The 42,492-nt window shown below is 44.9% G+C and carries 35 protein-coding genes (1 of these 35 cut by a window edge); 20 read left to right on the plus strand and 15 right to left on the minus strand.

Annotation, left to right across the window (positions count from 1 at the left end; all coding sequences use genetic code 11):
• The 4 genes from QUA23_RS16955 to QUA23_RS16970 all read right to left on the minus strand — a co-directional run.
• Positions 1 to 526 carry the beginning of a flotillin family protein gene (locus QUA23_RS16955; protein ID WP_333077285.1) on the minus strand. 1,637 nt of this gene lie to the left of the window's left edge, so the window shows 526 of its 2,163 coding nt (coding positions 1–526); the start codon lies at positions 524 to 526; the stop codon falls past the left edge of the window.
• Positions 527 to 668: 142 nt separating this feature from the next.
• Complete coding sequence (locus QUA23_RS16960) at positions 669 to 1,298, minus strand: response regulator transcription factor (RefSeq protein WP_333077337.1); 630 nt, start codon at positions 1,296 to 1,298, stop codon at positions 669 to 671.
• Positions 1,299 to 1,382: 84 nt separating this feature from the next.
• Complete coding sequence (locus QUA23_RS16965) at positions 1,383 to 2,414, minus strand: response regulator (RefSeq protein ID WP_333077284.1); 1,032 nt, start codon at positions 2,412 to 2,414, stop codon at positions 1,383 to 1,385.
• Positions 2,411 to 8,821 carry an AAA family ATPase gene (locus tag QUA23_RS16970; protein ID WP_333077283.1) on the minus strand — a complete coding sequence of 2,137 codons (6,411 nt, stop codon included), beginning with the start codon at positions 8,819 to 8,821 and terminating at the stop codon, positions 2,411 to 2,413. The genes QUA23_RS16965 and QUA23_RS16970 overlap by 4 nt, the downstream gene beginning before the upstream one ends.
• 397 nt (positions 8,822 to 9,218) lie before the next feature.
• Between QUA23_RS16970 and QUA23_RS16975 the strand changes: the two genes are divergently transcribed.
• The 6 genes from QUA23_RS16975 to QUA23_RS17000 all read left to right on the plus strand — a co-directional run bounded on the left by QUA23_RS16975 (position 9,219) and on the right by QUA23_RS17000 (position 11,240).
• Complete coding sequence (locus tag QUA23_RS16975; RefSeq protein ID WP_333077282.1) at positions 9,219 to 9,629, plus strand: Nif11-like leader peptide family natural product precursor; 411 nt, start codon at positions 9,219 to 9,221, stop codon at positions 9,627 to 9,629.
• Between the two features lie 46 nt (positions 9,630 to 9,675).
• Positions 9,676 to 9,879, plus strand: a complete 204-nt coding sequence (locus tag QUA23_RS16980) for a hypothetical protein (protein WP_333077281.1) — start codon at positions 9,676 to 9,678, stop codon at positions 9,877 to 9,879.
• A 76-nt stretch (positions 9,880 to 9,955) separates the two neighbouring features.
• Positions 9,956 to 10,222, plus strand: coding sequence for a hypothetical protein (locus QUA23_RS16985; protein WP_333077279.1), 267 nt, complete (start codon positions 9,956 to 9,958; stop codon positions 10,220 to 10,222).
• Positions 10,223 to 10,286: 64 nt separating this feature from the next.
• A complete protein-coding gene (locus tag QUA23_RS16990) occupies positions 10,287 to 10,523 on the plus strand; it encodes a hypothetical protein (RefSeq protein ID WP_333077278.1) in 237 nt (78 codons plus the stop codon).
• A 64-nt stretch (positions 10,524 to 10,587) separates the two neighbouring features.
• A complete protein-coding gene (locus QUA23_RS16995; protein WP_333077277.1) occupies positions 10,588 to 10,845 on the plus strand; it encodes a hypothetical protein in 258 nt (85 codons plus the stop codon).
• A gap of 254 nt (positions 10,846 to 11,099) precedes the next feature.
• Positions 11,100 to 11,240 (plus strand): hypothetical protein, encoded by a 141-nt coding sequence (locus QUA23_RS17000; protein WP_333077276.1) that lies wholly within the window; start codon positions 11,100 to 11,102, stop codon positions 11,238 to 11,240.
• A 166-nt stretch (positions 11,241 to 11,406) separates the two neighbouring features.
• On the opposite strand, the gene QUA23_RS17005 is transcribed toward QUA23_RS17000, so the two are convergent.
• The 4 genes from QUA23_RS17005 to QUA23_RS17020 all read right to left on the minus strand — a co-directional run bounded on the left by QUA23_RS17005 (position 11,407) and on the right by QUA23_RS17020 (position 19,741).
• The gene (locus QUA23_RS17005) at positions 11,407 to 14,364 is read right to left on the minus strand and encodes an NHLP bacteriocin export ABC transporter permease/ATPase subunit (RefSeq protein WP_333077275.1); all 2,958 of its coding nucleotides are present in this window, start codon (positions 14,362 to 14,364) and stop codon (positions 11,407 to 11,409) included.
• A gap of 265 nt (positions 14,365 to 14,629) precedes the next feature.
• Positions 14,630 to 16,837 (minus strand): NHLP family bacteriocin export ABC transporter peptidase/permease/ATPase subunit, encoded by a 2,208-nt coding sequence (locus QUA23_RS17010; RefSeq protein WP_333077274.1) that lies wholly within the window; start codon positions 16,835 to 16,837, stop codon positions 14,630 to 14,632.
• Between the two features lie 225 nt (positions 16,838 to 17,062).
• The gene (locus tag QUA23_RS17015) at positions 17,063 to 18,850 is read right to left on the minus strand and encodes an NHLP bacteriocin system secretion protein (protein ID WP_333077272.1); all 1,788 of its coding nucleotides are present in this window, start codon (positions 18,848 to 18,850) and stop codon (positions 17,063 to 17,065) included.
• A 741-nt stretch (positions 18,851 to 19,591) separates the two neighbouring features.
• Positions 19,592 to 19,741, minus strand: a complete 150-nt coding sequence (locus QUA23_RS17020; RefSeq protein WP_333049849.1) for an isochorismate synthase — start codon at positions 19,739 to 19,741, stop codon at positions 19,592 to 19,594.
• Positions 19,742 to 20,240: 499 nt separating this feature from the next.
• On the opposite strand from QUA23_RS17020, the gene QUA23_RS17025 reads away from it, so the two are divergent.
• The 8 genes from QUA23_RS17025 (at position 20,241) to QUA23_RS17060 (ending at position 27,144) form a co-directional block, all read left to right on the plus strand.
• A complete protein-coding gene (locus tag QUA23_RS17025) occupies positions 20,241 to 21,641 on the plus strand; it encodes a nicotinate phosphoribosyltransferase (RefSeq protein WP_333077271.1) in 1,401 nt (466 codons plus the stop codon).
• Between the two features lie 323 nt (positions 21,642 to 21,964).
• A complete protein-coding gene (locus tag QUA23_RS17030; protein ID WP_333077270.1) occupies positions 21,965 to 22,564 on the plus strand; it encodes a nicotinate-nucleotide adenylyltransferase in 600 nt (199 codons plus the stop codon).
• Positions 22,525 to 23,274, plus strand: a complete 750-nt coding sequence (locus QUA23_RS17035) for an NrtR DNA-binding winged helix domain-containing protein (RefSeq protein ID WP_333040239.1) — start codon at positions 22,525 to 22,527, stop codon at positions 23,272 to 23,274. Before QUA23_RS17030 ends, QUA23_RS17035 begins: the two co-directional genes overlap by 40 nt.
• Before the next feature lie 70 nt (positions 23,275 to 23,344).
• Complete coding sequence (locus QUA23_RS17040) at positions 23,345 to 23,638, plus strand: isochorismate lyase (RefSeq protein WP_333040236.1); 294 nt, start codon at positions 23,345 to 23,347, stop codon at positions 23,636 to 23,638.
• An 87-nt stretch (positions 23,639 to 23,725) separates the two neighbouring features.
• Positions 23,726 to 25,456, plus strand: a complete 1,731-nt coding sequence (locus QUA23_RS17045) for an NAD+ synthase (protein WP_333077269.1) — start codon at positions 23,726 to 23,728, stop codon at positions 25,454 to 25,456.
• 19 nt (positions 25,457 to 25,475) lie between these two features.
• A complete protein-coding gene (locus tag QUA23_RS17050; protein WP_333077268.1) occupies positions 25,476 to 26,405 on the plus strand; it encodes a DUF192 domain-containing protein in 930 nt (309 codons plus the stop codon).
• Positions 26,406 to 26,448: 43 nt separating this feature from the next.
• Positions 26,449 to 26,781 (plus strand): CRISPR-associated ring nuclease Crn3/Csx3, encoded by a 333-nt coding sequence (gene crn3, locus QUA23_RS17055; RefSeq protein ID WP_333077267.1) that lies wholly within the window; start codon positions 26,449 to 26,451, stop codon positions 26,779 to 26,781.
• Positions 26,782 to 26,985: 204 nt separating this feature from the next.
• Positions 26,986 to 27,144 carry a GUN4 domain-containing protein gene (locus QUA23_RS17060; RefSeq protein WP_333077266.1) on the plus strand — a complete coding sequence of 53 codons (159 nt, stop codon included), beginning with the start codon at positions 26,986 to 26,988 and terminating at the stop codon, positions 27,142 to 27,144.
• 346 nt (positions 27,145 to 27,490) lie between these two features.
• On the opposite strand, the gene QUA23_RS17065 is transcribed toward QUA23_RS17060, so the two are convergent.
• Positions 27,491 to 28,396, minus strand: a complete 906-nt coding sequence (locus QUA23_RS17065; RefSeq protein WP_333077265.1) for a LysR substrate-binding domain-containing protein — start codon at positions 28,394 to 28,396, stop codon at positions 27,491 to 27,493.
• A gap of 251 nt (positions 28,397 to 28,647) precedes the next feature.
• Here QUA23_RS17065 and QUA23_RS17070 point away from each other — a divergent pair, with 251 nt between their 5' ends.
• From QUA23_RS17070 to QUA23_RS17085, 4 genes are all read left to right on the plus strand, one after another.
• A complete protein-coding gene (locus QUA23_RS17070) occupies positions 28,648 to 29,544 on the plus strand; it encodes an aspartoacylase (RefSeq protein WP_333077264.1) in 897 nt (298 codons plus the stop codon).
• A 170-nt stretch (positions 29,545 to 29,714) separates the two neighbouring features.
• On the plus strand, positions 29,715 to 31,388 hold the full coding sequence (locus QUA23_RS17075; RefSeq protein WP_333077263.1) for a S8 family peptidase: 1,674 nt from the start codon (positions 29,715 to 29,717) through the stop codon (positions 31,386 to 31,388).
• 212 nt (positions 31,389 to 31,600) lie between these two features.
• Complete coding sequence (locus tag QUA23_RS17080) at positions 31,601 to 33,313, plus strand: calcium-binding protein (RefSeq protein WP_333077262.1); 1,713 nt, start codon at positions 31,601 to 31,603, stop codon at positions 33,311 to 33,313.
• 255 nt (positions 33,314 to 33,568) lie between these two features.
• Complete coding sequence (locus tag QUA23_RS17085) at positions 33,569 to 34,180, plus strand: hypothetical protein (RefSeq protein WP_333077261.1); 612 nt, start codon at positions 33,569 to 33,571, stop codon at positions 34,178 to 34,180.
• Between the two features lie 136 nt (positions 34,181 to 34,316).
• Here the strand turns inward: QUA23_RS17085 and ureC are convergent, their stop codons facing one another.
• From ureC to QUA23_RS17110, 5 genes are all read right to left on the minus strand, one after another.
• Positions 34,317 to 36,074, minus strand: coding sequence for an urease subunit alpha (gene ureC, locus QUA23_RS17090; RefSeq protein ID WP_333077260.1), 1,758 nt, complete (start codon positions 36,072 to 36,074; stop codon positions 34,317 to 34,319).
• A 177-nt stretch (positions 36,075 to 36,251) separates the two neighbouring features.
• Entirely contained in the window at positions 36,252 to 37,379 is a 1,128-nt protein-coding gene (locus tag QUA23_RS17095; RefSeq protein ID WP_333077259.1) for a glycosyltransferase family 61 protein, read from the minus strand.
• Positions 37,380 to 37,725: 346 nt separating this feature from the next.
• Positions 37,726 to 38,043 carry an urease subunit beta gene (locus QUA23_RS17100; RefSeq protein WP_333077257.1) on the minus strand — a complete coding sequence of 106 codons (318 nt, stop codon included), beginning with the start codon at positions 38,041 to 38,043 and terminating at the stop codon, positions 37,726 to 37,728.
• Positions 38,044 to 38,077: 34 nt separating this feature from the next.
• The gene (gene ureA, locus QUA23_RS17105; RefSeq protein ID WP_333077256.1) at positions 38,078 to 38,380 is read right to left on the minus strand and encodes an urease subunit gamma; all 303 of its coding nucleotides are present in this window, start codon (positions 38,378 to 38,380) and stop codon (positions 38,078 to 38,080) included.
• Positions 38,381 to 38,542: 162 nt separating this feature from the next.
• Positions 38,543 to 39,418: an urease accessory protein UreD gene (locus QUA23_RS17110; RefSeq protein ID WP_333077255.1), complete on the minus strand. Its 876-nt coding sequence runs from the start codon at positions 39,416 to 39,418 to the stop codon at positions 38,543 to 38,545.
• A gap of 203 nt (positions 39,419 to 39,621) precedes the next feature.
• Between QUA23_RS17110 and fmdA the strand changes: the two genes are divergently transcribed.
• A complete protein-coding gene (gene fmdA / locus QUA23_RS17115; protein WP_333077253.1) occupies positions 39,622 to 40,797 on the plus strand; it encodes a formamidase in 1,176 nt (391 codons plus the stop codon).
• A gap of 162 nt (positions 40,798 to 40,959) precedes the next feature.
• Positions 40,960 to 41,223, plus strand: a complete 264-nt coding sequence (locus tag QUA23_RS17120) for a zinc ribbon domain-containing protein (RefSeq protein ID WP_333077252.1) — start codon at positions 40,960 to 40,962, stop codon at positions 41,221 to 41,223.
• 112 nt (positions 41,224 to 41,335) lie between these two features.
• On the opposite strand, the gene QUA23_RS17125 is transcribed toward QUA23_RS17120, so the two are convergent.
• A partial coding sequence (locus tag QUA23_RS17125; RefSeq protein WP_333077251.1) for a photosystem II assembly protein occupies positions 41,336 to 42,492 on the minus strand: 1,157 nt, incomplete at its 5' end.

The following is a 42,492-nucleotide window of genomic DNA, read 5'->3' on the forward strand; positions in this document are numbered from 1 at the left end:
CAATTTCACCTTGGGGCACTACAGTTAGAGACTCTTTGCGAACGTTGTACTGCAAAGGCCAATAACCCCAGTGCCAACCGGGGGGCAAAGTATCAGCTTGATATCCAGCTTCTCCGTTTAAGGCAATTAAATCTCCTGGCGGTAAAGACTTGCCGCCGAAGGTAAACTTTTTACTGACAATTCCGACTTCGCGATCGCCAATTACTACCAATCCGCCAAAAAATAATGGCAGCACCAGAATAATGATCATACCGCCGATCGCGATCGGGATAAATCCGCCCGGATCGAGCTGCATTGTCTGCACGGGAACAGTGCTGCGTAACTGCCCTAGCTGCAAGCTAGAATCAGGTTTTGCTGCTAGCTGAGTCGAGGTTTGATTTGCGGGGGGGATATTGCTAGCGGCTAATACCGGCGAGGGTTTCAAACTGGTTATTGCACTGAGGGCTAAAGACGCCGAAACAGCCGCTGCAAACTGTTTTAAAATGCGGACTTTGACTTGAGACTTGGACAAAAATGAATAAAGCATTTTTTTGATGAGGGCTAATTTGTCCTAGGAATTCCAGCTTAGCCTTACTAAAAAGTTTTTACATAAAACTTAAGGTCTTATTTATCATTATTTGCCGTCATAATAGTCATATTTATCAGTAACAAAAATACAGCTCGTTAAACTACAGGCTGACAATCCCCCGTTTTAATGCGGAAATCGCGGCCTGCGTGCGATCGCTAACTCCCATCTTGCTCAAAATATTGTTGATGTGAAACTTGACGGTGCTTTCGCTGATGTGCAGCATTTCACTAATCTCGTTGTTGCTTTTACCCGCGACTATGAGGCGGATGACTTCTAATTCGCGATCGCTCAATTCAGGCCCACTCAGGCGATCGGCTAACTTAACACCCACTGCCAGCGGAATGTACTTTTTACCTTCAAAAACCGCCCGAATTGCTGCTAAAAGCTCCTCTGGTTCCGCATCCTTCAGCAGATAGCCCTTAGCGCCTGCTTGCAATCCGCGATAGATGTTTTCATCGCCGTCATAAGTCGTCAGCACCACAATCCGGGCGCTGGGAAACTCCGCACAAATCGCAGCAATGGCGGCGACTCCATCCATCACCGGCATCCGCCAATCCATCAGCGTTACATCGGGCTGATGTTGGCGAAACATTGTCACAGCTTCTTCGCCGTTGCTTGCTTGCGCCACAACTTTAATATCTAATTCCTGCTCCAGCAGCGCCACTAAACCTTGCCGCACAATATAATGATCGTCGGCAATTAAAACGCGAATAATATTGGATTGGTTAATCATGTTTCCCCTGTTAATTTTATCAAAAAAACTGAAAATATCACTACCAACTTACTATGTATGGCGTAAAATATGCACCTTACTTTACTGGTGATTAACTGAAACTATAACTTCTGTTCCGTTTCCGGGGCTGCTGTTTACTGTTAGCTGCGCGTTAATGCGATCGGCGCGTTCTCTCATCCCCAATAAACCAAAGCCATTCCTAAAACCTATACTTTCCGTATCAAAGCCCTGTCCGTTGTCTTGCACCCGCAAAAGAAACTTGGATATTTCGTAAACCAACTCAATTTTTATCGCCGTAGCTTTGGCATATTTGAAAGCATTTGTTAATGCTTCCTGCCCGATCCGCAACAGATTATTCTCTACCTCTAACGGTAGGAAATATGCCGTGCCAACCACTTCAAAAATAGTGCGCGTATCAGTATCTGATGACATTTGTTTAGCAATTTGGTTGAGGGCGCTATACAAATCGCCATCTTCTAACAGTTGTGGGCGCAAAGATTTTACGGATCGCCGCGCTTCAGCAAGGCCAGAGCGAGCCAGTTCGCAGACTGTTTTCATGTGTACTTGTGCTTGTTCTGGATTGGCTGATATTACCCGTTCTGCGGCTCCCAAATGTATGATAATACCTGCAAAAGTTTGCGCTAAAGTGTCGTGAATCTCCCGCGCCAGGCGGTTGCGCTCTTCGAGAATATTTTGGTCTATGAGTTGTTTAGACATCCTACTCAGACGCAATTGATTTTCGACGCGAACTAAAACTTCTTGTTGTTGAAAAGGTTTGGTAATGTAGTCTATCCCGCCCACAGAAAATGCTTTTACTTTATCAAATATTTCTTGCAAAGCGCTGATGAAAATTATTGGAATATTTTGAGTTTTGGGAGTAGATTTGAGCTGCTTGCAGACTTCGTAGCCATCCAGGTGAGGCATCATAATATCCAGTAAAATTAAGTCTGGTAAGTTGGTATTGATAAAATTAAGAGCTAATTTCCCACTGGGAGCCAGGTGAACTTTATACCCAGCCGCCGATAGTATCCCGCTTAAAAGTTTTAAGTTCTCAGGACAATCATCAACAACTAAAATACTTTCTTGGCAGGTAAAACTGAGGTTTTTGTTCATGTCTCATCCCTCAATGTGTGTATTAAATTTAGCAACTGTTCGTACTGAAAATTTTTAATGCAAGCTGCGCTTGCCCTAGCTAAGGGCTGATTGATTTCGCGAATTTGACTGATGACTGCTTGCATCTGTTCCACATCGAGGTTGCTAATGGCTTGCTGGAGATTGGCTACTAACTCCGGAGGCAATTCAGAAAAAGCTGTTTTTGTCAATACATTTACTTCATTTTCTGTGAAACTGGGGGCAGCATTTAGTTCTTCAAAAACGAATTGTACCCCGATATGTTTGTGTAGAGCATCAAATATGTTTGCTTCTCTAAATGGTTTGCGAATAAAATCATCGCACCCGGTAGAAAGAACAATGGCTTTCTCTTCCTCAAAACTACTTGATGTTATGGCAACAATTGCTGTTGATTGACTTTCGATACCCCCGCCGCTGTTAACAAGGGGGGAGTTTGATGATGCTTTGGCTTTAATTTGTTTGGTTGCTTCATACCCATCCATCACCGGCATTCGCATATCCATAAAGATTAAGTGCGGTGAATATTGCTCCCACTTTTCTATTGCTTCTCTCCCATTTTTGGCTTCGTAGACTTCAAAACCGATCGCGGAAAGCAGTTTAAGTAGCAGTTGGCGGTTGTCAAAAGCGTCGTCTGCAATGAGAATTCGATAGCGGGGTTGATTGGGCGCGATCGCAATAACTCGTCTGGTTGGCTGTTCCCGTTGGCGATCGGCACTTTCAACTGCATTAACTTTAATCTCAAATTTGAAAATAGTACCGCCTCCCGCACGAGAACTGACTGTCATTTCACCTCCCATTAACTGCACAAAAGAACGTGCGATCGTCAAACCTAATCCAGTTCCTTGTTGCGATTCTTCCCCCGTTTTGGTTTGCACAAAAGCTTCAAAAAGCTTGTCTAATTCACTAGCATCAATTCCCTCTCCCGTATCTTCTATCTCAAAGCAGATTGCCTGAGCAAACTCCTGATTTTTAATCTTTACATAAATGCCGCCTTCTGAGGTGAATTTAATCGCGTTAGAAAGCAGGTTAATCAAAATTTGGCGCAATTTAATTTCATCAGTTCGGACATATTGGGGAACGTCTGACATCCGCTCTACTAATAACTGCAGTCCCTTATTTTCGGCCGGAAGTTGGAACATATCTTCGATGTCATCCAGCAGACGGTGGAGGTCAAAGTTTGTCTGGTTGAGAGTCGTGCGTCCCGCTTCTATTTTCGACAAATCTAATACTTGATTAATCAGTCCGAGCAAATGTTCTCCGCTGCGGGTGATAATACCGAGGTGTTCTTGCTGTTCCTGCAATAGGTTAGAAGAACGATTCAACAGTTGGGAAAAACCCAGAATTGCATTGAGGGGAGTCCGCAATTCGTGGCTCATATTTGCGAGGAATGTACTTTTAGCTCGGTTGGCTTCTTGTGCGGCGTCTTCGGCTCGTTGTCGCTCGATAATTTCCCGCTGGAGTTCGAGAGTGCGATCGCTCACTTGCTGTTCTAAAGTGCGGTTGTAATCAGCTAAAACTTTTTCTGCTTGTTTGCGATCGGTGATATCTTGAAATGTGGCGATCGCATAATTAATCTTGCCAGTTTCATCCACAATTGGAGTGCTAGAAACCTCTAAAGAAACAATCTTATCAGGTCGGTGGAACTCGATATCATCTACTTTGACAGTTTCACCCCCCAAAGAACGCACGATTGGGATTTGTGCGGTGGGATATAACTCGTTAGTTCCCGCTAGATAAAGTTGACAAGCTTCTGCTAGTTTCTCAGTATTTGCTTCGGGTATTGTAGGAATAGCACTTAGTTGATGTGCTGTCTGATTTGCGTAGGTAATTTGTCCGGTGGTGTCATGCACGGCTACCCCGATGGGCATAGCGTCGATAAATTGAGTCAGTCGGTTTTCGCGTTCCTTGACTTCCGCATAGAGTTTAGCATTGGTAAGTGCGATCGCCGCTTGTCCCGATAGCAATTGCAAAACTTCCAGGCGATCGGGCGTAAAAGCTTGTGCGGTCAGGTTATTTTCGAGATAAACAATAGCCGCCAGTTGACCTTGATTCATCAAAGCAGCACACAAAATAGACTTGGGCTGACGAGCTTTGATGTAAGAATCATTCGTAAAGTTGCCTTCATGAGTGGCATCATTTAACACCACATTTTCTTTGGTTCGGGCGACATAATTGATAATTGTTTCTGAAAGTTCCTGGCAATTTTCCACTGGTTCAGATTGCAACACTGTTATCTGTTCATCATTCATTACACCTTCAGCTTCAATCAGCAATTTTCCCTGGGTTTCTAAAATTAAGTACCCTTTTTGAGCGCCGACATTTTCAATCAAAATTTTCATCAATCTGGAGAGTAATTTATCCTGTACAATTTCCCCAGAAATGGCCTCGGAAGCTTTCATGACTGTAGCGATATCCAAGGAAGAACTAGAAGGGCTGCCCGTAGTTGATGTAGTGGTTGAAATGTTTTTCTTTGTAGGTATATCGAGCGTAAATAATTGCGGATATTGGGTTTCTAAATCTTTAACTTTAGCCACGGCACCCCAGAGTTGATAGCAGTAACGAGCTTCCTGCATATAAGCTTTGGCTATTAATTCTTTCCCCCTAAATAAATAGAACTTGCCTGCGAGTTCGTAAGCGAGGGCGGCTTCGTGGATGTACTCGTTTTCTTTGGCGAGGGAAATTGCGCGATCGTAATAGTCGATCGCTTCTACAACTTGCCCCAAAACTCGCGCTTTTTCAGCTTCAACTAGATAAAATTTATGTAAGTAATTCATGGGAGCGTGATGCGCCCATACCTGCATTTTTTCTTGATTAGCACTAACCCGCTTGAGAGCATTTTCTTTTTCAAAATTTGAATAATCAGCAAATACACTTAAATGCGCTAGAGCATCATAAAAATGGAAGATAGGTATAGCTGCCATTCCCATCACACCATCTAAATATGGTTCTGCAACTACTGCATTTTTAGCAGCTTCATGGGACTTTCCAAACAAATAGCACAATATCAACTTGTTTAGATAAAGCAATAAAAGTCCTTGTCTATCGCTCAATTCTAGCTGAAGTGGCTGAAGTGGTAGAAATTTCTCTTCGTTATAAAACTCTCCTATTAGCTGAGTTGGATTGTCAGCCTTACCTAATAAGTTAAAAATAATTTGTAAATACATTGCTAACCAAGTCAAGCAAGTATTGTTTTTTTTATTAATCGGTATTTCATAAAAATAAATTAACTCTTTTCCTAAGTTTTTAAGTTCACATCCTACTGAGTAGGCATTAAAACAATAATCAAAAGTAGAATAACCAATAAAATCTATATTCCCTGTTTCAACAGCGCATAAATAAGCCTCTTTTAAAATTGACAAGCTTCCCTTAAGATGCTTTTTCCAATGCAATATATGATTGCCAAATATATCTAAAACTCCAGCCTTCAGGTATTTGGCATTTAATTTTTCTACTAACCTTAAACCTAATCTTCCATATTTATAGCCACTTTCAATATCTTGTATAGTTGTACACAATATGACTCCGTAACTTGCGTAAGCAAAACTAGACTTAGGAGCATTGCCAAATTTAATAGATAAATCAATCTGTGTTAACACAAGTGGCACTAATAATTCTGGAATACCTATATAGCCGATCCCTATCATTCCTCCCAGAATCGACATAGCTGCTAGAGATTCTGGATCGGTCATTTTGGGCAGGTTAATTAAGTTGTAAGGTTCCGCTTTTATATATATGTTATTTGGAGATTGTGGCCAAACAACTCCTAGCAAATGTAGCACTTTTAATCCAAGGTTAAACCCTTCTTGAAACTTGCTTTTTCTTATGCAATTTTCAAGCTTTAACTCATATATTTGGACTTGATCTAGAACAGTTTTAGCATTTTCTAGGACAAGGTTAGCTAAAGCTTCCATTTGCTCAAAATTCCCCAAACGGTAGGCTACCTGTGCGGCTTCTTGATGTAGTTGCAAGCTGAGGTGGTATTGCAGCAGCCAAGTGTTTCCTGTCAGCAAATTTATCCCTGTTTGCAGATAGTTGAAAGCTGGCTGATAAGCAGTTGATGCTTTAGCCTTTTGACCTGCTATTAGGTTTAATTCTGCAAGTTCATCTTTTTCTTGCTGAGAAGTAATCAACTCTAAGCCGAAATTTAATTGATTAACAATATCAAATATTTTTTCGTCTCGCTTGTCGATGGGAGTATTTTGCAGCAGCAGTTGTCCTATTTGTTTGTGGAAGATCGGCTTATCCTGTTCATCAATCAGGGAACAAGCGGCTTGCTGAATTCTGTCATGAACAAACTTGTATTCTACGGATTGCGTACTGGGGAACTTCCCTGCAATTTCTAATTCCACATCTCCCATATTCCCCAGCAACACGACTAAATTTTCAGCAACGGCTGCGTACAAATCATCCGCCGTTTCTCCCACAGAATTTTCGCAAAGTGAGGCTAATGTTTTCAGATCGAATTGATTGCCAATGCAGGCTGCTATCTTTAACGTTTCCTGCGTCTTCTCTGACTGCTGTTGAATTTTTTCAGCCATCAAATCGACAACATTATCAGTTAATTCCCTCGCTTGAATTTCCTCTAAATCCCATTCCCATCGGCAAGCTATCAAGTCAAATTGTAACAGCCCTTCCGTATAAAGCGAGCGGAGAAATTGATTCATAAAGAAAGGATTGCCGCCTGTTTTGAAAAGCACTAATTCGGCAAAGGAGTTGGCTCTTGCTTCAGGAGAATTCAGGGCATCGGAAATCAGTTGAGTAACAGAGGCTAAATCCAAAGGTGACAGAAAAATGCGATCGACATTTGCCCCTGTTTTGATAATCTCTGCAATCGTTAGCATTAACGGATGAGCCGCAGAAACTTCGTTATCCCGATACGCCCCAATTAAAAACAGTCCCGTTGACGAAGCGCTCATCAGTAGCTGCATCAGTTTCAGAGATGCCCCGTCAGCCCACTGCAAATCATCGATAAATATTGTCAGAGGATGTTCGGGTTGGGTAAAGACTTTAATGAAGTTTTGAAACACAAAATTAAAGCGATTTTCCGCTTCTGCCGCACCCAATTCTGGCGGCGCAGGTTGCTTGCCGATAATTAATTCAATTTCAGGAATTACGTCAATAATGACTTGACCGTTGATTCCCAATGCGTCTAATAATTTTTCCCGCCATTGTTTGAGATTTGCTTCGCTTTCTGCTAACAGTTGTTTGGCTAAATCCTGAAAAGCATTGACAATTGCGATGTAGGGAATGTTGCGCTGGTATTGATCAAATTTACCGGAGATAAAATAACCGCGCTGTTGAGTAATTGGTTTGTATAATTCTTGCACCAAAGCTGATTTCCCGATACCGGAATATCCCGAAATCAACATCATTGAACTTGTGGCTGTGGCATCTTGCCCTTGTCCGCTGACTCGTGCAAAAGCTGTGATCAAGCTATCAATTTCTCGCTCTCTGCCATAAAGTTTTTGTGGAATTTGAAAACGGTTAGAAATATCTTGATTCCCTAGGGTAAAAACTGATATATTGTTATTGCTGTGAATTTGATTTAAACATTCTTCTAAATCGGCTTTTATTCCGATCGCACTTTGATAGCGCTCCTCAGCGTTTTTTGCCATCAACTTCATGACAATATCGGAAATAATTTGCGGAATTTCAGGATTCACCTGAGAGGGAGACAAGGGCTGTTTAGCGAGATGACTGTGTACTAATTCCAGCACATCATGGGTGTCAAAAGGCAGTTGGTATGTCAGCAGTTCGTAAAACGTAGCGCCCAGTGAATAAAAATCTGTGCGGTAATCTAAACTTCGATTCATTCTGCCAGTTTGTTCCGGCGACATATAAGCAAGATTTCCCTCTAAAATGTTGGGATTTTTTATGGTGTAATTCTCCCGCGTCAACTGCGTGGAAATGCCAAAATCGATAATTTTGAGTTCGCCGCTAGCTGGATTGAAGACAATATTTGAAGGGTTAATGTCTTTGTGAATGATGTGGGCGCTGTGAATTTGTTGTAAACTTTCTGTGGTTGCGATCGCAATTCGCAAGAATTCTGCAATACTAAATTTTTGCTGCTGCATCCAAATTTTCAAGGATTCGCCACCAAAATCCTCGACAAACATCACCAGCGTATTTTGATATGGCTGCAAATCATAGGCTTTTATACAGCCACTCAGATTCAGAGATTGTGTGATTTTATACTCTGTGCGATAGCGGGCGAGTTCTTGGGGTGTGGGATAATTTTCTTTAAGGACTTTGAGGATGACGGGAAGACTGTCGGGTTGTCGGAATGCTCGGTAAACCAGGGAGTTTGCGCTTTCGTAGATGAGCTCTGTGACTTCAACGCCAGGAAAAGTGAGCATATTCAGCCTGCGGTCAACTTTGCAGTCGAACATAGCATAAATTTGCTCCTCACACCAGAGGTGCGTGAGCCATCAGTGGATTTTAGATTTTAGATTTTCAGCGCACGGGTTGTCAGAAACCGGGTTTTTTAACGAAATATTTGCTTAAAATCCTGAATCTCGATTAAAATACCCGGTTTTTTTAGGCTTAACGCGCAACTTTTGTAAATTTAACTCAACAGCTTCGAGTATATACTTACGTGCGAGATTCGATACCTAGCCAAAAGTTCAGGTAATATCCTCCACTAAAGCTTAGGTAAAACAGGTATTTTTTTATAGTTGCAAAACTCAACTTAGAGCTAGCGACTTCGGCGGGGTAATTTTATAAACTAAATTTACGCAAAGACCAGCACTAGCTTAGCTGGAAAAAACAAATAAAGGAGCAAATCTCATGTCTTTTGAGTTTGAAAGCGTCAATCATTTTTTTCAAGAAGTCTCGCAAGATCCCGAACTCCAGCTACAGTTCCGATCGATAACGGATCGTCCCAGCTTAGTGAATAAAGTAGTGGAGCTTGGCAAAGAAAAAAGCTACAGTTTCTCCCCAACAGAAGTTTCAGAGTGGCTGGAGTCGATGACTGCCCAGCATCAGAGTCAGTCAGATACTTCAGGCGAGTTGTCTGACAGTGAATTGGAGGCTGTTGCTGGCGCTGGACCTGTTGGGGGTGCTATAGGATTTTTGGCAGGTGGTATAGGTGGATTTTTCAGCGCTCTTGTGACAGGAAAATTCGATGAGATCGGTGAGAAAATGGCAGAAGGAGCTGTTGCTGGGGGTGTCGTCGGTCTCCTTACTCCTGGAGCATAAGTAATCTTTTGTTGAATCCAACACCGAAATCAAAAGGAGCAATCAGATGGACAGCACTAATCAGTTTTCCGCAGAAGTCGATCGAGATTCTGTCGTGCAACAGCAACAGTCGCCAGCCAATTCTGTTGCTGAAGAATTGAACGATACGGAATTAGATGCGATCGCAGGCGGTTTTCTGTTCGGTCAGCTTGGTTACTGGCGTTTAGATACAGAGAATTTTAACTCAGTTGCGGGTAAAAAGGCTGGATAGGAAGCAACTTTCCTAGGAGTAAGTTCGATCGCTTTTGGAAGCAAAATTCACTAATTATCGAAGGAGAAAACATCTGATGGAAAGCAACAATCAATTTTTGCAAGAAGTACCCTCCGAGTCGCCCGCAATCACAGCATCCGCACCGGACAACTCAACCGATGAAGAATTGAGCGACTTGGAACTCGATGCGATCGCGGGCGGCTGTTCCGATATGGCCGATCGAGCTCGGGCTGCCGGTATCCCGGTTATCACAGCCAGTGGTCCAAGGCCCAACATTTTTGGTCGTGGTCTGCCCATGAACTTAATTGAAGAAATGCAGTCCTATTACGGACAGCAGAAATGAGCTGGTTGTAACTAGAAGCGATCGAGCTTCTGCTGAGTTTAAATATCCAAGGAGAAAACATCTGATGGAAAGCAACAATCTATTTTCCCAAGAATTACCGTCCGAGTCCTCCGCAATCACAGAATCCGAATCGGACAACTCAACTAATCAAGAATTGAACGAATTGGAATTAGATGCGATCGCGGGCGGTATGCGTGTTATCACAGCCAGCGGCCCAAAGCCCGACTTTTTGCGTTTTGGTGGTCCGTCCTTCCAAATAACTGAAAAAACGCTGTCCTATAATTGGGGACAGAAGCAATGAGCTGCTTGTAACTAGAAGCGATCGCGCTTCTGCTGAGTTTAAACATCCAAGGAGAAAACATCTGATGGAAAGCAACAATCAATTTTTGCAAGAATTACCATCCGAGTCGTCCCAAATCGCAGCATCAGAATTGGAAAATTCAACTAATCAAGAATTGAACGACTTGGAACTAGATGCGATCGCAGGCGGCCGTTCCGATATGGCCGATCGCGCTCGGGCTGCCGGTATGCCTGTGGTCACAACCAACAGTCCCCGACCTCATTTTAAAGGCCCCGCTATCAGTATGGAATTCTTTGAAGCATTAAGGCATTTCGATCGCTAACTGAAGAAATGAGCGGCTTGTAACTAAAAGCTATCGCGCTTCTGCTGAGTTTCAACACCCAAGGAGAAAATATCAATGGAAACCCAGTTTCTTAAATAAACTGGGTTTTTATTTACCTCACATCGTGTACGTGTGAATCCGTACTTCCTATAGGGGCGGTTTTTGCCAACCAAAATCGACTAAAAGTAATAATTTTGTCAACCTGCTTCTGCCTCTATAGCGCGTCTAAATCATTATATAAATATTTAAAAAATATGGATGCAATACAGCCACTATACCTCATGCAGCAAGCCCCCGCTCAGGGTAACACTACAATATTTAGCGTAGGCTTAATTATCCTCTGCTTGCTGTTGCTAATTTGGTTGTGGTTGCCGGATTTGCTAACAAAAGAATAAGCAGTTCGCCAACGAGCCATGTACGGGATGTAACGGATGTAACTGAGATGTTGCACAATTTTAAATAAGGGTTTTATGAACGGGCAAGATGCCCGTTTCACAAGAATTTCACTCTTTGTGGAACGGGCATCTTGCCCGTTCTTGAAAATGGTTTTACCTTGAATCCCTACTCCAACTGCCGCGCCACCAATCGAGCAAACAATCCCCCCTGTTTTACCAATTCCTCAAACGAACCGACTTCCACCAAACGGCCTGCTTCAATTACATAAATGCGATCGGCATTGCGAATCGTACTCAGGCGGTGGGCGATGACAACTCGCGTCACATTCAACTTATCCAAACTCTCAGTAACGATCGCCTGCGTGCGGTTGTCCAAAGCACTCGTAGCTTCATCCATCAGGATAACCTTTGGTTTGACAACCATTGCGCGGGCAATTAACAATCTCTGCCGCTGTCCTCCCGACAGATTCGTGCCACCCTCGCTGACAACCGTGTGCATTCCCATCGGCATTTGTTCGATATCGGCCGCTAAACCGGCCATTTGCGCGGCTTCCCAAGCTTCCTCCTGCGTTACCATCGCCCCGCAGGTAATATTGTCAAACATCGAACCGGCATTAATTCTGCCGTTTTGCAGCACTACTCCTAACTGCCGCCGCACAGCTTGAACGTCGAGGCCTGCTAAATCTTGATTGTCGTAATAAACAGTGCCGCTTTGTGCTATTTCAAATCCCAATAACAGCCGAAATAATGTTGATTTGCCACTCCCCGAAGTCCCGACGATCGCGATAAATTCCCCCGGTTGAATATTGATGCTGACATCATCTAAAATTGGGGGGCCGTCCTCCCGGTAGCGGAAAGTTGCCCTATCGACAGTAATTTGACCTTGCAAGCGGCCCGGATCGGCTTTTGTCGGGTCAGATTCCGGGATTCCCTGGACGATCGGTTTGGCTCGCTCCCACAGCGGTACAATTCCTAAAATATCAGTTACGGTATTGCTCAAGTCTGTGATGCCGGAAAGAAAAGTTCCGAAGGCGGAATTAAAAGCGAGAAACGTCCCCATATTCAGTCCGCCGCCTTCTGTTTGAGGAGTTTGCATAAACTGAATTGCAAACCAAAACATCAGAATAGAACTGACTAACGGCAGCGCTTCGTTAAATACAGAAACGCTGTCGTTTAGTCGTTTAATTCCCGTTCTTAGTTTAATTTGCTGGCTGTATTTTTTCGCCCAAGCTGCAAAGGCTCGCCCTTCGGCGGCCGCTACCCGCAACTTTGATACTCCGTTAATCAGTTCTACTGTCAGCCCGTTAATGTCGCCTTCTCCTGTTTCCATCTGCCGCTCTTTTGGGATTAAGAGCAAGCTCGATGTGACTGTTACTATAACCGCCAGAAAAGTTAAACCAATTCCGACTAAAGTCAGCGGCAGGCTGTAAACAAACATCAGCCCCAAATTCAGCAGGGAAAATATGGCGCTCAAAAGTGTCCGCTGCGTCGCGCCGCTGAGTTGGGCGCGAATTTGATTAACTGCTAATAAGCGAGTCAGCAAGTCGCCCGAAGAATAGCTGCGGAAAAACGCCGGTTTTAATCTCAGCAATCGATCCCAAACTGCCGGCTGGAGAGTGCCGCTGGCAGCATTTTCGATCCGCAGCGTCAGAATTGTTTGGGCCATGCTAAATACAGCCCGTCCGATCGCCGCAACTAACAATACCAGCCCTAACTGCCACAGTAACAAACGATCGCTGTCAGGAATAGCATCATTGACCAAAATCGAGGTAGCTTGCGGCGTCACCATCCCCAGCAGCGTTCCCAATATCCCCAGCCCGAAAGCAGGGATCGTGTCTTTTTCATAGCCCTTCGTCCCGAAGCGAAACAGTTCCGCAGCGTTGCGAACTAATAGCGGCAGCGGCCGGTAAAACATGAGAGTTTCTGACGACAACTCTTGGGCTATTGCTTTAGTTACCCGTTTGCGAGTGCGATCGATCGGATCGAACAAAGTATAACGCTCGCCCTTACCGGGCAGCAAAGCTACAGGTCGATTGTCCGACTTTGTATAAGCCAACAGCGGGCCGCAGTTTTGCCGCCACCAATCTCCAACCAACAACACCCGGCGGGTGCGAAATTGGGACGCTCGCGCGATCGCCTCCATCGGATCTTTAACTCGGCTGAAATCTTCGGAACCCGCCGGGGGATTGACTGTTATCCCTTGTGCCTTACCTACAGCCCCAGCAGCGATTAAAAGCGGCGTTCCTTCCTCAGACAAGGCAGTTTTCCGGGGATGCAGCACCTCGGTTAACTCTCCCAAAGCTGTCTGAGTCACTTGGCGGTTTAGCTGTTCGCGTTCCTGAAAGCGCCGGAATTCCTCTGCTTTTTGCTGGGAAACCAGCAAGTTCAAGCAGCAGCAAAAATACTCGTGCAGCAAAGCTAAACTCGGGCGCAGCCAGTCGGCATTTTCCACCTCTGCTGTTGAGAAAATTTGCACCTCAACTTCCCCGGATGCCACCAGCAGCATATTCCCAGCCAGGGGAAACGCTGGGGAAGCGGAATTTAACTTCAATTCCCCCACACTCGCATCGCCCGACGAGACGCGCACCCAGACAACTGTTCCCGGCGGCGATCGCAGCATTTGACCTTTTTGCAGCGATATCTGCTGCGAGGCTGCTACAACCGCAGTTTCTGGCGCAACTTTTTCCTCCGGCGCGTGAAGCGGATCTATCCCGTAGGGAATCGCCCGTTCTCCCAAATGCTGTATCCACCCTTCCACAAGCGATCTCGTTTTGCCGTCACCAGCAGCAACTAAAGCGGCACAATCTGCGATCGCGATCGGTTCCAGTTCCGTTTCGGCGATCGCGATCGCCAGAAGTCCCCAGCCAGGTTGTGAATTTTCTCCCCCCCCTTCTCCTTCTCCCCCCCGAAGCTTGGGGGGGGTAGCTGCGCCGAACAAAGCCTCGCCTGCACCGACGCTGAACAGATAATGGCGGTTTCCCGCAGGCTTCTCACTTTGTATCTTGGCTGCAAAAACTGCGATCGCGCCCGACTTAACAATCCATACCTGATACGGGTCATTCAGCAGCAGCGGTTCATTTCCTTTAATTCGGTGCAGTTTCTTAACAGGATTTAGATCGAGCATAGCTAGTAATTGGCGATTAGTAATATCAAGTCGGGCAGGGGTTTAAAGCCCTGCGTCAAAGAAGACAGTCGGATCGAATCGATCGGGCTAATCCACAGATCCGCCGGGGATTTTAATCCCCGTCTCATCGCTAAAGTCGGTTAAAACCGACTAAATAGCCAAATCAAACCATCATTCATTTCAGTCCTCTTCAGAGGACTTTAGCTCTTAGACAGGGAATTCATTCCCTGGCGGACTGTCGGGCTGGCTACTGTATTTCTGCTATTTATTGTTCGTTTCCAACCAAAAGAGCATAAGCTCCTCCCAGCTTTTGCAACTCCTCATGAGTGCCTCTCTGAACAACTTTCCCCCCTGCAAGCATAATAATTTCATCGCAATCTCGAATCGTGCTCAAACGGTGAGCAACCACAATACAAGAAGTACCGCGACGCCTCAAATTGCGATCGATAATTAACTCTGTTTCAGCATCCAAAGCACTCGTTGCTTCATCCAACACCAACACCGCCGGATTTCTCACTAACGCCCTGGCAATTTCCAAGCGCTGCCGCTGTCCGCCGCTCATATTTGTCCCCCCTTCATTGAGTTGAGCATCGTATCCTCCCGGCATATTCAAGATAAGTTCGTGAATTGCCGCATCAATGCACGCTTGCACTAAATCTGATTCCGGTACTGTCGGGTCCCAAAGCGTCAGATTTTCCCGAACTGTTCCGGCAAATAGAAATATCTCTTGTTCGACCATTGCCAGCGAATTCGCTAGGATAGAACGGGGGATAAAATTGCGAGGAACCCCGTCAAATAAAATTTCGCCATTCATTGGTTCGTAAAGCCCGGTCACGAGTTTGGCAATAGTAGATTTCCCCGAACCGCTTCCCCCGACTAACGCTACGCGCTGACCCGGTTTTACGGTTAAGTTCAAGTTTTCAATTAGCGGCGCTTCCAAACGGCTGTAGCCAAAACTGACACCGCGCAATTCAATGCTTCCTTGCAGGTGAAAAGCATCTGGTGCGATGGCGCTGCGGCTGTTTTCACTAAAAGAATCGCGGTCTGCTTCTGGATCTACAGGGTTTTGCAGAACGTCATCAAGTCGGCTTAAATCTGCTTCTAATTCTTGCAGAGTGCTGCCAAAATTGACTAGATTGTTGACTGGTCGCAGGAATTGTTGAGTGAGACTTTGATAGGCAATTAACATCCCGATACTCAAACCGCCGTTCATCACCCGCAAGCCCCCGACAACTAAGATAGCAGTTGCAGCTAATGCCGTTAAAAATGCTGGTAATATTGACAATATTTGAGTGGGCAAAGCCAATTCTTGCTGGGCGTTGCTCATTTTGGCATAGTACCCGGCAAACTTAGAAAATAAATCGAATTCTAAACCGCTAGCTTTGACAGTTTCTATAGATTGAATGCCTGCAATTGCAGCACCGCCAACCTTACCTGTTTCCTGAGCTAATCTGGTGTTAGCATCGACGCGGCTGCGGGATAAAGATTGCAGTGCCAAAAAGTTTAAGGCTGCAAAAACAGCAGCAACACTGGTCAATACCCAGTCGTACATAACCATCATTATTGCATAGAAAACCATCATCACCGCGTCGATCGCAGTTGCAGCAAGTTTCCCCGATAAAATTTCAGCAACCTTGTCATTAACTTGGCAGCGATTGCTAATTTCACCTGCAAACCGCTGGGCATAAAATCCCACAGGCAAGCGCAAAGTATGCCAGATAAACTGTCCCGACATCGAAATCGCCAGCTTGTTTGCCAGCCGCCGCAAATAGAAAAGTCGCATTCGCGCTAGCAGCCCTTGAACGGCCGCCGCCAACAGCATTCCCAGTATTAAAGGCCGCAGCCACTCGTGACGGTTTTCGACGAGAATTTCATCCACAAAAATTTGGGTAAATGCCGCGCCAGCCAAACGGGGAACAGTCAGTAATAAACCAGCAATTAAACAAAATGCGATCGCCCAGCGGGAACTTTGCAATCGGGAATCTAAAGCACGGGCAATACTCGGTTTTTTCCCACCTTTTTTAAACTCCGGCCCAGGCTCAAAAGTCAAAACAACGCCAGTATAAGCAGACTTAAATTCTTCTAGGGAAACAGTCCTCGGCCCCGATGCGGGGTCGTTGAGATAAACGCGCTTTTTCTTCATCCCCTCAACCACCAAAAAGTGATTGAAATTCCAAAAAACAATAAAAGGTGGCGGTACAGTTTCCAACTCTTCAACAGTTTTTTTAAACCCTTTAGCATCTAAGCCGTAAATTCGGGCTGCTTTCAGGATATTAGAAGCTTTACTGCCATCGCGAGAAACGCCGCACTCGCTCCGCAATTGGGCTAAAGGTACCGGGTGTTCGCAGTAACTCAAAATAATTCCTAAAGCAGCAGCACCGCATTCTACAGCTTCCATTTGCAGCAGTGTGGGAGTACGAACTCGCCTTAAGTTGCGCGGTGTAAAAAACTTGTGAATCCAGGGTATTTTCATGGGTTAGTAAAGCTAAAATTAATCATAAATTTTGCTTGTAGTCCAATCTAGATCGCCCTAAATCTCCCTTAACAAGGGGGACTTTGACTGCTCTTGTCCCCCCCTTCTTAAGGGGGGTTAGGGGGGATCTAGACTTCGATATAAACAAGAGAAACGGTCGGTGTAACCTATTTGTTGTCAGCAATTATCTCTCCCTAGGGACGAAAAAAAACTGACTAATAACGGTTAGTAAACCCCAGTCAAAGACCGAAAAATAGGAATCACGTAAGAAATCGGCGCTAACTGCCCGATTTGAACCCGAACTAGCGCCGTAGTACCGGGGGAAATCTTGAGAGGAGGCCCGTTCGAGGAAGACCATTTGTAACCGCTGACAGTGTTCGGATCTTGTTGCAATTCCACAAAAATTTGCACGGGAGCACCTCCGCCAGCGATGCTTTTTGCGATGCTGTCAGCCAAATTTTCATTGCCGATAATTGCCGACATATCTTGATTAGTAACCGGAAAAGGAGAAACTTGGGTTACTTTGCCGACAATGCCGCCGTAGCGTTCCCGCTTGACGACGCTAGGGGTAACTTGTACAGTCATTCCCGGTTTAATTTGCTTGCCGTCTCTGTCAGCAAAATAGACAAGACTGACCATTTTTTCGCGAGAATTCTCAGATTCAACTGTCCCGATTCTTGTACCGATGTTCAGCATTTGACCTGCAACGGCGCTAACTTCTAAAACGCGCCCGTCATATGGGCTGGTAATTTTGCTGTCGGCGGTCAACTGATTCTGTAAGTGGGCAATCTTGCGTTTAACTTCCTGAATTTGATTTGTTTGGGCGATGGACTTCTCTAAGTCTTGTTGAGCTAGTTTAACCGCTTGGGTTTCTATGTCTTTAATCTTAGTTTTTATTTCATCAATTTTGTTGAGGTTTTGCAGGTAATCTCGTTCGGCGTTACTTTTCAGAACTTTAAGTTCTTGGAGGTTGTTTTTAATTTCGTTAAGGCTGTTGAGATTTTGCAGGTACTCCCGTTCGGTATTGGTAGCTTCAACCTTGAGTTGCTGCCGGCTGTTTTTGATGTCGTCAATTTTATTGAGATTTTGCAGGAATTCGCGATCGCTATTGGTTTTCTGAACGTCGAGTTCCTTTAACTGCGTTTCAATATCCGCCAGTTGCATCTGAGAGTCTGCGAATTCCTGTCTCGCTTGCAGCATTACATCCTCGCTAATCGCCCTCTCTTCTTCGTAAAGAACGCGACGAGTTTCAAACCGCTGCTGTAAAGTTTCCACCAAAGAAGTGATGTGCTGTTTTCGCTGCAAAAGACTGTCGCGTTTTTTGGCGATCGCCGCCAGAGTTTGCTGCCGCAATATCGGCGCAACTTCTTCTCGCCGCAAACTTTCTTCCAAACTTTGGCGTTTTTCTGCTAATGCTGTCAGAGTTTGCTGCCGCAGTACCGGGGCAATTTGTTCTCGGCGCAAACTTTCTTCCAAACTTTGGCGTTTTTGCTCTAATGCCGCCATACTTTGCTGGTGCAATATCGGCGCAACTGACTCCCTGTTCAAGCTTTCTTGAAGGTCTTTTTGCTGCTGTTCGAGGGTTTTTAATTCCAGCGCCATCTGCTGTTTTTGCAGCTTATTAGTATCTTGCTTTTGGCCTTGCAGTTGGGATAATTTGGCTTTTTCTTGTTCTAGCTGCTGCTTGAGGTCGAGTTTATTAATTCTGCCGATTTCTTGACCCCGTTTAACAATATCTCCCGGCTTGATATTTAGCTTTAACAATTGACCGGAACTAGCAGCTTGAAATTGCACGACGCGGCGGGGCAGAAGCAACACGCCTTGACCGGAAACAGTCAGCGGAATTCGCCCGATCGCACTCCAAACCCCCGCAGCAGCAACTAAACAGCCAATTGCAGTTAGTGGCAGCCACGATCGAGGACTAACCACCTGCATCATTTCGTCGAGGCGTTCCGGTGAAGATAAGCGATCGATCGCTTCGGTAGTGAAAAGTTTGTTTTGTTTTACCTGCATCAGCTATTCCTTTCGAGAGTGCGATCGCGCTGCCAGCAGGGGTGTATTTGAAGGGGAAATTCCTTGCAAGTCAATTGAGGCACAAACAATTTCCCAACAAACGTTCAAAGCTTCCGTGCAATTACTTGAATCTTCTCACTCCTGTTTGCAGCTTGCCTGTAAAATCACTTTACGACAATTAACCCTCGTAAGACCTAACTAACAGTAGAGTTTTCAGCTAACAAAAAGACCAGCGTACAGCCAGTCTTCAGACGGGGAATGACCCGAACTTTCGGCTAGGTATCGCCCGCAGCCAGTGCCTACACATTGGTCATCAGTTAAGTTAAAAACACTTTTGTCAATGAGTAGAATTACTCTAAGGTATCGAAGTAGCAACTTAAAATGTGCTGCTAAGGATTGCTATATAGTTGGATTTTTGATAAGTTCACTAAACCAACCCCAGTGCAACAAAAGGCTCTAGATTTGCTGGGTGTTTCTCTGATTTGTACCCAGTCAACCGGGCGCCAAAATCTTTAAAAAGCTTACTCTACACTGAATAGGCTTTTTGTCAATTTGGGAAGTTCAGTGTAATTGGTGATTGGTAATTGTAGGTGGGGTAGAAGGAAGAGAAACCCCACCTACAATTACTATTAACAGTCAAAGTCACAAGTCAAAAGCTAACAGTCAACCGTTAATTGTTAACTGTTGACTGTTAAACTCAATGCCTGTGCCGAACTCGCTAGAAAATGCCTGAATGGCTGTTCATTCTCTCGATTTAGAACTTTTGGAGAGCTTACCCTCAAAAGGTTGAACTCCACTATTTGGATAGTTGTCATCGCTGGGGCTAAAAATCCGCACCGCTGCTTCCGAGACGTAACGCATCGCGTTTGCCAAAGATTTAGAAAGATTCATAGAATCTGCCTCTCTTGTCTGGGTTCTGATACTTTTAATATTACTCTGATTTTTGGGCTGTGGATGAGTTTAGCAATATTTATTTGAATTACTTATTGGTCTGCAACATTGAAGCAAGCTGAAGGTTTTAGGAATTACGCATTGTTGGACGATCAACCTTTTGCTGGTAGATTTTTCCTTGGTCAACTCAATCAGTGGCGATCGCAATCCCGACGCTCAGAAACCCGGTTTTCTACATCTTTCCAAGGGCTGGAACTAAATATGTTCGTAAAAAATCGGGAACGCTTGAGTGTTTGTACTTAATTCCTGAGTTTGTTAAAGTAAGTATTTATATTGATTTTACCATAATATTAATGTATAAATTAACCTAAATCCGGTATTAAAGGGCATAATCAGCGAATTTTTTCGACAATATCTGCAATCTTTATAAAAATTTTACAAAAATATATGGTATTATTCACTATAATTAAAAAAAAGAAGTTTGTCCGGGGTTTTTCTTATGGAAACTGCGACAGAAAGCCTGCAGCTCACAGGTTTTGAAGAAATATTAGAAGACCGGGAACTGACGGTTTCTTCAGCAGATTACAGCCTTTTGACCGATCTCTACCAGCTAACGATGGCCGCTTGTTACGTTGGGGAAGGGCTCGACGGGCGGGCCGCGAGTTTTGAATTATTCGCGCGCAGGCTGCCAGAGGGTTTTGGCTACGCGATCGCGATGGGTTTGACCCAAGTTATCGATTATTTGGAGAAATTTCGGTTTTCGCCGGCGCAAATTCAGGCTTTGCAGTCCACTGGGATTTTTGCCGGCGCCCCGGAGCGATTTTGGACTTTACTCGCCACAGCCCGCTTTAGTGGCGATGTTTGGGCGGTGCCGGAGGGGACGGCGGTGTTTGCCAACGAGCCTCTGCTGCGAATTGAGGCTCCTCTGTGGCAGGCTCAGTTGGTGGAAACTTATTTGTTGAATGCCATAAATTATCAAACTTTGATTGCGACGCGGGCAGCGCGGCTGCGGGATGTGGCGGGTCCGGAGGCTAAGTTGCTGGAATTCGGGACGCGCAGGGCTTTTGGGCCTCAAGCTGCTGTTTGGGCTGCTAGGGCGGCCCTGGCTGCGGGGTTCGATGGAACTTCTAATGTTTTGGCTGCTTTGAAGTTGGGGCGCAAGCCTGTCGGTACGATCGCCCATGCTCTGGTAATGGCTGTGGCGGCTCTAGAAGGCAGCGAGAATCAGGCGTTTGCAGCTTTTCACCGCTATTTTCCGGGGGCGCCCCTGCTGATCGATACTTACGATACTGTCGCGGCGGCGCGGATGTTGGCCGATCGAGTAAACAGCGGTGAAATGCAGTTGGAAGGCGTGCGGCTCGATTCTGGCGATTTGGCGGTGCTGTCTCGGGAAGTTCGATCGATCCTTCCGGGCGTTCCAATTTTTGCTAGTGGCGATTTGGACGATCGAGAAATTGCTAAATTAAAAAGTAGCGGTGCTTGCATTGACGGTTACGGTTTGGGAACCAAGTTGGTCAGCGGTTCCCCTGTCAACGGTGTTTATAAGTTGGTGGAAATTGATGGAATTCCGGTGATGAAAGAGGCAAGTGGCAAGGTAACATATCCAGGAAGAAAGCAAATTTTTAGACATATTGAAAATGGGCAAATTCTCGGAGATTGTTTGGGATTGTCGGGAGAAACTATTCACAATTGCGATTCTTACTTACCATTAATGGAGTTGGTTGTCAAGGATGGCAAACGAGTCCTGAACCCGGAAAGTTTGGAGGAGATAGCCAAACGCACTGCTGCTTCAGTCGCCAGTCTTCGACCCGAAACTCGCCAACTTGACAACCCGATTTCGCCGTCGGTGGAAATTTCTACCGATTTGCAGAGTCTCACCCAAAAAACGAAAAAGAGTTAGTAGTTAGTAGTCAGTGGTTATTGGTGTTAACTTAAGACTAAAATCCATGATAAATCTCGTTTCTAGCTTAGCCTCGATCCCCCTAAATCCCCCTTAAGAAGGGGGACTTTGAGAGCTGACAGTCCCCTCTTTTTTGAAGGGAGACTTCGATCGCTCCAGTCCCCCCCTTTTTGAGGGGGGTTAGGGGGGATCGAGGGGTTAATTATCAAACAGCAGGCTGGAACTACGTTTGATATTAATTTGACACGCTTTGGTCATTAGTATGTAGTTCAATTCCCCATTCCCAATTCCCCATTAACTATTAACAATATTACCGATTACCTATGCAGAAGATTGCTCTTTTTGGAACCAGTGCCGATCCGCCCACAGCGGGACATAAAACTATTCTGAGTTGGCTTTCCCAACATTTTGATTGGGTAGCAGTTTGGGCGTCGGACAATCCTTTTAAGTCGCACCAAACTTCTCTAGAACACCGATCGGCAATGCTGCTGTTAATGATTCAAGAAATTAATTCGCCCAGACACAATCTTTGTTTGCATCCAGAACTCAGCAGTTCGAGGACGGTGGAAACTGTGGAACAAGCCAGATTGCTGTGGCCTAATGCAGATTTGACGCTGGTAATAGGTTCCGACTTGGTGGGGCAACTGTCTCGCTGGTACAAATTTGAAGAATTGTTAAAAAAAGTCGAGTTGCTGATAGTACCGCGACCCGGTTATCCGTCAGAGCAAATAGATTTGTGGCAGTTGAGGCGCCTGGGTGCAGACGTGGCGATCGCATCTTTGAGCGCTCCCAATGTTTCTTCTACTTCCTATCGGGAAACAGGAGACAGGGAAGCTCTGACTCCGACCATCGAAGATTACATCCATAGGGAGCATTTGTACGCATGGCACGAGGCACAAAAAAGAGCGAGGGTTGCTCATTAGCTGACTTTAAAGTAGGAGTAGATAATGTTATTTTTTCCGTCGATACCGTGCAGAACCGCTTGTTGGTGCTGTTGGTAATGCGGCAAGACGAACCGTTTATCGATTCTTGGAGTCTTCCCGGTACTTTGGTGCGTCAGGGCGAGTCTCTTGAAAATGCGGCTTACCGAATTTTGTCTGAGAAAATTCGGGTAAAAAATTTGTATTTGGAGCAATTGTATACTTTCGGAGAACCGGGGCGCGATCCTCGGGAAGTTACCAGGGGCGATCGTTATCTTTCGGTTAGTTATTTTGCTTTGGTACGCTTTGAAGAAGCTGAGTTAATTGCTGGGAGTGTAGTCGCTGGTGTCGGGCACCGTGTCGGCGGTATTGCTTGGTATCCCGTGCAACAAGTTCCTAAGCTGGCCTTCGATCACAATCAAATTCTCGAATACGGATATCGGCGACTGCGTAACAAACTTGAATACAGCCCGGTAGCTTTTGAAGTTTTGCCGGAACTTTTTACTTTGAGCGATTTGTATCAACTTTATACAACTATTTTGGGGGAAAATTTTTCTGATTATTCTAATTTTAGAGCTCGATTGTTGAAATTGGGTTTTTTGTGCGATACCGGTGTTAAGGTTTCGCGCGGGGCGGGCCGCCCTGCTAGTTTGTACCGCTTTGATGCGGCCGCTTTTGCTCCTTTCAAAAATAAGCCACTGGTGTTTATCTAGCTGTTCCTTGGATGACATTCTGGGATCAATTTAGTAACATTAGAATAGAAGCTATTAAGGAGTGCAGACGATGAAAGACCCTGATGAATGCGCTAATATTCACGAAGTTCGGGAGGAAATTGATATCATCGATCGAGAAGTGATCGATGCTTTGAGCAAGAGATTTCAATACGTCATCGCGGCAGCAAGGTTCAAAACGAGTGAAGCTAGCGTTCGATCGTCGGATCGCTTTCAGGCTATGTTACAGCAGCGGCGCGAGTGGGCTAAAGAATCGGGTTTGAATCCTGATGTGGTGGAAAATATTTACCGGGATTTGGTAAATTATTATATTGAGGAAGAGTTAAAACATTACAAATCTGAGTAAGTTTTCGCTACATTCAAATCTAGGACTATAGGAAAGTGAGTCCGCGCGGGCGGATTGTTAGCAATATTTATTAAGTGATTTGGTGATATGAAAATTGCGATCGCACAACTCAATCCTACTATTGGTGATATCTTGGGCAACTCCAACCTAATTCTGGAGGCTGCGAAAAAAGCTGAGGTTGAGGGCGCAAACTTATTGCTAACACCGGAACTTTCCCTGATCGGTTATCCGCCGCGCGATTTGTTAATTAATCCGAGTTTCATTGCAGATGCAGGTGCACAGTTGCAGCAACTGGCGCAAGCTTTGCCACGAAAGTTGGCAGTTATAGTAGGCACAGCCTTACCTAATGCTAAGGCTGTTAAACTCGGCGGAAAATCATTGTTTAATAGCGCTGTTTTGTTGCAAAATGGCGCCGTCAAACAAGTTTTTCATAAACGCTTGTTGCCTACTTATGATGTATTTGATGAAGATAGATATTTTGAACCTGGAGAAAACAGCAATTACTTTTCTATTGGCGAAGTCAAAATTGGCGTGACAATTTGTGAAGATTTGTGGAACAATGAAGAGTTTTGGGGTAAACGCAGTTACGCGGGCGATCCTGTTTCCGATCTGGCAAAATTGGGCGTAGATTTAGTGGTGAATTTGTCGGCATCGCCTTACTGTGCGGGGAAGCGGGGAGTGCGATCGGCGATGTTGCAGCACAGCGTCATCCGCTGCGCGATACCGATTATTTACGCTAATCAGGTAGGGGGAAATGACGATATTATTTTTGACGGCAGCAGTTTTGCTGTGAATCGAAAGGGTAATTTGATTCAGGTATTAGCTTCTTTTGAAACGGATTTTGCGATGCTGAAATATGACGCAGCTAAACAAGATTTAGTTGGCAGCCATCAGCAAAATGCAGCAGGAATTAAGGCGACGCCGTTGAGTTTTTATCCTGCCGAGGGAGATGCAGAAATTTGGGCGGCTTTGGTTTTGGGAGTGCGAGATTATGTCCGCAAGTGCGGTTTTTCTAAGGTTGTACTCGGTTTGAGTGGGGGGATAGATTCGGCTTTGGTGGCGGCGATCGCCAGTTGCGCGCTCGGGTACGAAAATGTTCTAGGGGTGCTGATGCCTTCTCCTTACAGTTCGGATCATTCGGTTAATGATGCTTTGGAATTAGCCCGCAATCTGGGCATCGCGATCGAACTATTGCCGATCGGCGATTTGATGAAAACTTACGATCGCACTCTCGCCGATTTGTTTATCAATACAACTTTCGGGATTGCTGAGGAAAATATTCAATCGCGGATTCGAGGCAATCTGTTGATGGCAATTTCTAATAAGTTCGGACATTTGCTGCTTTCTACGGGCAATAAGTCGGAAATGGCGGTGGGTTACTGCACTCTCTACGGCGATATGAATGGGGGATTGGCAGTGATTTCTGATGTCCCGAAAACTCGCGTGTATTCGCTTTGTAGGTGGCTGAATTATGGGAGAGAGAAAATTAAAAATCAGGCTGACTTGGGAAAGGAAATTATTCCGGTTAATATTATTACTAAGCCGCCGAGTGCGGAACTAAAACCGGGTCAAATTGACCAAGATTCTTTGCCGGATTACGATGTTTTGGACGAGATCTTGCAGCGGTTGATAGAAAATCACGAATCGGTCCAACAAATTGTCGCTGCAGGACACGATGAAGCCGTGGTTAAACGTGTAGTAAAATTAGTGAGGCAAGCGGAGTTTAAACGGCGGCAAGCAGCCCCGGGTTTGAAAATTAGCGATCGAGCTTTTGGTACCGGTTGGCGGATGCCGATCGCCAAATCTTCCTTCTATTAAACGCATCATTAAACGCAAAATGGTTAACATCGACGGTAGTTTCGGCTTCGATTTTCTCCTGGGAACTCTCAGCAACGATACGATTAGAGGATTTGCGGGTAATGATACTATTCAAGGTTTGGGGGGAAATGACCGAATTTTTGGCGATCGGGAAAATGATTTGCTAGCAGGAAATGAAGGCGCTGATACGCTGTCTGGCGGTCAGGGAAGCGATACAATCTATGGAGGACAAGACTCCGATTGGATATTTGGCGATCGGGGTAACGATTTGCTAATAGGCGGCGAAGGCGGGGATATCTTGACAGGAGGCGCGGGGGAGGATTTATTTGTGGTTGAAATAACCTCCGCCGCATCTACTATTACTGAAGCCGATATAATTACAGATTTTGGCAACGGCAATGATAAAATTGTTTTGACAGAAGGCATGAAGTTTAGCGATTTAGAGCTTTCTGTTGGCGACAACCAAACTATTATGAAATATAAAAAATCGGGCAAATATTTAGGAGTTGTTTCGGGAAATTCTAATCTGACTGAATCCAACTTTATTTCGCTGTTTGGCGGACTAGATAGAGGTCAGCTTTTGCCAATTTCGGTTAACACGATTATAGCCGATCGCGCGATCGGACTGGAAGTGGCGCAAACTCCCCAAGAACAAGCCACAGGTTTAATGTTTCGGACAGAATTACCGGAGAACAGAGGAATGTTTTTCCCGATAGAACCAGCGCGAAACGTGCGTTTTTGGATGAAAAACGTGTTTATTGAGCTCGATATGGTTTTTCTGCGGGAAGGCGTAGTGCAGGCAATAATTCCTAACGTACCGCCGTGTTTGAGCGAAACCTGCCCCAACTACGGCCCGGATGTTCCCGTTGACGGAGTTATTGAACTCAGAGGCGGAAGAGCGGCACAATTGGGACTCAAAGTTGGCGATCGGATTCCCAATTTACCCTAAAAGGTATATGATTTTATCGCAGCCTTAAACATTTGTGCATCCAATGAATCCTATTGAATTAAAAATAATTCCCCATCAAACTCAAGACGGTTTAGCTTACCAACATTTGCGCTTGCGTATTACAACTCAAGACGGTATCATCACGCCAAATGATTTACAAGGTTTGAAACTTCCTCAAGACGTTCAATTGAGCCAAGGAATTGTCATTGAAGGTAGAGGAGCAATTTGGCTGTACGGGTATTTAGTACACGAATGTCATCCTGCGGCTTGGGTTGGATGTTACGATCCGCGATTAGAAGGTGCCGTGGTAGTAGCGACGCACAAGCACGAGGTATCAGTTGGACAGGTATTAAAATTGAATTTACCGAGCGATTAAGACTCTCCGTAGCGGGTGTAGCGGCTTTGGTTTTGAATGCCAATCCGACTCTTACTCCGGCTCAAGTTGAGTATATCTTGACGACAACAGCCAAACCAAATGGGATAATAGCCTAGAAAGAATAGGCAGCAACTTTTCATAAACATTAGTCGATCGCCATACACCCGCGCGAATCTGTTTTGTCCCCACCTCCGCGCGGATGGGATGTGGATGCAATCCAGCAATGGCAAATATGGATTGACTTCGCAGTTAGAAGTTTGGCAGAAACTCGGCGGTTCTAGTTGTCGAACTTGTGAAGGTCAAATTCAAAATTTTAGCAAGCAAGTAGGATGGAACATGAGCTCGCAAGTAATCCCTATATAAGACGAGTTTCCAGGCTAGTATCCAACAGTTGCTGCCTGAAGTTGGCAAAGTTATGTTGACAGCGATAAAAGCATAACTAGGTACTGTCTTTTTGCTGGCGCGCAGACATGACAAGCGTGGAGAGTTACAAAATTTAACCTGTTTTCTACTTTCGCCAATTGCGGCAAGTAACAGTTAATACAGCATATTCCAGGTTCATGAACTACAGTAGCAGCTATATTGTGTGGTGTTAATCTGAAGGGTGCGGATCTGCGAGATATTGGATAAAACTTGCAGATTGTTGATGGCCACGCACCTTACTTGCTGGACTTTTCAAAGCTTTTGACCTATGCCTGTTTCTCACAAATCATTTAGGATGGCTATAAATTGAGATGGGTTTAATAATATTGAGGAATTGCTGCAAAATGGTGGACGAATGATTAGGCCGCCAAACAGCAGTTAATTGAGTGGTTGTCGTTTGTTCCTGAATCTGACGATAGACCACTCCTTCGCGTTGAAGATTCTGTACGTAAGATGGCAGAATGCTGATACCTGTTTCGCCTGCGACTAATCCCAAAATTGTGACCATAAAGACGGCTGTTTGAGCAACTTTAGGAACAAACCCTGCTTGCGAACATACATGGTAAATTTCTTCAGATAAGCCAGCCACAATCTGATGAAGTGGCATTACAAATTCTTGATCCTTTAGGTCGGAAAGCGAAATTTTGGATTGGGCTGTAAGCGGATGGTTTTTGGGTAAAACGACGACAAGTGGTTCTTGCGTGAGAGACATCGTTTCTAAATCATTGGCTTCAGAAATATCGTGGTAGAGATAGAGAAAAATGATATCAGTCTGGCGATCGCGCAACCTCTGAATTAAGAAAGCACTGTGTTCTTCCTGCAAAATCAGTTGTACCTCTGGATATTGCTGTCGAAAAGTTCGCAGAATCTCTGGAAAGACACCATTCGCGATCGAACTGGGAAAACCCACCGTCAAATAACCCAATTCACCCTGATCGATGCGCTGGGTTTTATGTACCGCTTGTTCTAACTTTACCAAAGTTGCGCGAGCTTCTTCTAAAAACGCCTGTCCTGCTGGGGTTAGCTGAATCGGGTGACTTTTGCGATCGAATAGCTTCACACCCAGTTCAGCCTCTAAATCTTTAATTTGTTGACTTAGGGGGGGTTGGGCAATGTGCAATCGCTTTGCCGCGCGACTAAAGCTCAGTTCGTCTGCCACTGCAATGAAGTAACGAAGATGGCGAAGTTCCATAGGTTATACGATTTTAGATTTTAGATTTGAGAATTGAACGATTGGGAATGAATGATTACTATCATGATTTGGAGCACGGGCCTACAGTTACATTCTCTTTTGTAACGGGGATTAAATACTATATTTTTTAAGTATATTTTTATATAAAAAATAGTATTTGACATATAGCACTAGCTTCTTTATCTTGAAAGTAATAGTTATAAGTTTCGGCACGAAATACCCATTTAAGTATTGCTTAATGAGGATTATTCATGATTTCGCAAGTAATTCGACGAGTTGCAGTTGTGGGAGGAACCCACGGAAACGAGTTGACTGGGGTTTATCTGATTAAGAAGTTTCAACAATTCCCAGACTTACTGAAACGATCGAGCTTTGAGGTGGTTACTCTATTAGCTAATCCTCAAGCAGTAAAGTCCAATCGGCGTTATGTCGATCGCGATTTGAACCGTTGCTTTGCCGAGGAAGATTTGTCTAACCCAGATTTGATTGGTTACGAGAACAGACGTGCTAAGGAAATCTCCGCCCAACTATGTCCGAAAGACGAACATGGGGCTGATGCGATCGTTGACCTTCACAGCACAACGGCCAACATGGGGCTGACAATTTTACCATCTAGCAAACATCCATTCAATTTGCAATTATTAGCTTATTTGAGTGAGATTGAGCCCTCACTGCGAGTTTGTTTCGGAGAGCATTCTGGTGAGGATGCCCCAATGCTTCGATCGCTCTCTGCTTTGGGTTGCACCGTAGAAGTTGGGCCGATCGCCCAGGGAGTCGTCAATGCCCGTCAGCTTCAGCAAACCGAAATGCTGGTTCACGCCATTCTGGATTATCTCGATGCACAAAATCGGGGAAAGCAGTTTCCTACACCATCATATTTAACTGTATATCAGGCGATCGGCTCGGTAGACTATCCCAGAAATTCAGTAGGTGAACTGCAAGCCGCGATCCATCCCCAACTTCAGTTCAAAGACTATGAACCTTTACATCCCGGTGAACCGATGTTTCTCACATTTACGGGAGAATCACTCCCCTATCAAGGAGAATCTACTGTTTTCCCTGTATTCATTAACGAAGCTGCCTATTACGAAAAACACATAGCGATGGTTTTGACGCAAAAACAACAGCTTCAGCTTGAAACGGCATAACTTCCCGAAAAATATGACTTTTATGAAATTAGGGTTATGACTTTTATGAATTCAAGCAATGAATTTATGAATAGACTTATCATCTCGCATCGGGAATAATCTTAATTAATTTAAAATCCAGCATTGTCTCCCCTAAACACCAGTGAATCTCAAATTATCAGGAGTGAATTATGGAAAGTACGCTCGGTATATTTGCAATCGATCGCGAACAGCAGATCACAGCAGCATTAACAACCTTTGGTAACAGCGGTCAGCTTAATTTTTTCACTGCATCCCGTCTATTTAATGGTAGCATCCCCACCCACGGCTTTGACACGGCTAACTTGAAAGCGATCGCGATCGGCGAACAAGGACAAATAGCAGATTTTCTAGTATCCCCCAAAAGCGAGAGCCTCAGTTACTCAGCCAACAATCAAGTCGCTAGCGGTACATCTGCTGCTCAACCAAAATCGAACTCAGATGCGATCGCTGTCGGCACAGATCCCCTAACAGGAACGAGAACGGCTAATCAGTTGAATTTATCAGACCCAGGCAACTCCTTAGCAACTGCACGCAATATTGGTGTTGCTGATAACAATCGCCTCACATCCAATGATTTTGTCGGAGTTGACGATAACGATGATTATTACCGCTTTACTATTAACAACAATAGCGATTTAAGCTTGCGTATCGATGTTTTGAATGGGGCAGGTATCGAGTTGATTCAAGATAAAAATCGCAACGGTGAGGCTGATTATGATGAACTTCTTGGCAGGGATTATGCCTCAGCAGGTGCATCCGGCGAGATAAATTTATTCAACCTGACTCCTGGAGATTACTATGTCGCAGTTTATAGTTTCTCTGGCTATAAGAATTACAACCTGAATCTTGCTGCAACGCCTGCTACTGGTTTTAGCAGCAATTACGGATACGGTTTAGTGGATGCAAATGCAGCAGTAGCCCGCACTTTTAACAGTCCTGTTAAGTTCCCCGAAGTTCCTAATTTAGGCGGTAATGATTGGGCAAGAGACATGGTAAATGCGCCGGAAGTTTGGCAGGGGGGAATTACCGGAAATGGGATTGTTGTAGCTGTCGTGGATAGCGGTGTTGACTACACCCATCTCGATTTAGATGCCAATATTTGGCAGAATGCGGATGAGATTCCCAATAACCGAATTGACGACGATCGCAACGGATATATTGATGATATCCGGGGTTGGGATTTTGCGTGGAACGACAACAACCCAATGGATTGGAACGGTCACGGGACTCACGTAGCAGGCGCGATCGCGGCTGAACGCAATGGTTTTCACATCACAGGAGTTGCCCCCAATGCCAAGATTATGCCTGTCAAGGTGTCGGACCCGTCGTATAACTGGAACATCAATAATATTGCAGAAGGAATTCGCTATGCTGCTAATAATGGAGCCAATGTAATTAACCTCAGCTTGAGCGATTATCGGTTATCTTCCAAGGTAATTGAGGACGCAGTTCAGTATGCAAATAGTAAAGGCTCTGTTGTCGTCATGTCAGCAGGAAATGATTATTCCAGCCAACCAGATTATCCAGCTACAAATGCCGATCGCTTCGGAATTGCTGTCGGAGGAATAGATAGAAATAGCAAGATTGCTGACTTTTCTAACCGTGCAGGTTCTAAACCTTTGGATTACATAGTTGCACCGGGAGTAGATGTTGTTTCTACAACTCCTTATAACACCTACAACAAGAAAACCGGCACGTCAATGGCAGCCCCTCACGTAGCGGGTGTAGCGGCTTTAGTTTTGAATGCAAATCCGAATCTAACTCCGGCTCAGGTTGAGCAAATTTTGACTTCAACAGCCAACCCAAATGAGATAATAGCCTAGGAAAAATAGGCAGCAACTATTAGACCTCTCCAGAAATGCAAGTCTTGAACAGGCAGGATGCCTGTTCCACAATAATATAATTTTTGGAGAAGTCTATTCAGAAACATTAGTCGATCGCCCTACAAGCGCGCGAATCTGTTTTGTCAGAAGCTTCGGGCGATCGACAAAACTCTCGTCAATTTAGCAAATTTGCAATTTTAGTGTGAGGACTTATGACTATTACTCGCGTCTCTGTTGACTCAGCAGGCAATCAGGCGAACGGCTTCTCCAACAATTCCTCCATCTCAGCCGATGGGCGGTTTGTAGCATTTCAATCTAATGCCTTCAACCTCGTGCCCGGGGATACTAACGGTAGCAGCGACATCTTCGTGCGGGACACGCTCACCAATACCACCACCCGCGTCTCAGTAGACTCAGCAGGCAATCCGGGGAACAGCTTCTCCTTCTCTCCCTCCATCTCAGCCGACGGGCGGTTTGTAGTATTTCAATCTAATGCCTCCAACCTCGTGCCGGGGGATACTAACAATCTCTATGACATCTTCGTGCGGGACTTGTCAACCAATACAACTACCCGCGTCTCTGTAGACTCAGCAGGCAATCCGGGGAACGGTAGCGTCAGCTATTCCTCCATCTCAGGCGACGGAAGGTTTGTAGCGTTTGAATCTAATGCCACCAACTTCGTGCCGGGGGATACTAACAATCAACCGGACATCTTTGTGCGGGACTTGTCAACCAACACCACCACCCGCGTCTCTGTAGACTCAGCAGGCAATCAGGCAAACGACTTTTCCCTATTCCCCTCCATCTCCGCCGACGGGCGGTTTGTGGCGTTTACTTCTTATGCAACCAACCTCGTGCCGGGGAATACTAACAATGCTGGCGACATCTTCGTGCGGGACTTGTCAACCAACACCACCATCCGCGTCTCAGTAGACTCAGCAGGCAATCCGGGGAACAGCAGCTCCCGCTATCCCTCCATCTCAGGCGACGGGCGGTTTGTGGTGTTTAACTCTGATGCCTCCAACCTCGTGCCGGGAGACACGAACAATGCTCAGGATGTCTTCGTGCGCGACTTGTTAACCAATACCACCACCCGCGTCTCTGTAGACTCAGCAGGCAATCAGGGGGACAAAACCTCCTTCGCTGCTCCCTCCATCTCAGCCGACGGGCGGTTTGTGGCGTTTAACTCTGATGCTTCCAACCTGGTGCCGGGGGATACTAACAATCAAACCGACATCTTCGTGCGGGACTTGTTAACCAATACCACCACCCGCGTCTCTGTAGACTCAGCAGGCAATCAGGGGAACAGCTTCTCCGCCGACATCTCCGCCATCCCGGCGAACGGACCGAAAGTCTCGGCGAACGGACAGAAAGTGTCGTTTGAATCAGATGCCTCCAACCTCGTGCCGGGAGACACGAACAATGCTAAGGATGTCTTTGTTTCTGACATCGGCAGCACTCCAGGCGGCGGCAATAACCCTCCAAACGTCATCAACGGCACGAACGGCAACGACAACCTGACAGGCACTCCCGGCAACGACACCATCAACGGTTTGGCAGGCGATGACGTGCTGACTGGTTTGCGGGCCAACGATATCATCAATGGTGGCGACGGCAGCGATAACCTGTCTGGCGGCAAAGGTTTTGACACCCTCAACGGCGGTTTGGGCAACGATATTCTACTCGGTGGCGTGGGCAACGATGTATTTGTTTTAGGTGCGGGATTGGGAGTTGATACCATCTCTGATTTCGCCAACTCTCAAGATACCTTTAAATTAATCAATGGCTTGACTTTCGGACAGCTATCAATTTCCCCTGGAACTAACGGCACATTAATTAGAGTAGCCAGCAGCGGTGAAGTTTTAGCTTCTTTGATAGGCGTTGCTCCGAACCTCATCGGCCCTGAAGATTTCCTCTCTGTTTAGATATCTGCCGATTCTCAATTGCCTAGTGTAGAAAGACAGCACGGCGCTTTGTCCTTTTACCGAATATTTCACCTTTACTCAAAGAACGCGAGCGCGACTTACGCACTCCGACAGAGCAACCGGGTTTTTTACCGAATTTGCGGGTCACAACGCAGTATTTTCGTAAAAAACCCGGTTTCTGAACCCCCGTAAACAAGCCCTAGCAAAAAATGGTTTGACGCGCAATATACTGTTGTTGGCTTTTAGTTATTAATTATGGCAAATTACAGAACTGTCTTGTTGTTCAATAGTTTAACTTTAGTGCTAGTTGGGCTAGTGACGGCGTGTCTGAGTTTATTTGGTTCTTCGGTAAAAGGGTTATTTTTGCCCCCTTGCTCTGCCACGTATCCGGGTGCAGGTTTCTTTTTTTTGGCGTTTCAAATGTTATTTTATTTATCGGTAATGGTGTGCGCTTTTACCTTTGGATTGCTGAGAATTATTCAACCAGAGCGCCCAGAAAATCGATTTATTTTATATTCGGCACTGTTTGCCGGTTGCTTTCTGTTCAATGAAGTTTTTCGCACCCACGTTCATCTGGGACGTGCGGGTTTCCCGAAAGTGACAATTGTCATATTTTACGCCGTGCTGGCTGTTGCATACGGATTAGCTTTTCGGAGACAAATTCGCTCGACTCCCTATGTTTTACTGCTGAGTGGCGTTGGTTTGTTATTTGTTGCCTTTTTTGCAGAAGCGCTGCCTTTAAAAAACGAGATAATTTCGAGCTTGCTGGAGGGAATACCGAAGCTGTGGAGCGGAATTAATATTGCACTTTATTTTTGGTTTTTGTGTCAGGGCTTGATAGTGCGATCGCTCAATTTATCCCAATAAAATCATATTCAGAATACTTGGTTCACTTCCTGCGAACTCAAGGACATTTTATTTGTTAGTAATTACGCTCATCAACCCGTTTCTACGAAAAATAAGAGGTTGATGAGCGAATCACCTATTTACAACAGATTTAGCATCAAAACAAAAAGTATCGCTGCGCCATTGGCAAAACAGTTGCCGGTTCGCAAGTTAACAATTCCCCATCCGCCCTGACTTCATAAGTTTCTGGATCGACTTCCATTTGTGGCAAATAATCGTTGAGTTTCATGTCTCTTTTGCTAATTTGTCGCGTCCCGGAAACTGCTACAGTGGGCTTTTGCAAACCGAGCTGTGCGGCAATATCTCGATCGCGCGCAGCCTGCGAAACAAACGTCAGACAAGTCGCCCCTATCGCCCCGCCAAAACTGCCAAACATCGGCCGCATATGCACCGGTTGCGGCGTCGGAATGCTGGCGTTAGCATCTCCCATCTGCCCGTAGGCGATCGCCCCTCCTTTAATTACCAGTTCCGGTTTCACCCCAAAAAAAGCCGGCCGCCACAAACACAAGTCCGCCAATTTCCCCTCTTCCACCGAACCGACATACTGACTAATTCCGTGAGTAATTGCCGGATTAATGGTATATTTTGCAATGTAGCGCTTCACCCGAAAATTGTCATTTTCTCCCCCTGGGGAACGGGCATCTTGCCCGTCTAAATCACCTGTGGAACGGGCATCTTGCCCGTTCAAAATTCCCCTTTGAACCTTCATTTTGTGTGCCGTTTGCCAAGTCCGAATAATCACCTCTCCCACTCTTCCCATCGCCTGAGAATCAGAAGAAATCATACTAAACGCACCTAAATCGTGGAGAATATCCTCAGCAGCAATAGTTTCCCTTCTAATTCTCGATTCAGCAAAAGCCACATCTTCAGGAATGCCTCGATCCAAATGATGGCAAACCATCAACATATCTAAATGTTCTTCTAAAGTATTGACAGTGTAAGGGCGAGTAGGGTTAGTTGACGAGGGCAAAACATTAGCTTGTCCGCACACTTTAATAATATCCGGTGCGTGTCCGCCACCAGCACCTTCGGTGTGGTAGGTGTGAATAGCACGATTTTTGAAAGCAGCAATTGTAGCTTCCACAAATCCCGCTTCATTGAGAGTATCTGTGTGAATTGCCACTTGCACATCGTACTCGTCAGCTACATTCAAACAAGTGTCGATCGTTGCTGGTGTAGTTCCCCAATCTTCGTGGAGTTTCAAACCCATTGCACCGGCTAATATTTGTTCAATTAATCCTTGCGGTTGACTGCTATTTCCTTTACCTAAAAATCCTAGATTTACGGGGAAAGCGTCAGCAGCTTGCAGCATTCTGTACATATGCCAAGGCCCGGGAGTGCACGTTGTGGCGTTTGTACCCGTTGCGGGGCCAGTGCCACCGCCGATCATTGTCGTGATTCCAGAGGCGATCGCCACTTCTATTTGTTGCGGGCAAATAAAGTGAATGTGACTGTCAATTCCCCCGGCAGTCAGAATCATTCCTTCACCGGCAATTACTTCAGTACCAGGCCCGATAATAATATCTACCCTATCTTGAATATAAGGATTTCCGGCTTTACCAATTTTGTAAATTTTGCCGTCTATAATGCCGACATCTGCTTTAACAATTCCCCACCAGTCTAATATTAAAGCATTAGTAATTACCGTATCAAAAGCGCCGTCTGCATTAGAAATTGGCGACTGTCCCATGCCGTCGCGAATGACTTTGCCACCGCCAAACTTAACTTCATCCCCGTAGGTTGTGAAGTCTTTTTCAACTTCTATGAATAATTCTGTATCGGCTAACCGGACGCGATCGCCCACAGTCGGTCCGAAGGTTTCCGCGTAAGCGCGGCGCTCCATTCTGTAACTCATGCTCGCTCCTAATATTAATCAATTTTTAGTTAGCAGTTGAGACCCACTTGAATTATAGTATGTGATAAGTTCCTCAATCTAAAACAGTAAAAAAATACAACATTACGCAAGCTTTAAAACCCTGATAGGCATCACTTCTTGCCAATCTAAAATCCCCAATGCTATCAAGGGGCAAATTTACTCCAACATTTTCGGGATTTCCCTTTTCAAAATCTCCACATCCACCGTCATATCCATGCCAATCAAACTCCAATCTTCCGCTACATTGTTGTCATCAACCATACGGGAGTATTCTAATCCCAATAGCTGGCAAATGTAATAAAAATATGGCGGAGTGTACCCTCCATAAAAGAATTCCAATACTTTCGTTCCCGGCTGACACCACAGCAAATTTGTAAAACCAGCCCCGTGAGGGCCGACAACCACCGCCGCTTCTGCAAACAGACGAATTTGTTCATCAACAGTGCGCGAGATATCTTCCAAAATTTCAAAATTAAATTCTTTCAAAACCTCTCGCACTTGTACTTCATTTTTAACCTTGCGCCGGCCGCTTCTAGACAGATAAAGTTTTCTATAAGGCTTTACCTTTTCCTTAAGACAGAATTTTTTCCGCAAAAGCTCTATATCGTAAGGACTGGGAAAATACCAGTCTTGATTGTTTCCCACCACCACACTTTCTGCATGATATCCCGTATCTCTAGCCCGAGTGTCGATTAGTGAACTTTCAGGAATACCGAGTTTGGTCATAAAGCCCAACTCAAAATCTGTATGTCGTAAAGGATAACAAATTTTAGCTTCTTGCCAAATTTCCTTACCTAAAGCCTCCTCAATTCGACAAAGTTTAGCCAGCACAAAAATCACATAATCATAATAACTACACCACAAATGCGACCAAGGAGCAACTACCAGCGGATAGGTAATTTGGTTAGGTTTGTAAGGCCATTCCAGAATGCCCGCACCGCTAATCCGAAAATCCAAGTCTAAAAGCAACTTGTTATTCAGCAGCGTGTTGCCCGACGTACAAATAGTTAGAGAATTTATTTTTTGATTGAGGGAAATCTTCCAAACATAATCTGGGTCAAAAGACACGGTTTTTTCGGCGGCAAAAAACCGAGAAGGCACTTTGTTTACCGAGGTTAATGCGGGTATATTGATAGGTTGGTGTTGCTTTTTGTAAACGATGCTGTCATCTAACAATTTGATGCTGGTACTCCGATCTAACGGGGTTCTCCAGACACGTCTAGATGTTGCCAGCAAGCTCTGCTTCAATCTCTGTTTGATCTGGTCAACTAATTTTGGGTTCATCACGCACTTTTGCTGTAGATCTTTGCAGTTTATATCTTTGCATTTTTTACAACCACTGTAGATGGTCCTGTACAAATTTTAACTCGCTCAAAAGTCGGAGGTTGAACTAACAAAAAAAGCCAGAAGGCACTTATACACAAGGCAGAGAAAAAGTTGTGAGATGGCTTTGTAACTCTCCAGGCATAGGGCTGGAAGTGATACCATGTTAGATTAGGGATGGCGGATGACTTATTACTATCATGGTGTGGATATTTCCTAGAGTTGCATTTTTTTGGGAAACTGGCAGAACTTTGAAGTTAAAAAGTTTTAAATTCCAAAATCAACAATCGTGAACGGTCATCTAGCTTCATACTTCAGCATCCAGATTACCGTTCACTTTTCCATTAAAGCCGTAGACTTCACGAGTACCTACAAAAGGTACTAATTGCACTTCCTTTTCATCTCCGGGTTCAAACCTGACTGCTGTACCGGCGGGGATATCCAATCGCATTCCTTTTGCTTGTTGTCGATTAAATTCTAAGGCTTCGTTTGCTTCATAAAAGTGATAGTGTGAACCAACTTGTATAGGTCTATCTCCTTTATTTCCTACCCGCAACCGCACTGTTTCACGCCCTGCATTTAGTTCTATTTCGCCTGCTGAAACAATCATTTCTCCTGGAATCATTTTTTCCTCCTGTGAGTCGGTGTGGTTGATTTTTTTAACGGATCGGATCGTGTACTGTAACGAGTTTAGTTCCATCGGGAAAAGTCGCCTCAACCTGGACTTCATGAATCATTTCTGGTATCCCTTCCATCACATCTTCCCGCGTCAGGAGAGTAGTTCCATAACTCATTAAATCGGCGACGGTGAGACCGTCTCTGGCTCCTTCTAAAATGGCTGCGGAAATGTATGCTAGTGCTTCTGGATAGTTTAATTTTAAACCTCTTTGTTTCCGGCGCTCTGCTACCAGGGCGGCGGTGAAAATCAGCAGCTTGTCTTTTTCTTGGGGGGTGAGTTGCATTTTTATTCTTGTAAGTGCGATCGCATTATTTGATTATCATATCTTTTACGGTTTTTTGTGAATGATTTAACCGCAAAGGGCGCAGAGGGCGCAGAGTCAGAGAAGAGAGAGATAAATAATCGAGTTAGGAGGGGAACTATACATTGAAACTCAAAGCTCATCCTATTTTATCCAAACTCTGGGCAAACAGCAAGGGCGTTCTGAAAAAGATAAGCGCAGCAAGTGCCAAATGCTGACAAACCATTCTCTCGCTGCGGTGGTGGATGAACCGCGATATCGGCACAGCAAACCGTTAGGAATACGAGTGACGCCGACGGTGGAATTACCAGGATAAATTGTTGCCTCCGATGGCAAATCTCGCACTTTTTCCACGAACTCTGTGGTGACGGGTTCGCCTACCCAAGCGAGGGTAGCGACTACGGGTTTTCCTGCGAGTCCGTGAGGACTTTCGAGCATTTTTTCTCCACCTTTGAGCAATTGTCTGTCAATCCATAAAGGGCTGTTTTGTTGCCAGACTTCGGTGTGCGAAATCCATTCTCCAGACACGAACTTTTCGCCCCTAGCACTGCGTCCAAATCGGGTAATTTCCCACAGTAAAATTCTCGCTGTTGGTGCTAATTCTACTCGCAAATTTTGCCGATATATTGCGCCGTCAAAAACTATTGTTTCCTGGGGCAGCCATTCTAAATTAGCACCGATATCTAGTTGAATGTCGATATTTTGTTGTGATTCTAGTCCACTGCTACGATAGATTTTACTAGCAGCGGCGCTGGTAATCAAGGCTTGGGCGTTGGGTTGGAGGTTAAAATGGCTGGAAAGTCGATCGCCCCCGACAACTCCCCCAGCCGTGTGCAAAATGACGCTGTGGCAAATCTCTTTCCCTTCAGGATAAAACGGACGCTGCACCTTGAGGGGCGCTTGCATTTGATTGTGAATGATTTGAGTTGCACCGCTGCGGTTGGCGTAGGCTAAATTCAGGCGGCCGTGCCATCTATTTTCAACTTGATCTATATGTTGTTTGGTCAAATTTTCAGTCACTAATTTTTTAATTTAAAAACATTCCCCATCAAAAACATACCACGACTGCGGGGCTTCCCTGCAATTACTTAAATAATGATAATCGTTATCTAAAATATTTTTGGTTTCTGCACTTATTAGTATAATAATTTACATTTATCAACCATCAGATCGGCGAAGATGCGCGTACCACGTAAAAATCAGTAACTAGAGGAGTGCATAATATGCCTCAAGTTCTCTTCAAAGTTGATTTGACCAAACCGATGTTAGAACAGGAATTAGTCGGTCACAATCGCTGGCATCCAGATATTCCAGCAGTAGTTTCCGTCAATCCCGGGGATGTATTTCGCATTGAGTGCAAAGACTGGACAGACGGACAAATTAAAAATGACGACAATCCCGACGACATTCGCGATGTAGACTTAACAGTAGTTCACGTTTTGAGCGGGCCAATTTACGTTAACGGCGCGCAGCCGGGGGATATTTTAGTAGTCGATATTCTCGACATCGGAGCTTTGCAAGGAGACGAATGGGGTTTTACGGGAATTTTTGCTAAAGAAAACGGCGGCGGTTTCTTGACCGAACATTTTCCGACTGCTGCTAAAGCAATTTGGGATTTTCAGGGAATTTATACAGCTTCCCGACACATACCAAAAGTTAGGTTTGCTGGGATTACTCATCCGGGTTTAATCGGCTGCGCTCCTTCTCAGGAATTGTTGAATAAATGGAACAAACGGGAAGCGGAATTAGTAGCAACAAATCCCGATAGAGTGCCGCCTTTAGCAGCACTGCCGAACCCCAAGAATGCAGTTTTGGGGTCGCTGCAAGGGGCAGAATTCGAGCGAGTTGCTGCCGAAGCGGCGCGCACAGTTCCTCCCCGAGAACACGGCGGCAATTGCGATATTAAAAACCTGTCGCGGGGTTCGAGAATTTATTTCCCGGTTTATGTCGAAGGCGCGAAACTTTCGATGGGAGATATTCACTTTTCTCAAGGAGACGGGGAGATTTCATTCTGCGGGGCAATTGAAATGTCGGGGTACATCGACCTCCACGTTGATATTATCAAAGGTGGCATGGATAAATACGCGATGGTCAACCCGATTTTCAAACCCGGGCCGGTGGAACCCCGCTATTCTGAGTACCTCGTTTTTGAAGGGATTTCTGTTGATGAATTTACGGGTCAGCAGTATTATATGGATGCCCACGTTGCTTATCGCCGAGCTTGTTTGAATGCGATCGAATATTTGAAAAAGTTTGGTTTTACCGGAGAACAAGCGTATTTGCTCTTAAGTTGTGCTCCGGTTGAGGGTCGCATCAGCGGCATTGTGGATATTCCCAATGCTTGCTGCACCATTGCTTTACCGACAGAAATTTTCCAGATGGATATTCTGCCGTCTTAATTACAGGAATTACGCACAGATTCGCTTTTGTAGGGTGCGCCGAAGCGCACCTTACCCACACACATAGTCTAAAAACTGCTTTCTTGCTTAATTCCTCAATTAGTAGGGCGGGCGCTGTCCGCCGCCTAGTGATTGCATCCACAATTACCATCAAAAATTGATATGCCTCTTTACGATTTTAAGTGTGAAACTTGCGGCATTTTTGATAAGTGGCGCCCTCTTGCAGAAGCAGATATACCGGTGCTTTGCCCGAGTTGCGAAACAGTTGCTAAACGCATCTTTTCGCCGCCGATGATTCTAACTGGAAAGCTGCGGTTGAAAGGTCAAGAAAATCGGGAACCGCAGGTAGTTAAGCGTTCTGAGGAACCAAAACCGCAGCGGAATCGCGAACACCGAGGGGGACGACCTTGGATGATCGGTCACTGAGCCAGTCAGACAGTCAGGCAGGGGTTTCAACCCCTACCTCGCAGCTCGCATTCGTCTAAAAAAGCAACAAAAAAGGTCAAAAACTATCTCACAAATTTTAACTATTTTGTACTTATTTTTTTGCTAAAATTACATAGTCATCAACTGAATAATTTAAGTCATAAGGTAACTTAAAGTGCTGGCGGAAAAGTGGACTTATAAATTTCTGAACTGATAAATTTTCTCTAGCAAACTTTCCAAAGTTAGGATGAGATGTCCTGCTACCTGTTGAACGTAAATATTTATACCACACTAACTTTAAACCCAGCTCATCAACAAATTGTTGTACGACACTTAGCTCCTGTTGGCAATCATCAATTTGACGAATATTGTAAGGTTTAAGCAGCTTTTTTTCTTGAATAATTAGCAATACGTAACCCGCATCAGTCAGGCTGTTTGTAAATATATCCTTGTAAATCTGAAGGGATTTTTCTCTTCTCTCCTCATCGTTAAAAAAACAGTGAGAAATTACTATAAAATCAAAGAATTTTTTCGGTAGTCTTTTATATTGATTTTCCCCATCAAAGATACTAGAAGTGTCAAAACGAAAGTAAGCATTCATCGCGTGCGGTTCCATGTACTGTCGCCAAAACTGGAGCCCGCGATATTGAAAAGCTTTTTGCTGTTCCAGAGAGTAGTAGGATATGTGCATTGGTGGCATTGAAAAAAAGTCGCTACTGCTTTGCAGCAACAAACCGAGTCCGTAAGCAACAGTACCCGGCCCCGCCGCTATATCAAGGATATTAACTTTAGTTGGTAATAATCCAGCCTTGTAAATCAGGAACCAAGCTAGATATGTACAATAAACGTTATCGAGGAAATACCTGATTAAATAGATGTGAGGACTGAGTTCAAAATTGTATTGAGGATCTTGTCCTTCTTTCAGCTTTTGAATATCGTCAATAGCTTGCTGAAGTAAATAATCAACATTATTTTTTTCACGACTCAAGTTATTAAGCTCGTTCTTGATGAAGCCAGCCAGATGTTTTTCAAAATTATTAAATACTTTGTCATCAATACCAGTGCATTGAATCATACTTCCATCGCATTCTATCATTTTGAAAGCTTTTGAAATATATTCAATAAACTTTGTATCGGGAAACAAGGTTAATTCATCAATCCCCCCCAGCGAATCCTTAAGTTCCCCGAAGCTTACAGCACTTTGCTTAACGATTAGGTACAATATTAGAGGTGGTAAGAAAGAGAACAATGAAACCCTACTCCCTAGAT

The sequence above is a fragment of the Microcoleus sp. Pol1C5 genome (assembly GCF_036701115.1).
Lineage (GTDB): Bacteria > Cyanobacteriota > Cyanobacteriia > Cyanobacteriales > Microcoleaceae > Microcoleus.

Excerpts from the sequence above, each read along its gene's own strand:
- QUA23_RS16965 (WP_333077284.1), bottom strand. The coding sequence starts at position 2,414 with ATGAACAAAAACCTCAGTTTTACCTGCCAAGAAAGTATTTTAGTTGTT.
- QUA23_RS16970 (WP_333077283.1), bottom strand. The coding sequence starts at position 8,821 with ATGTTCGACTGCAAAGTTGACCGCAGGCTGAATATGCTCACTTTTCCT.
- QUA23_RS16975 (WP_333077282.1), top strand. The coding sequence starts at position 9,219 with ATGTCTTTTGAGTTTGAAAGCGTCAATCATTTTTTTCAAGAAGTCTCG.
- QUA23_RS16980 (WP_333077281.1), top strand. The coding sequence starts at position 9,676 with ATGGACAGCACTAATCAGTTTTCCGCAGAAGTCGATCGAGATTCTGTC.
- QUA23_RS16985 (WP_333077279.1), top strand. The coding sequence starts at position 9,956 with ATGGAAAGCAACAATCAATTTTTGCAAGAAGTACCCTCCGAGTCGCCC.
- QUA23_RS16990 (WP_333077278.1), top strand. The coding sequence starts at position 10,287 with ATGGAAAGCAACAATCTATTTTCCCAAGAATTACCGTCCGAGTCCTCC.
- QUA23_RS16995 (WP_333077277.1), top strand. The coding sequence starts at position 10,588 with ATGGAAAGCAACAATCAATTTTTGCAAGAATTACCATCCGAGTCGTCC.
- QUA23_RS17000 (WP_333077276.1), top strand. The coding sequence starts at position 11,100 with ATGGATGCAATACAGCCACTATACCTCATGCAGCAAGCCCCCGCTCAG.
- QUA23_RS17005 (WP_333077275.1), bottom strand. The coding sequence starts at position 14,364 with ATGCTCGATCTAAATCCTGTTAAGAAACTGCACCGAATTAAAGGAAAT.
- QUA23_RS17010 (WP_333077274.1), bottom strand. The coding sequence starts at position 16,837 with ATGAAAATACCCTGGATTCACAAGTTTTTTACACCGCGCAACTTAAGG.
- QUA23_RS17015 (WP_333077272.1), bottom strand. The coding sequence starts at position 18,850 with ATGCAGGTAAAACAAAACAAACTTTTCACTACCGAAGCGATCGATCGC.
- QUA23_RS17020 (WP_333049849.1), bottom strand. The coding sequence starts at position 19,741 with ATGAATCTTTCTAAATCTTTGGCAAACGCGATGCGTTACGTCTCGGAA.
- QUA23_RS17025 (WP_333077271.1), top strand. The coding sequence starts at position 20,241 with ATGGAAACTGCGACAGAAAGCCTGCAGCTCACAGGTTTTGAAGAAATA.
- QUA23_RS17030 (WP_333077270.1), top strand. The coding sequence starts at position 21,965 with ATGCAGAAGATTGCTCTTTTTGGAACCAGTGCCGATCCGCCCACAGCG.
- QUA23_RS17035 (WP_333040239.1), top strand. The coding sequence starts at position 22,525 with ATGGCACGAGGCACAAAAAAGAGCGAGGGTTGCTCATTAGCTGACTTT.
- QUA23_RS17040 (WP_333040236.1), top strand. The coding sequence starts at position 23,345 with ATGAAAGACCCTGATGAATGCGCTAATATTCACGAAGTTCGGGAGGAA.
- QUA23_RS17045 (WP_333077269.1), top strand. The coding sequence starts at position 23,726 with ATGAAAATTGCGATCGCACAACTCAATCCTACTATTGGTGATATCTTG.
- QUA23_RS17050 (WP_333077268.1), top strand. The coding sequence starts at position 25,476 with ATGGTTAACATCGACGGTAGTTTCGGCTTCGATTTTCTCCTGGGAACT.
- crn3 (WP_333077267.1), top strand. The coding sequence starts at position 26,449 with ATGAATCCTATTGAATTAAAAATAATTCCCCATCAAACTCAAGACGGT.
- QUA23_RS17060 (WP_333077266.1), top strand. The coding sequence starts at position 26,986 with ATGTGGATGCAATCCAGCAATGGCAAATATGGATTGACTTCGCAGTTA.
- QUA23_RS17065 (WP_333077265.1), bottom strand. The coding sequence starts at position 28,396 with ATGGAACTTCGCCATCTTCGTTACTTCATTGCAGTGGCAGACGAACTG.
- QUA23_RS17070 (WP_333077264.1), top strand. The coding sequence starts at position 28,648 with ATGATTTCGCAAGTAATTCGACGAGTTGCAGTTGTGGGAGGAACCCAC.
- QUA23_RS17075 (WP_333077263.1), top strand. The coding sequence starts at position 29,715 with ATGGAAAGTACGCTCGGTATATTTGCAATCGATCGCGAACAGCAGATC.
- QUA23_RS17080 (WP_333077262.1), top strand. The coding sequence starts at position 31,601 with ATGACTATTACTCGCGTCTCTGTTGACTCAGCAGGCAATCAGGCGAAC.
- QUA23_RS17085 (WP_333077261.1), top strand. The coding sequence starts at position 33,569 with ATGGCAAATTACAGAACTGTCTTGTTGTTCAATAGTTTAACTTTAGTG.
- ureC (WP_333077260.1), bottom strand. The coding sequence starts at position 36,074 with ATGAGTTACAGAATGGAGCGCCGCGCTTACGCGGAAACCTTCGGACCG.
- QUA23_RS17095 (WP_333077259.1), bottom strand. The coding sequence starts at position 37,379 with ATGAACCCAAAATTAGTTGACCAGATCAAACAGAGATTGAAGCAGAGC.
- QUA23_RS17100 (WP_333077257.1), bottom strand. The coding sequence starts at position 38,043 with ATGATTCCAGGAGAAATGATTGTTTCAGCAGGCGAAATAGAACTAAAT.
- ureA (WP_333077256.1), bottom strand. The coding sequence starts at position 38,380 with ATGCAACTCACCCCCCAAGAAAAAGACAAGCTGCTGATTTTCACCGCC.
- fmdA (WP_333077253.1), top strand. The coding sequence starts at position 39,622 with ATGCCTCAAGTTCTCTTCAAAGTTGATTTGACCAAACCGATGTTAGAA.
- QUA23_RS17120 (WP_333077252.1), top strand. The coding sequence starts at position 40,960 with ATGCCTCTTTACGATTTTAAGTGTGAAACTTGCGGCATTTTTGATAAG.